Source organism: Campylobacter sp. P0085 (assembly GCF_002139495.1).
GTDB lineage: Bacteria > Campylobacterota > Campylobacteria > Campylobacterales > Campylobacteraceae > Campylobacter > Campylobacter devanensis.
Window position 1 is genome coordinate 115,344 of the sequence record NZ_MJKB01000003.1, and the last position, 57,671, is coordinate 173,014.

At 33.9% G+C, this 57,671-nt stretch carries 60 protein-coding genes, 1 tRNA gene, 1 other RNA gene and 1 pseudogene (2 of these 63 cut by a window edge); 35 read left to right on the forward strand and 28 right to left on the reverse strand.

The window, feature by feature from the left end:
* From CIGNP85_RS04145 to CIGNP85_RS04175, 7 genes are all read left to right on the forward strand, one after another.
* Nucleotides 1–50, forward strand: the 3' end of a protein-coding gene (locus tag CIGNP85_RS04145; RefSeq protein ID WP_086287227.1) for an NFACT RNA binding domain-containing protein. The gene continues 1,261 nt to the left of window position 1, outside the view; only the last 50 of its 1,311 coding nucleotides appear in the window; its start codon lies off the left edge, out of view; the stop codon is at nt 48–50.
* 9 nt (nt 51–59) lie between these two features.
* Nucleotides 60–281 carry a MoaD/ThiS family protein gene (locus tag CIGNP85_RS04150; RefSeq protein ID WP_086253619.1) on the forward strand — a complete coding sequence of 74 codons (222 nt, stop codon included), beginning with the start codon at nt 60–62 and terminating at the stop codon, nt 279–281.
* 1 nt (nt 282) lies between these two features.
* Entirely contained in the window at nt 283–717 is a 435-nt protein-coding gene (locus tag CIGNP85_RS04155; RefSeq protein ID WP_086225198.1) for a molybdopterin synthase catalytic subunit, read from the forward strand.
* Nucleotides 718–741: 24 nt separating this feature from the next.
* A complete protein-coding gene (locus CIGNP85_RS04160; protein WP_236845059.1) occupies nt 742–1,746 on the forward strand; it encodes an AI-2E family transporter in 1,005 nt (334 codons plus the stop codon).
* 276 nt (nt 1,747–2,022) lie between these two features.
* The gene (gene aspA, locus CIGNP85_RS04165) at nt 2,023–3,429 is read left to right on the forward strand and encodes an aspartate ammonia-lyase (RefSeq protein WP_086225959.1); all 1,407 of its coding nucleotides are present in this window, start codon (nt 2,023–2,025) and stop codon (nt 3,427–3,429) included.
* Between the two features lie 64 nt (nt 3,430–3,493).
* On the forward strand, nt 3,494–4,837 hold the full coding sequence (locus CIGNP85_RS04170) for an anaerobic C4-dicarboxylate transporter (protein WP_086225201.1): 1,344 nt from the start codon (nt 3,494–3,496) through the stop codon (nt 4,835–4,837).
* A gap of 126 nt (nt 4,838–4,963) precedes the next feature.
* Nucleotides 4,964–5,329, forward strand: a complete 366-nt coding sequence (locus CIGNP85_RS04175; protein WP_086229661.1) for a hypothetical protein — start codon at nt 4,964–4,966, stop codon at nt 5,327–5,329.
* Nucleotides 5,330–5,354: 25 nt separating this feature from the next.
* On the opposite strand, the gene ung is transcribed toward CIGNP85_RS04175, so the two are convergent.
* The 4 genes from ung to CIGNP85_RS04195 form a co-directional block, all read right to left on the reverse strand.
* A complete protein-coding gene (gene ung / locus CIGNP85_RS04180; RefSeq protein WP_086287113.1) occupies nt 5,355–6,032 on the reverse strand; it encodes a uracil-DNA glycosylase in 678 nt (225 codons plus the stop codon).
* Nucleotides 6,033–6,063: 31 nt separating this feature from the next.
* Nucleotides 6,064–6,417, reverse strand: a complete 354-nt coding sequence (gene rplT, locus CIGNP85_RS04185) for a 50S ribosomal protein L20 (RefSeq protein WP_086225204.1) — start codon at nt 6,415–6,417, stop codon at nt 6,064–6,066.
* Between the two features lie 81 nt (nt 6,418–6,498).
* The gene (rpmI, locus tag CIGNP85_RS04190) at nt 6,499–6,690 is read right to left on the reverse strand and encodes a 50S ribosomal protein L35 (RefSeq protein WP_086225205.1); all 192 of its coding nucleotides are present in this window, start codon (nt 6,688–6,690) and stop codon (nt 6,499–6,501) included.
* 65 nt (nt 6,691–6,755) lie between these two features.
* Nucleotides 6,756–7,721 (reverse strand): putative transporter, encoded by a 966-nt coding sequence (locus CIGNP85_RS04195; protein WP_086235522.1) that lies wholly within the window; start codon nt 7,719–7,721, stop codon nt 6,756–6,758.
* A gap of 135 nt (nt 7,722–7,856) precedes the next feature.
* Here CIGNP85_RS04195 and CIGNP85_RS04200 point away from each other — a divergent pair, with 135 nt between their 5' ends.
* Nucleotides 7,857–9,251 (forward strand): anaerobic C4-dicarboxylate transporter, encoded by a 1,395-nt coding sequence (locus CIGNP85_RS04200; protein WP_086225207.1) that lies wholly within the window; start codon nt 7,857–7,859, stop codon nt 9,249–9,251.
* Nucleotides 9,252–9,267: 16 nt separating this feature from the next.
* On the opposite strand, the gene CIGNP85_RS04205 is transcribed toward CIGNP85_RS04200, so the two are convergent.
* Genes CIGNP85_RS04205 through ribA form a run of 6 tightly spaced genes read right to left on the reverse strand, consistent with a single transcriptional unit; the run spans nt 9,268 to nt 12,324 of the window.
* A complete protein-coding gene (locus tag CIGNP85_RS04205; RefSeq protein WP_086287115.1) occupies nt 9,268–9,864 on the reverse strand; it encodes a hypothetical protein in 597 nt (198 codons plus the stop codon).
* Nucleotides 9,864–10,727: a zinc metalloprotease HtpX gene (htpX, locus tag CIGNP85_RS04210; protein WP_086287117.1), complete on the reverse strand. Its 864-nt coding sequence runs from the start codon at nt 10,725–10,727 to the stop codon at nt 9,864–9,866. Before htpX ends, CIGNP85_RS04205 begins: the two co-directional genes overlap by 1 nt.
* A 1-nt stretch (nt 10,728) precedes the next feature.
* A complete protein-coding gene (locus CIGNP85_RS04215) occupies nt 10,729–11,040 on the reverse strand; it encodes a hypothetical protein (RefSeq protein ID WP_086287119.1) in 312 nt (103 codons plus the stop codon).
* Nucleotides 11,037–11,231: a PP0621 family protein gene (locus tag CIGNP85_RS04220; RefSeq protein ID WP_086238442.1), complete on the reverse strand. Its 195-nt coding sequence runs from the start codon at nt 11,229–11,231 to the stop codon at nt 11,037–11,039. Before CIGNP85_RS04220 ends, CIGNP85_RS04215 begins: the two co-directional genes overlap by 4 nt.
* Nucleotides 11,228–11,767: a 16S rRNA (guanine(527)-N(7))-methyltransferase RsmG gene (rsmG, locus tag CIGNP85_RS04225; protein WP_086287121.1), complete on the reverse strand. Its 540-nt coding sequence runs from the start codon at nt 11,765–11,767 to the stop codon at nt 11,228–11,230. The genes CIGNP85_RS04220 and rsmG overlap by 4 nt, the downstream gene beginning before the upstream one ends.
* Nucleotides 11,764–12,324 carry a GTP cyclohydrolase II gene (gene ribA / locus CIGNP85_RS04230; protein WP_086287123.1) on the reverse strand — a complete coding sequence of 187 codons (561 nt, stop codon included), beginning with the start codon at nt 12,322–12,324 and terminating at the stop codon, nt 11,764–11,766. Before ribA ends, rsmG begins: the two co-directional genes overlap by 4 nt.
* A 116-nt stretch (nt 12,325–12,440) precedes the next feature.
* Here ribA and hemB point away from each other — a divergent pair, with 116 nt between their 5' ends.
* The 7 genes from hemB to CIGNP85_RS04265 are packed head-to-tail and all read left to right on the forward strand — an operon-like array spanning nt 12,441 to nt 18,964.
* Entirely contained in the window at nt 12,441–13,421 is a 981-nt protein-coding gene (gene hemB, locus CIGNP85_RS04235; RefSeq protein ID WP_086252272.1) for a porphobilinogen synthase, read from the forward strand.
* A gap of 2 nt (nt 13,422–13,423) precedes the next feature.
* A complete protein-coding gene (argF, locus tag CIGNP85_RS04240; protein ID WP_086287125.1) occupies nt 13,424–14,353 on the forward strand; it encodes an ornithine carbamoyltransferase in 930 nt (309 codons plus the stop codon).
* Entirely contained in the window at nt 14,346–14,771 is a 426-nt protein-coding gene (locus tag CIGNP85_RS04245; RefSeq protein WP_086225216.1) for a DUF2603 domain-containing protein, read from the forward strand. The genes argF and CIGNP85_RS04245 overlap by 8 nt, the downstream gene beginning before the upstream one ends.
* Nucleotides 14,772–14,773: 2 nt before the next feature.
* A complete protein-coding gene (hemN, locus tag CIGNP85_RS04250) occupies nt 14,774–16,129 on the forward strand; it encodes an oxygen-independent coproporphyrinogen III oxidase (RefSeq protein ID WP_086287127.1) in 1,356 nt (451 codons plus the stop codon).
* A gap of 10 nt (nt 16,130–16,139) precedes the next feature.
* The gene (locus CIGNP85_RS04255; RefSeq protein ID WP_086241598.1) at nt 16,140–16,958 is read left to right on the forward strand and encodes a DUF5718 family protein; all 819 of its coding nucleotides are present in this window, start codon (nt 16,140–16,142) and stop codon (nt 16,956–16,958) included.
* Complete coding sequence (locus CIGNP85_RS04260; protein ID WP_086287129.1) at nt 16,955–17,695, forward strand: pyrroline-5-carboxylate reductase; 741 nt, start codon at nt 16,955–16,957, stop codon at nt 17,693–17,695. Before CIGNP85_RS04255 ends, CIGNP85_RS04260 begins: the two co-directional genes overlap by 4 nt.
* Nucleotides 17,696–18,964, forward strand: coding sequence for a (Fe-S)-binding protein (locus tag CIGNP85_RS04265; protein WP_086287131.1), 1,269 nt, complete (start codon nt 17,696–17,698; stop codon nt 18,962–18,964).
* 116 nt (nt 18,965–19,080) lie between these two features.
* On the opposite strand, the gene CIGNP85_RS04270 is transcribed toward CIGNP85_RS04265, so the two are convergent.
* The 3 genes from CIGNP85_RS04270 to CIGNP85_RS04280 form a co-directional block, all read right to left on the reverse strand.
* Nucleotides 19,081–20,640 carry a class I SAM-dependent methyltransferase gene (locus tag CIGNP85_RS04270; protein WP_086287132.1) on the reverse strand — a complete coding sequence of 520 codons (1,560 nt, stop codon included), beginning with the start codon at nt 20,638–20,640 and terminating at the stop codon, nt 19,081–19,083.
* Entirely contained in the window at nt 20,637–22,703 is a 2,067-nt protein-coding gene (locus tag CIGNP85_RS04275; protein WP_086287134.1) for a motility associated factor glycosyltransferase family protein, read from the reverse strand. The genes CIGNP85_RS04270 and CIGNP85_RS04275 overlap by 4 nt, the downstream gene beginning before the upstream one ends.
* 168 nt (nt 22,704–22,871) lie before the next feature.
* Nucleotides 22,872–22,946, reverse strand: a tRNA-Glu gene (locus CIGNP85_RS04280).
* 110 nt (nt 22,947–23,056) lie between these two features.
* Here CIGNP85_RS04280 and CIGNP85_RS04285 point away from each other — a divergent pair.
* The 3 genes from CIGNP85_RS04285 (at nt 23,057) to CIGNP85_RS04295 (ending at nt 24,910) form a co-directional block, all read left to right on the forward strand.
* On the forward strand, nt 23,057–23,536 hold the full coding sequence (locus CIGNP85_RS04285; protein ID WP_086228597.1) for a hypothetical protein: 480 nt from the start codon (nt 23,057–23,059) through the stop codon (nt 23,534–23,536).
* The gene (nfo, locus tag CIGNP85_RS04290; protein WP_086241592.1) at nt 23,533–24,375 is read left to right on the forward strand and encodes a deoxyribonuclease IV; all 843 of its coding nucleotides are present in this window, start codon (nt 23,533–23,535) and stop codon (nt 24,373–24,375) included. Before CIGNP85_RS04285 ends, nfo begins: the two co-directional genes overlap by 4 nt.
* Before the next feature lie 127 nt (nt 24,376–24,502).
* On the forward strand, nt 24,503–24,910 hold the full coding sequence (locus CIGNP85_RS04295) for a hypothetical protein (RefSeq protein ID WP_086287136.1): 408 nt from the start codon (nt 24,503–24,505) through the stop codon (nt 24,908–24,910).
* A 281-nt stretch (nt 24,911–25,191) separates the two neighbouring features.
* On the opposite strand, the gene purM is transcribed toward CIGNP85_RS04295, so the two are convergent.
* Together purM and CIGNP85_RS04305 are read right to left on the reverse strand one after the other, a co-directional pair.
* A complete protein-coding gene (purM, locus tag CIGNP85_RS04300; RefSeq protein ID WP_086238454.1) occupies nt 25,192–26,175 on the reverse strand; it encodes a phosphoribosylformylglycinamidine cyclo-ligase in 984 nt (327 codons plus the stop codon).
* A gap of 42 nt (nt 26,176–26,217) precedes the next feature.
* Nucleotides 26,218–29,028, reverse strand: coding sequence for an FAD-binding and (Fe-S)-binding domain-containing protein (locus tag CIGNP85_RS04305; RefSeq protein ID WP_086287138.1), 2,811 nt, complete (start codon nt 29,026–29,028; stop codon nt 26,218–26,220).
* 92 nt (nt 29,029–29,120) lie between these two features.
* On the opposite strand from CIGNP85_RS04305, the gene CIGNP85_RS04310 reads away from it, so the two are divergent.
* The 12 genes from CIGNP85_RS04310 (at nt 29,121) to CIGNP85_RS04365 (ending at nt 39,280) form a co-directional block, all read left to right on the forward strand.
* The gene (locus CIGNP85_RS04310; RefSeq protein WP_086287140.1) at nt 29,121–29,483 is read left to right on the forward strand and encodes a RidA family protein; all 363 of its coding nucleotides are present in this window, start codon (nt 29,121–29,123) and stop codon (nt 29,481–29,483) included.
* On the forward strand, nt 29,476–30,090 hold the full coding sequence (gene coaE, locus CIGNP85_RS04315) for a dephospho-CoA kinase (RefSeq protein ID WP_086287141.1): 615 nt from the start codon (nt 29,476–29,478) through the stop codon (nt 30,088–30,090). The genes CIGNP85_RS04310 and coaE overlap by 8 nt, the downstream gene beginning before the upstream one ends.
* 8 nt (nt 30,091–30,098) lie before the next feature.
* Nucleotides 30,099–31,637 carry a glycosyltransferase family 2 protein gene (locus CIGNP85_RS04320; RefSeq protein ID WP_086287143.1) on the forward strand — a complete coding sequence of 513 codons (1,539 nt, stop codon included), beginning with the start codon at nt 30,099–30,101 and terminating at the stop codon, nt 31,635–31,637.
* The gene (locus CIGNP85_RS04325) at nt 31,634–32,698 is read left to right on the forward strand and encodes a glycosyltransferase family 4 protein (RefSeq protein WP_086287230.1); all 1,065 of its coding nucleotides are present in this window, start codon (nt 31,634–31,636) and stop codon (nt 32,696–32,698) included. Before CIGNP85_RS04320 ends, CIGNP85_RS04325 begins: the two co-directional genes overlap by 4 nt.
* 188 nt (nt 32,699–32,886) lie before the next feature.
* A complete protein-coding gene (gene recA, locus CIGNP85_RS04330) occupies nt 32,887–33,921 on the forward strand; it encodes a recombinase RecA (protein WP_086225985.1) in 1,035 nt (344 codons plus the stop codon).
* Nucleotides 33,921–35,171, forward strand: coding sequence for a phosphopyruvate hydratase (gene eno / locus CIGNP85_RS04335; protein WP_086287145.1), 1,251 nt, complete (start codon nt 33,921–33,923; stop codon nt 35,169–35,171). The genes recA and eno overlap by 1 nt, the downstream gene beginning before the upstream one ends.
* Nucleotides 35,168–35,437, forward strand: coding sequence for a hypothetical protein (locus CIGNP85_RS04340; protein WP_086225234.1), 270 nt, complete (start codon nt 35,168–35,170; stop codon nt 35,435–35,437). Before eno ends, CIGNP85_RS04340 begins: the two co-directional genes overlap by 4 nt.
* Nucleotides 35,438–35,444: 7 nt before the next feature.
* On the forward strand, nt 35,445–36,155 hold the full coding sequence (locus CIGNP85_RS04345; protein ID WP_086287147.1) for an AMIN domain-containing protein: 711 nt from the start codon (nt 35,445–35,447) through the stop codon (nt 36,153–36,155).
* A 96-nt stretch (nt 36,156–36,251) separates the two neighbouring features.
* Nucleotides 36,252–36,689 carry a nuclease-related domain-containing protein gene (locus CIGNP85_RS04350; RefSeq protein WP_086287149.1) on the forward strand — a complete coding sequence of 146 codons (438 nt, stop codon included), beginning with the start codon at nt 36,252–36,254 and terminating at the stop codon, nt 36,687–36,689.
* Nucleotides 36,686–37,657, forward strand: coding sequence for a DUF475 domain-containing protein (locus CIGNP85_RS04355; protein ID WP_086287151.1), 972 nt, complete (start codon nt 36,686–36,688; stop codon nt 37,655–37,657). The genes CIGNP85_RS04350 and CIGNP85_RS04355 overlap by 4 nt, the downstream gene beginning before the upstream one ends.
* The gene (locus tag CIGNP85_RS04360; RefSeq protein ID WP_086225238.1) at nt 37,650–38,219 is read left to right on the forward strand and encodes a ribonuclease HII; all 570 of its coding nucleotides are present in this window, start codon (nt 37,650–37,652) and stop codon (nt 38,217–38,219) included. The genes CIGNP85_RS04355 and CIGNP85_RS04360 overlap by 8 nt, the downstream gene beginning before the upstream one ends.
* Nucleotides 38,216–39,280 carry an ATP-binding protein gene (locus tag CIGNP85_RS04365; RefSeq protein ID WP_086228608.1) on the forward strand — a complete coding sequence of 355 codons (1,065 nt, stop codon included), beginning with the start codon at nt 38,216–38,218 and terminating at the stop codon, nt 39,278–39,280. The genes CIGNP85_RS04360 and CIGNP85_RS04365 overlap by 4 nt, the downstream gene beginning before the upstream one ends.
* A 148-nt stretch (nt 39,281–39,428) precedes the next feature.
* Here CIGNP85_RS04365 and CIGNP85_RS04370 read toward each other — a convergent pair whose 3' ends face one another.
* Nucleotides 39,429–39,857: a hypothetical protein gene (locus CIGNP85_RS04370; RefSeq protein WP_086225240.1), complete on the reverse strand. Its 429-nt coding sequence runs from the start codon at nt 39,855–39,857 to the stop codon at nt 39,429–39,431.
* A 46-nt stretch (nt 39,858–39,903) separates the two neighbouring features.
* On the opposite strand from CIGNP85_RS04370, the gene ffs reads away from it, so the two are divergent.
* Nucleotides 39,904–40,001, forward strand: an RNA gene (gene ffs, locus CIGNP85_RS04375) — signal recognition particle sRNA small type.
* A gap of 18 nt (nt 40,002–40,019) precedes the next feature.
* On the opposite strand, the pseudogene CIGNP85_RS04380 reads toward ffs, so the two are convergent.
* The 5 genes and pseudogenes from CIGNP85_RS04380 to dnaA form a co-directional block, all read right to left on the reverse strand.
* A pseudogene (locus CIGNP85_RS04380) lies at nt 40,020–41,219 on the reverse strand (HD domain-containing protein); the annotation flags it as partial.
* Nucleotides 41,219–41,662 carry a preQ(1) synthase gene (gene queF / locus CIGNP85_RS04385; RefSeq protein WP_086225241.1) on the reverse strand — a complete coding sequence of 148 codons (444 nt, stop codon included), beginning with the start codon at nt 41,660–41,662 and terminating at the stop codon, nt 41,219–41,221. The gene queF and the pseudogene CIGNP85_RS04380, both read right to left, overlap by 1 nt.
* Before the next feature lie 8 nt (nt 41,663–41,670).
* Entirely contained in the window at nt 41,671–43,995 is a 2,325-nt protein-coding gene (gene gyrB / locus CIGNP85_RS04390) for a DNA topoisomerase (ATP-hydrolyzing) subunit B (protein WP_086268598.1), read from the reverse strand.
* A gap of 8 nt (nt 43,996–44,003) precedes the next feature.
* Nucleotides 44,004–45,074, reverse strand: a complete 1,071-nt coding sequence (dnaN, locus tag CIGNP85_RS04395) for a DNA polymerase III subunit beta (RefSeq protein ID WP_086287153.1) — start codon at nt 45,072–45,074, stop codon at nt 44,004–44,006.
* A 133-nt stretch (nt 45,075–45,207) separates the two neighbouring features.
* Complete coding sequence (dnaA, locus tag CIGNP85_RS04400) at nt 45,208–46,518, reverse strand: chromosomal replication initiator protein DnaA (RefSeq protein WP_086225244.1); 1,311 nt, start codon at nt 46,516–46,518, stop codon at nt 45,208–45,210.
* A 121-nt stretch (nt 46,519–46,639) separates the two neighbouring features.
* Here dnaA and ruvC point away from each other — a divergent pair, with 121 nt between their 5' ends.
* Complete coding sequence (ruvC, locus tag CIGNP85_RS04405; protein ID WP_086225245.1) at nt 46,640–47,116, forward strand: crossover junction endodeoxyribonuclease RuvC; 477 nt, start codon at nt 46,640–46,642, stop codon at nt 47,114–47,116.
* Here ruvC and CIGNP85_RS04410 read toward each other — a convergent pair.
* The 3 genes from CIGNP85_RS04410 to purB all read right to left on the reverse strand — a co-directional run bounded on the left by CIGNP85_RS04410 (nt 47,113) and on the right by purB (nt 51,574).
* The gene (locus tag CIGNP85_RS04410) at nt 47,113–47,745 is read right to left on the reverse strand and encodes an amino acid permease (protein ID WP_201790148.1); all 633 of its coding nucleotides are present in this window, start codon (nt 47,743–47,745) and stop codon (nt 47,113–47,115) included. The two genes, ruvC and CIGNP85_RS04410, sit on opposite strands and share 4 nt — an antisense overlap.
* A gap of 96 nt (nt 47,746–47,841) precedes the next feature.
* Nucleotides 47,842–50,220 carry a ribonucleoside-diphosphate reductase subunit alpha gene (locus CIGNP85_RS04415; RefSeq protein ID WP_086241625.1) on the reverse strand — a complete coding sequence of 793 codons (2,379 nt, stop codon included), beginning with the start codon at nt 50,218–50,220 and terminating at the stop codon, nt 47,842–47,844.
* A gap of 22 nt (nt 50,221–50,242) precedes the next feature.
* Nucleotides 50,243–51,574 carry an adenylosuccinate lyase gene (gene purB / locus CIGNP85_RS04420; protein ID WP_086287155.1) on the reverse strand — a complete coding sequence of 444 codons (1,332 nt, stop codon included), beginning with the start codon at nt 51,572–51,574 and terminating at the stop codon, nt 50,243–50,245.
* 81 nt (nt 51,575–51,655) lie between these two features.
* Here purB and CIGNP85_RS04425 point away from each other — a divergent pair, with 81 nt between their 5' ends.
* Complete coding sequence (locus tag CIGNP85_RS04425) at nt 51,656–52,633, forward strand: pseudouridine synthase family protein (RefSeq protein ID WP_086241577.1); 978 nt, start codon at nt 51,656–51,658, stop codon at nt 52,631–52,633.
* Here CIGNP85_RS04425 and CIGNP85_RS04430 read toward each other — a convergent pair.
* From CIGNP85_RS04430 to hisF, 4 genes are all read right to left on the reverse strand, one after another.
* The gene (locus CIGNP85_RS04430; RefSeq protein WP_086252288.1) at nt 52,630–52,851 is read right to left on the reverse strand and encodes a hypothetical protein; all 222 of its coding nucleotides are present in this window, start codon (nt 52,849–52,851) and stop codon (nt 52,630–52,632) included. The two genes, CIGNP85_RS04425 and CIGNP85_RS04430, sit on opposite strands and share 4 nt — an antisense overlap.
* Nucleotides 52,852–53,062: 211 nt before the next feature.
* Complete coding sequence (gene rlmN / locus CIGNP85_RS04435; protein WP_086287157.1) at nt 53,063–54,139, reverse strand: 23S rRNA (adenine(2503)-C(2))-methyltransferase RlmN; 1,077 nt, start codon at nt 54,137–54,139, stop codon at nt 53,063–53,065.
* Entirely contained in the window at nt 54,136–54,666 is a 531-nt protein-coding gene (locus tag CIGNP85_RS04440; RefSeq protein ID WP_086238531.1) for a phosphorylase family protein, read from the reverse strand. The genes rlmN and CIGNP85_RS04440 overlap by 4 nt, the downstream gene beginning before the upstream one ends.
* Before the next feature lie 26 nt (nt 54,667–54,692).
* Nucleotides 54,693–55,454: an imidazole glycerol phosphate synthase subunit HisF gene (hisF, locus tag CIGNP85_RS04445; RefSeq protein ID WP_086287159.1), complete on the reverse strand. Its 762-nt coding sequence runs from the start codon at nt 55,452–55,454 to the stop codon at nt 54,693–54,695.
* 63 nt (nt 55,455–55,517) lie between these two features.
* On the opposite strand from hisF, the gene rsmA reads away from it, so the two are divergent.
* Together rsmA and CIGNP85_RS04455 are read left to right on the forward strand one after the other, a co-directional pair.
* Complete coding sequence (gene rsmA / locus CIGNP85_RS04450) at nt 55,518–56,324, forward strand: 16S rRNA (adenine(1518)-N(6)/adenine(1519)-N(6))-dimethyltransferase RsmA (protein ID WP_086233592.1); 807 nt, start codon at nt 55,518–55,520, stop codon at nt 56,322–56,324.
* A protein-coding gene (locus CIGNP85_RS04455; RefSeq protein WP_086287162.1) for a ribonuclease J crosses the window boundary here: on the forward strand, nt 56,293–57,671 show its 5' portion. It continues 589 nt past the right edge of the window; only the first 1,379 of its 1,968 coding nucleotides appear in the window; its start codon is at nt 56,293–56,295; its stop codon lies beyond the right edge, outside the window. Before rsmA ends, CIGNP85_RS04455 begins: the two co-directional genes overlap by 32 nt.

Here is a 57,671-nt window from a genome sequence, read left to right on the forward strand (position 1 = left end):
GTGCCTTTGTAAATTATGTAAATTATAAAACTATAGTTATTAAAATTTAAAGGAAAAATATGATAAAAGTGGAGTTTTTAGGACCAATTGGACTTGATGCAATGGAGCTTGAAGTTGCAAACTTAAAAGAGCTTAAGGAAATTTTAACCCAAAATGAACAAGTATCAAAATGGCTAGAATTATGCGCTGTAGCAATCAATGATGAAATTGCAAGTGATATAAATACTAAGCTAAATGATGGTGATAGAATCTGTATTTTACCACCAGTTTGTGGAGGTTAAGATGGAAATTTATGATGGCAATCTAGACGCAAATGAAATAACTAGCCGATGGTATAGCGATAATAAGCTTAAAAATTATGGAGCTATTATGAGTTTTGTAGGCGTGGTAAGAGATGAGGGCGGTATAAGTGGGCTTAGTTTTGATCTATATGAACCGATTTTAAAAGCGTGGTTTAATAAGTGGCAAGAAAGAGCAAAATCGCAAAATGCTATAATCTTAATGGCACATAGTAGGGGAGATGTAGCAGTGCATGAAAGCAGCTTTATAGCTGGAGTTTGTAGTCCACAAAGAAAAGTAGCACTTAAACTAATAAATGAATTTGTTGAAGATTTTAAGGCAAATGCACCAATTTGGAAGTATGATTTAATTAACAATGAGCGAATTTATGCTCTTAAACGAAGTCAAAAACTTCAAAATGCTGGAATTTTAGCATAAAATCGATATTATTAAGGAATAAATTTGAGATATAATCTAGTAGCAATTGCTAGTTTTGTAATTATTATTGGTGGGCTAAGCCTAGCTAGTTCGATTGTAGTGCCATTTTTACTCGCAGTTTTTATAGCAATTATTGCTTTTCCGGCTCTTGAATTGATGAGTAAAGTGCATATTAATCGCTTTTTTGCATTTATCATTTTAATTGGTATTTGCGGTAGTGGACTTTGGGTTTTAGGTAATGTTATTGCTACGGCTTTGTTAGGTTTTAGTGCTAATTTGCCACTTTATAAAGCTAAAATTGATATATTTATGGATAATCTAGTAATATATTTAAAAACTAACGCAAATATCGATATAAGTAATAATATATTAAGCTTTATAAATATAGACAAGCTCTTAGCAACTACTTCAAATTTATTAGTTCAAACAGGCGGAATAGTTACGCAATCTTTTTTAGTATTTTTGCTTTTAGCATTTATTTTATTTGAAGCGCAGATTTTTAAAGACAAGGTCGAGTACTTTGCCTCCAAAAATCCTATAGCTTTAGATATTGCTAGTACATTTATATCAAATTTAAAACATTACCTAGCTATTAAAACCGTTTCATCAATTGCTACAGGAGTGATTGTGTGGGGATTTTTAATATTTTTTGATGTACCACACGCCTCTCTTTGGGCGATTTTGGCTTGTATTTTAAACTATATTCCCACAATAGGATCTATTATTGCAGCAGTTCCTGCTATTTTAGTTAGTTTAGCTGTGAATGATTTAAGTGCAACCTTGTGGCTTACTTTAATATATTTGGTTGTAAATATCGCTATTGGGAACTTTATCGAGCCTAGATTTCTTGGCAAAGGACTTGGTATTTCTACGCTAGTAGTGATTTTAAGCTTACTATTTTGGGGGTTTGTTTTTGGCATTGGCGGAATGTTTTTAGCTGTACCACTAACAATGAGTATAAAAATTGCTCTAGATGCAAATCCAAATACTAAATTTATCTCAATCTTGCTAAGCAATAAAGTAAAATAAGCTATAAATTTAAACAAGATCTTACTTAACAAGTCCCAAATTCTCATTTTTTGGGACTAAATTTCAATATAAATCAAATTAAAATAAAATTAAACATCAATTATAATATAATATTTTAAAAAAAAATAATACTCTTTTAAAAGCCCAAAAATCCATAATCGTCAAATTTTAATCCCCGTAAATTCGACATTTGGAGGTCTTTTTTGAAATTTTCAAAATATATTAAGTAATAAGGTAATAGAATCTTAATTGAAATATTTATCAAAGGAGATAAAAATGGGAACAAGAAAAGAGCACGATTTTATCGGTGAATTAGAAATTAGCGATGATGTTTATTACGGCGTCCAAACATTTAGAGCCGTTGAAAACTTCAACATATCTCACGACAGATTAAAAAACTTCCCTAGATTTGTGCGTGCTATCACAAGAGTTAAAAAAGCAGCCGCAATGGCAAACCGAGAATTAGGTCTTTTGGATCAAGAAAAAGAAGGTGCTATCATCGCAGCTTGCGACAAAATTCTAGCTGGTGGATACTATGATCAATTTGTAGTAGATATGATCCAAGGTGGTGCTGGTACTTCAACCAACATGAACGCAAACGAAGTTATAGCCAATATCGCTTTAGAGCATTTAGGTCATAAAAAAGGTGAATATCAATTCCTTCATCCAAATGACCATGTAAACTTAAGCCAAAGCACCAATGACGCTTATCCAACAGCACTTCACCTAGCACTTCACGACTATTTGACAGATTTAGCCACAGCTATGGGATACCTTAAAAAAGCTTATGAGAGAAAAGCCGAAGAATTTAAAAATGTATTAAAAATGGGTAGAACTCAACTTCAAGATGCGGTGCCTATGACTTTAGGCCGTGAATTTAAAACATTTGCCGTAATGATAGGCGAAGATATCGAGAGAATTCTAGAAGTTAGAAAACTTGTATTAGAAGTCAATTTAGGTGGTACTGCTATCGGTACAGGTATCAACTCTCACCCAGATTATCCAAAAGTAGTAGAGAAAAAATTAAGAGAAGTTACAGGCCATGAGTATAAAGTAGCTGAAGATTTGATAGAAGCTACACAAGATACAGGCGTATATGTCCAAATTTCTGGTGTTTTAAAAAGGGTAGCTACTAAATTATCAAAAGTTTGTAATGACTTAAGACTTCTAAGCTCAGGTCCAAAATGTGGCTTAAATGAGATAAATTTACCAAAAATGCAACCAGGTAGCTCTATCATGCCAGGCAAGGTAAATCCTGTAATCCCTGAAGTGGTAAATCAAGTTTGCTACTCTGTAATCGGCTCTGATGTTACTGTTACATTCGCTTGCGAAGGTGGTCAATTACAATTAAATGTCTTTGAACCAGTTGTAGCATATAGTCTATTTAACTCAATTATCATGCTTGAAAAAGCTATGAAAACTCTAGCTGACAAATGTATAGATGGAATCACAGCTAATGAAAAAATTTGTAGCGATTTTGTCTATAACTCTATTGGTATTGTTACAGCTTTCAACCCATATATCGGCTACGAAAAATCAGCTAGCATAGCCAAAGAAGCCCTACAAACAGGTAAAAGCGTAGCAGATATCTGCTTAGAGCGTGGCTATCTAACCAAAGAAGAGATTGATAAAATCTTAACACCTGCTAATATGCTTAATCCGCATATGGGTGAAAATAAATAATCTAAATTTCGTGTTAAAATTTGCTAAGAGTTGATCTCTTAGCAAGCCAAATAAAGGAGAATCTATGGATTTTGTATTGATTTTACAAATCATTGTCTTGCTAGGCGCTATCTTTGTGGGTATTCGCCTCGGTGGTATCGGTATCGGTTACGCCGGTGGTATCGGTGTTGTTATTCTAGGTTTATGTCTAGGTATGAAACCAGGAACTATTCCTTGGGATGTTATCTTAATTATTATGTCAGTTATCGCAGCGATTTCAGCTATGCAACTTGCTGGCGGATTAGACTACTTAGTCCAAATAGCTGAGAGAATTTTACGCTCAAATCCTAAATATATCAACTTCCTAGCTCCAACTGTTACATACTTTTTGACAATTTTAGCAGGTACAGGCCATACAGCATTTTCTATGATTCCAGTTATTGTTGAAGTTGCTAAAGAGCAAAATATCAAACCATCAGCTCCACTATCAATTGCAGTTGTATCTAGCCAAATAGCTATCACAGCTAGCCCTGTTAGTGCGGCCGTCGTCTATATGACAGGCGTATTAGAGCCACTTGGTTGGAGCTATCCAACTCTAATTGGATTATGGTTAGTAACTACATTTGCTGGTTGTATGCTTACAGCTTTAATTATTACACTATTTGCTAATCTTGATTTAAGCAAAGATCCAGTATATAAAGAGCGTCTAGCTCAAGGTCTAGTAAAACCATCAACTGGCGTTCAAAATAAAGAGCTTAAACCAGGCGCTAAACTATCTGTTGCTATCTTTTTAATCGGTGTTTTACTAGTTGTTCTATATGCTACTGCTATCTCAAAAGTCGGCGGCAAACCGGTTCTTATAGAAAATGTCGTTGTCCCTAGAGATGCTGCTATTATGAGCTTTATGCTAGGCGTGGCTACATTCATTACAATCTTTTGTAAAATTGAAGTTGGCAAAGTAGCCGATACAAGCGTATTTAAATCAGGTATGGTAGCGTGCGTTTGTGTTCTTGGTGTGGCGTGGCTTGGTAATACATTTGTTGGTGGCTATACAGAAGAGATTAAAACTCTAGCTGGTGATTGGGTTAAGGCTGTTCCATCACTACTTGCTGTTATATTCTTCTTTGCGGCTATGCTTCTATACTCTCAAGCAGCAACCGCTAAGGCGATCACTCCAGTAGTTATAGCAGCCCTTGGTATCAGCGCAGCTAATCCAGGCGATGCATATATGCTAGTTGCGTCTTTTGCTGCTGTTTCGGCTCTATTTGTATTGCCTACATATCCTACACTTCTTGGTGCAGTTCAAATGGACGATACAGGCTCTACAAGACTTGGTAAATATGTGTTTAACCATGCTTTCTTAATCCCTGGCATTTTAGCCATTGCTTTTTCTGTCGCATTTGGCTTTATCGCTTCTGCTATAATCTAACACCTAATCTACTCCAAGCAGCTACTTGGAGTAGATTTTCCTTTAACTATTTTTACTAATTATAAAATAATTCAAATTTTATAACATATTAATCAACAAGAAGCTTCTTTCGAAGTAGATGGATCTTTGGATTGGAAAAACTTATATAGAAAAACTGAGGATCTACTACAAACTTATAAAAATAAGGCAAAATTAATAGTTACATCTGCTTTGCATTGTGCTGCGCCTTGCACTGCGATGGGTATTCCTGTGGTATTAATAGCTAAAAACCAAGAGAATATTAATCGTTTTTCTGCTATTAAAGGCATTATTCCGATTTATACCTATGATGATTTGAAAAATAATCGCATCAATTTCAATCCAAAAAGCTTAAATATTGAAGATTTAAAACAATACATGTTGCAAAATCTTAAGCTAAGCACTCTAAAGGAAATGGGTGAAAATGAACTAATGCAAATTAGACATAATATCCAATACTACAAAGCATATTAATAGCTTTTTAACTAAAGATTTTTATTTAGCTAAGCCAGTCAATTAAGGCTTTGCCATGAGTTAGCAAATACTCATTACACTTGCTAAAATGCCTAGAACCAAAAAATGCTCCCCTTGCTAATGGACTTGGGTGAGCAGCTTGTAAAATTAGATGTGAATTTGGGTCTATCAGTGGCGATAGCGCCTTTGCGTGATTACCCCAAAGCATAAATACGCAGTGGTCAAATTTAGCATTTATAACACGAATAACACCAGCAGTAAAGATTTGCCAGCCAATTTTAGAGTACGAAGCAGGACGATTTTGTTCTACTGTTAGGGCAGTGTTTAAAAGCAAAACACCTTGATTTGCCCAACTAGTTAAATCACTGCTTCTACTAGTAAATATATCGCAATCTAAATCATCAAAAAGCTCTTTAAATATATTTTTCAAACTTGGCGGTGTTTTTATATTATTTGGAGTACTAAAGGCTAATCCCATCGCTTCACCAGCATTATGATATGGATCTTGACCAATAATTATAACCTTTAAATCACTTGGTTTACATAAATTAAATGCATTAAAAATAAGCTCTTTTGGTGGGTAGATTACAGCGGTTTGTGAGTTTAAAAATTTAATTATATTAGCGAAATTTTGGCTATTTAGCTCATCTTTTAAAAGCTCTTGCCACTCTGGATCTAAATATGATATTAAATTTGAATACATAAAAGTAGCCTAGCATAAAGCTAGGCAAATATTATAAAGCTTTTTTAACCTCTGCTACAATGCTAGCAAATGCCGCTGCATCATTCATAGCTAGGTTTGCCAAAACTTTTCTATCTAATTCGATGTTTGCTTTTTTAAGACCATTTATAAATCTTGAGTAGCTAATATCGTTTAATCTACACGCTGCATTAATGCGGATGATCCATAATCTACGGAAATCACGCTTTTTAGCGCGTCTATCACGATACGCATATACTAAACTTCTTTCTAACTGCTCTTTAGCTTTTCTAAAATGTTTATGTCTAGCACTATAAAAACCACGAGCTAGTTTTAGAACTTTTTTGTGTCTGCGGCGTCTTACAACACCAGTTTTAACTCTTGCCATATTTATCCTTTACAAATTGGCGTCCAAATTTGGAACTTGCCCCATAAAAGGGAGGTTAGAATGACTTAAATTGTCAAAAACTCATATACAAAGCATTTTTTTCACAGCTGAGACATTTGTGCTATCTACATATTGAGATTGTCTTAGGTCTCTTTTGCGCTTAGGTGACATTTTGGTTAAGATATGGCTTCTAAATGCGGAGCCTCTTTTTATCTTATTTTTGCCAACTTTAAAGCGTTTAGCTGCACCACGAACAGATTTCATCTTTGGCATACGCTTTTCCTTTACTTTAAGATAAGCTAGGATTATATCAAATTTGAATTTAAAACTATATAAAACTAGCCAAATTTAATATTTTTCTCAAATTCATCAAGCCTTTTATGTATGCTTCTAAGCTCTGTAATCGTCGTCCAATTATCTATAAATACGCTAAAACTACTGCGAACTTGGTCAAATGCGTTGCTAACTTGGATTAAGACTCCAAGCGTTATAACTCCGCTAAATAGCCCATTTCCCATAATTATAAATGGCACAATAACCATAAATTGTGAAAACGAAATAAGCCAAACATTGAAATATCCATAGTGTAAAAATAGCCTATAATAGTTAAATCTAAGCCCAGTAAATAGCCCCAATACACTCTCAAAACTCGCATAATTTACCTTATCATCTTCAGCATAAACTAGCTCTTTTCTAAAAGCCGCTTCACTCTTTTGGATATTGTATTCTAGCTTTGGTAGCTTTATACCTACAAACCAAGATATTATAAGCCCACCTACACTAACAGCTAAGGCTATCCAAACTAATGAGCCGGGAATTTCTTTTAAATATGGCAAATCCACCCCACTGCTAAGTCCCCATAAAACTGGGATAAATGCTATTAATATCATTATAGCTTTTAATATCTGTAAGCCTAAGGTTTCAGTAATCTTAGCAAATCTATAAACATCTTCTTGTATCCTTTGACTAGAGCCTTCTATATCGTGCTTACACGCTCTCCATCTATTTAGATAACCAAAAGTCATAGCCTCTCGCCACCTAAAAACCCAATGGCTAGCAAAAAATGTCGTAATAGTAGCGATAATCACATAAGGCATCGCAATTAATAAAAATCTATAAATTTGCTCCCAAAACTCATCTACACTATGATCTTTGACATTTTGCATAATATCGTAAAAATCTTTATACCAATCATTAATCGCTACATTTAATCTAGTTTGAAAAATCAAAGATACAATAATCACAAAAAGCCCACCATAAGCCCAAAAAGCCCATTTTTTACTCTCAAAAAAGCTTGAAAACATATATTTGCCTTAGATAAAATAGCTCGATTATACAAAATAATTTTTAATTTTAAATTTACGCATAAAATTTAAGTTAGATATAATTTTTTAAAAGATAAAATTGCTCTTAAATTTATTACAAAGAAAGGAGAATAGATGGAGTTTTTAACGCAATTAAGCGATGGCAAACAATTTGCTATTCAGCTTTTGGTTGTTTTGATTTGTCTATTTTATGGTGCTAGAAAGGGCGGTATAGCTCTTGGCTTGCTTGGCGGTGTTGGTATGTTCGTGCTTACATTTGGTTTTGATGTGGCTCCTGGCAAACCGGCTATTGATGTTATTTTTACTATTTTATGCGTGGTTGTAGCTAGTGCGACCTTACTTGCTAGTGGCGGTCTTGATGTAATGCTTCAAATTGCTGAAAGAATCCTAAGGAGAAATCCTAAATTCTTAACAATCCTAGCCCCATTTGTAACTGCGTTTTTGACAATTCTATGTGGGACTGGACATGTGGTTTATACAATGATGCCAATTATCTATGATATCGCTATCAAAAATGGAATTCGCCCAGAGCGACCTATGGCCGCAGCATCAGTTAGTTCGCAAATGGGTATCATCGCAAGTCCTGTGAGCGTGGCGGTGGTATCTTTGACAGCTATGTTATTAGCTCCTGGTGTTAAGCATTTAGAGGGCTTTGATGGATATTTGAATTTGCTTGCGATCACCGTGCCATCAACCTTGATAGGTGTTTTAGCCGTTGGGATTTATAGCTGGTTTAGAGGTAAAGATCTAGATAAAGATGAAGAGTTCCAAACTAAAATTCACAATGACCCTGAATTTAAAAAATATGTCTATGGCGACTCTAAAACACTTTTAGATGTCAAACTCCCTACGATAGAGTGGGTTGCTATGTGGATATTCTTAGGTGCGATCGCTATTGTGGCTATCCTTGGCGCTTTCCCTGAGCTTCGCCCTGCATTTGATAATGGCAAAGGCGTGATGAAGCCGATGAGTATGGTATCTGTAATTCAAATATTTATGCTAATTACTGGCGCAATCCTTATAATAGCAACTAAGGTAAAAGCGGGTGAAATCGCTCAAAACGCAATCTTTAGATCTGGTATGATAGCTATTGTAGCGGTATTTGGTATATCTTGGATGGCTAATACAATGTTTAGCGTTCATACTCCGATGCTTAAAGAATCATTAGGTGGTATAGTTCAGCTATATCCATGGACCTATGCTATTATGCTACTTTTGATATCTAAATTTGTAAATTCACAAGCTGCGGCTTTGGCGGCGTTTGTGCCATTGGCTTTGGGTATCGGGGTTGATCCAGCTATTATCGTGGCGTTTGCTCCGGCTTGTTATGGATATTATATCCTTCCTACATATCCAAGCGACCTTGCTACGATACAATTTGACCGCTCAGGCACAACAAAAATAGGCAAATATGTAATCAACCATAGCTTCATTATTCCAGGCTTGCTTGGGGTATTTGTATCTTGTATATTTGGTTATATCTTTACTACTTTTGCAGGATATCTATAATTCAAATCAGCTAGGATCAACCTAGCTGATCTATGATCTTTATAATATTTTTTACATTCTCTTTAGCGCTTTTATAGCTGATATTTAAAGGTGTTTTTAAATTCGCAATTATAGTATCAGAGTCTGTGTAAATATATAAACTCAAATAACCATTTTGGATAAAATATGAGCTTTTAAATCCTAGCAAATTCTCATTAATCTCTATATTTTTGCTGATTTTACCACTGATTAAAAGACCATAAAATATAATTTCATCGCTATTTTTCACGCAGATATCACGCACATCAAAACCATTTAAGCTAAATAGTCCAAACTCACTAACATCGCCATTAAAATGGTTATTAATACAAGGTAAATTTGGCTGATTTAAGCCTAATTCTTTGATTAGCTCATCTCTTAGTCTCTCTTTTAAACCTAGCTCAAATTCAGCAAAAAATTTAAATTTAAACCAAAAATATATCCAAAGACCGGCTAAAAATCCACCGATTAAAGCCAAAAAAGGATCAAAAAACCAAAGCACCAAAGTAATTGCAAAATCCACAAAAGCCGCTAAAATCAAGATCCAAATAAGCTTATATTTTATAGATTTTCGCTCTTTTTCTAAATTCTCCATCAGCTATTAAAATACCTTTTAGCTGGGTTTTGATAGCTTAACTCTCTTAGTCTCTCCACTCTTTGCTTGGTTGTGGGATGAGTGCGAAAGAGATTAGATATCCCACTTGCGATACCGCCACTAAATGGACTTATAATAAACATATGAGCGGTTTGTTCATTGGCGTTTTTTACTACGCCACGCTGATTGCTACTCTCTAACTTTGATAGAGCGTTTGCTAGGTCATTAGCGTTAGTTATCGAAGCTGAAAATCTATCTGCTTCAAACTCCCTTGAGCGTGAGATGCTCATCTGTATTATGGTAGCAGCTAGTGGCATTATAATAGCTAGAGCAATCATCAAAATGGGGTTTTGGCGATTTTGATTGTTTCCTAGCATAGCACCAAATTGAGCGAAATTCGCCAAAATCGCAATTCCACCTGCAAATACTGCTGCAATAGAACCAGTTAAAATATCATAGTGTCTTACATGGCCTAATTCATGAGCGATAACTGCTGCTATCTCATCATCATTTAGTGTATCGAGCAATCCAGTAGTTAGAGCCACAGCAGCATTGGCTGGATTTCTGCCAGTAGCAAATGCATTAGGGACAGAGTCGCTAATTATATATAGCTTTGGTAGTTCTAATCCAGCTTTAAAACAGAGCTTTTTAGTCATATGATATAATGGATGTGAGCTATTAAGCTCTTGGGCGTTATATCGCTTTAAAATAAGCTTATCACTATAAAAATAGCTGAAAAAATTCATAGCCAGCGCAATACAAAACGCTACTAACATACCACCAACTCCGCCTATCATACCACCGATAAAGACAAAAAGTAACATAAGAGCTACCATAAAAAATACAGTCTTAAAAATCTCCATCTTACCCCCTTATCGCACTTTTATAAATAACTGCGTCAATTCTCTTTTTGGCTGCTTTTTGTAGCTCTTCATCGCTATTTATGATTAAAGCAATTTTGCTATCAAATAGATAATCATCAGCTAATTTTTGTAGTTTTTTAGCTAGTTTTATAGTATCGCATACGATAAATTTAACTCCATTAGCATTAGCAATTAACGCCTCTTTAATATTAGAAACTACAATAAAATTACACTTTGAGTTTAAATTTTTTGGCTCAAATTTAGATAAAAACACTGGCTCATAAGCTATTAAATCACTACCGATTATAATCATTTTAAACACTCCTTACAGATATATTTTCCATCTTTTAATACGCTATCTTTAAGCTCTACAAATGTATCACATTTACTACATTCGACAAAGCTTTCACCACTATCACTAGGCTTTTTACTCCTAAATTTAGGAATTATAAAATAGTAAATTACCCCTATAATCAAAACAAATATTATGATTTTAGCTATCATTTTAACCCCTTTAATACTACATAATTTCGCTCATTTTCTTGATAAATTTTCTTATAACATTTAAGCTCTTCTATCTCAAATTTCGCATTTGAGCCTTTGTATAGTAAAAATGTCGTATTCTCATCATAAAATCCTTGGCAAATTTCGATCAAATCAGCCGTTTTCATCAATGCCCTAGATGTGATTAAATCAGCTTTAATCTTTTTGGAATTTTCTAATTTTTGGCTATGTATAGTGATATTTTGAAGTTTCAAATTCGCACTCGCATAGGATAAAAAGCTTGATTTTTTCGCTATTGGCTCATATAGATGAAACTCACATTCATCTAAAATCATAGCCAAAAATATCGCCGGAAATCCTGCCCCACTGCCTACATCCACACAAACCTTAGGCTTAAAGTCTAGAAATTTAATCGGCTCTATGCTATCAAGGGCTACTGGCTTGATATCTTTATAATTGGTTAGATTATGAATTTTATTGAATTTTTTTAAGACCTCATCAAACTTAGCCACACTCTCCCAAAATTCATCACTCATAGCATATGCCCCATCTGCTCTTTTTTAATATTTAAATAATCTTTATTGTATTTATTTGCCTCTATTTGTATCGGAATTCGGCTTACTATTTGAGCTTTTATACTTGAGAGTTTAAGCGGATTATTGGTTAATAAATTCACACTTTTTATCCCAAAATCATCTAAGATAAAATCAACCATCTCATATGTCCTCTCATCAGCCTTAAATCCTAGCTGATGATTTGCCTCTATAGTATCAAGACCGGTATCTTGTAAGGCGTAGGCATTGACTTTGTTTAATAATCCGATGTTTCTACCTTCTTGACGAAGATATATCACCATTCCACCATTATCTGCGATATATTTCAAAGCCGCTTCTAGCTGCTCGCCACAATCGCATTTTCTACTCCCCAAAGCATCGCCTGTTAGACACTCAGAGTGAATTCTAAGGTTTAATGGATTGCTTAAATTTGAACTAAAAATTACTAAATGCTCTTTATCATTTTCCTTATATGCTTTGATTTTGAAATTTCCAAATTTAGTTGGCAAATTTGCAACTTTAGATATCTCTATATGCACTTTTTTCCTTCTGTTTTTGTTTTATTGTATCATTTGCAATTAAATCTAAACAAAATCAATTATTTTTAATTAACTTAAATTCTGCTATAATCACTAAATTTTCAGGAGAATTAATAATGTTTAAAAGATATAGAAGATTAAGATTGAATGAGCCTTTGCGTGATATGCTAACAGAAAATAGATTATCTATTAGTGATTTTATATATCCGCTTTTTGTAGTTGAGGGCAAGGGAATTAAAAATGAGATAAGCTCGATGCCTGGCGTGTTTCAGATGAGTTTAGATGAGATTTTAAAAGAGTGCGATGAGATCATAAATTTAGGGATAAAATCTATAATTTTATTTGGAATTCCAAATTTAAAAGATAGCATAGGGAGCGATGCTTTGGATGAAAATGGGATAATTGCTAGATCCGTTAGGGCTATTAAAGAGAAATTCAAAGATCTTATAGTTATTACTGATTTATGCTTTTGTGAATACACAGATCACGGACATTGCGGAATTTTGGATCATAAATGCGGCAGCGTGGATAATGACGCTACCCTTGAAATATCGGCCAAACAAGCCCTAATCCACGCCAAAGCTGGCGCTGATATGATAGCACCTAGTGGAATGATGGATGGGATAATTTATACTTTGCGTAAGGCATTGGATGAAAATGGATATATGAATTTACCTATTATGTCCTACTCTACCAAATTCGCTTCAGCATATTATGGGCCATTTCGTGATGTAGCGCAAAGCACTCCAAGCTTTGGCGATAGAAAAAGCTATCAAATGAATCCCGCTAATAGACTTGAAGCGATTAATGAGAGCTTAGAAGATGAGGCTCAAGGCGCTGATATTTTGATGGTTAAACCGGCTTTAGCATATTTAGATATCATAAGAGATATAAAAGAGCGAACGAATTTACCACTTTGTGTATATAATGTGAGTGGAGAATACGCACTTTTAAAAGCTGGCGCTAAGGCAGGTGTCATAGATTATGATCGTGTGATGATGGAGACTATGATAGCATTTAAAAGAGCTGGAGCTAATCTAATCATCAGCTATCACGCCAAAGAAGTTGCTAAGATATTAAATTCAAACAAGGGATAGATATGAGACACTTTTTGACTCTAAATGATATAAGCAAAGATGAGATTTTAGATATCTTAAACATTGCCAAAGATATCAAAAAAGAGGCCTTAAATAAAGAGTATAAACCATATTTAAAAGATCAATTTTTAGCTATGATTTTTGAAAAAAGCTCGACAAGGACTAGAGTGAGCTTCGAAGTTGGGATACAACAACTTGGCGGAAAAGCGCTGTTTTTAAGTAGTCGTGATATACAACTTGGCCGTGGTGAGCCTATCAAAGATACCGCTAGAGTGCTTGGAGGAATGGTGGATATGATTATGGCTAGGGTTTATAAACAAAGCGATTTGGTTGAGCTTGCTAAATTTAGCGGTGTGCCTGTGATAAATGGGCTTAGCGATGATTTTCACCCTGTTCAATTAATGGCTGATTTGCTAACCTTAGATGAGCTTGGCTTAAATATCCAAAATATGAAAGTCGCATATATAGGCGATGGCAATAACATGACAAATTCATGGCTTATGGCTGCTTCTAAGCTTGGTTTTGAGCTTAGAATCGCTACACCAAAAGGCTATGAAATCCCACAATGGGTAAAAAACATAGCCTTAGAAAATGCCAAATCAAGTGGCGCTATAATCCAAATAGGCAATGACCCAAAAGAGGCTATAAGTGGCGTAGATGTCGTTACTACTGATACTTGGGTCTCTATGGGTCAAGAGGATGAAAAAGCGAAAAAAATCGCCGATTTCGCTGGATTTTGCGTAGATAAAAGTATGATGAGCCTAGCCAAAGATGGGGCTGTGTTTTTACACTGCTTGCCTGCTTATAGAGGATATGAAGTCAGTGAAGAAGTATTTGAATCTCACGCTGATGAGATATTTAGAGAAGCTCACAATAGACTTCACGCACAAAAAGGCGTAATGGTCTGGTGTGATAGGATGAGATATGAATAATCATTTAGAAAATATTAGCCAAACTCTAGGCATTAGCAAAAGGCGTCGCACAACCTTTGAGCTAGAAGATATGGATAATAATCAAATGAAGCTTAGCTACAAAGGCAAAGCGAATTTAAATACTCCATGGTTTGGTATGTATGGCGATAAGCCTTGCGCCCTAGTGCCTGCTGAGCTATTTGAAGCGGTGATAAACGCACTAAAAAACGCACAAAAAGAGAATTTCGAGCTAAAGCTAGAAAGATCCATTTTACAAAATTTGCCAATTGATTTTGGCGATGTCTGGACTGTGGCGATAGAAGAGATCAAAAAGGCAAACTACAAAAAAGAGCCAAATTTAGATAGAGTTATAGCTAAAATCAAAAAAGAGCATCCAAATTTATTTTTGGATATGCGCTCGCTTGTTAATAAGGAGTGATTATGGTAGATTTTGAAGCATTTGTGAAGTATTCTAAGCCAGGACCTAGATATACTAGCTATCCTACGGCTTTGGAATTTAGCGATGAGTTTAGCTATGATGAGTATATCAAGAGATTAAAAGAGTGTGATAAGCCACTTTCGCTATACTTTCATCTACCATTTTGTCGCTCGGCGTGCTATTTTTGTGGTTGTAATGTGATATATACTAGCAAAAGCGATAAGATGAGTCGCTACTTGGATTATTTGGAGCGTGAGCTTGAAATTTTAGCTAGTATAGTAGATACCAATAGAGCAGTGATACAGATGCACTTTGGCGGTGGGACGCCTACATTTTATAGTGCTAGTGAGCTTGATAGGATTATAAAAGCTATTAAAAAACATTTTAAAAATTTCACAAATGACGCTGAAATAAGCTGTGAAATAGACCCAAGATTTATCAATGAAGATCAGCTAGAAGTCCTTAGAAAGCATGGGTTTAATAGAGTTAGCTTTGGGGTACAAGATTTTGATGAAAAGGTTCAAAAAGAGATCCATAGAATTCAGCCATTTAGCATAACTCAAAATGCTGTAAATTTGGCTAGAAAATATGGAATGTTAAGTGTCAATACCGATCTTATATATGGTTTGCCTTATCAGAGCTTAGAGAGTTTTAAACGCACTTTAGAGCTAGGAGTTAGTCTAAATCCTGATAGATTTGCTATCTTTAATTACGCTCATGTCCCATGGATCAAAAAAAGTATGAGAAAATTCGACGAAGCCACGCTACCAAGCCCAAAAACTAAGCTTGAAATTTTAAAATACACTATGGAATTTCTCACATCCAATGGATACAAAATGATAGGTATGGATCACTACGCTAAGCCTAGTGATGAGCTATTTGGTGCTTTAAAAAATGGCACACTTCATAGGAATTTTCAAGGATACACTACAAAAGGCGGAGCGCAACTCATTGGTATAGGGCTAACTAGTATCGGCGAGGGCGATGACTATTACGCTCAAAACTACAAAGATATGAGTGGCTATGAAGCTGCTATTGATGCTGGTAAATTGCCAAATTTCAAAGGCATAATGCTAAATGAAGAAGATAAGCTTAGAAAATTTGTAATTATGGAGTTGATGGCGAATTTCGCTCTTGATATTGGGTCTGTGGAGAGTAAATTTAAGATTGATTTCTTTAACCATTTTAAAGATGAATTAGATGAGCTAGGTGAGTTAAAGCAATTTATGAGTATCGATAGCCAAAAAATTGAGATAAACCAAACCGGAATGCTATTAATCCGTAATATCGCTATGTGCTTTGATGAGTATATGGCGAAATTTAAAGGCGTTAATAATAGCTTTTCAAAGACAGTTTAAAGGAGATTTTGTGAGTGAGATTTTAGGATTTGGGATAGCTGGAAATTTCGCCTTACATCTTGAACAAGCTGGCGAGGCTGATGATTTCGCCTTGGTTAAAACCGATGATGAATACGCCCCAAAAGGGATATTTCCATTTTATATCAAAGGTAGCGATAGTTTTTTGGGTAGGAATTGTATAGATAATGGCTATTTATATCTACCTAATGATAAAAATTTAAATATCCAAATGGAGCCTGAGATCGCATTAAGATGTGAATTAAAGTATGAAAATAATAAGGTTAAAAGCATTAAGCCACTTAAATTTGCTGCTTTTAATGACGCTTCAGTTAGAAATGACAAAACCGCTACAAAAATATCACAAAAGAAAAACTTCAGCAACGGCTCAAAAGGAATCGGAAATGAGATTGATATAGACAAATTTAGCCTTGGTGGGATCTGTGATAATTATAGCTTAGTATCATTTTTACAAAGCCAAAATGAGCTAATCAGATATGGCGAATGCGCCAAATTAAGCGGATACTCATATTTTTATGAAAAGTTATTAGAGTGGATCAAAGATAGATTAAACACACAAGAAAATTATGCTGTGTTAGAGAATTTATCAGATATCTTAAAAAATACAAACTACCCAAATGAGATGATAATCACAATCGGCGCTACAAGATATGAAGAAGCGGGCAAAAATAGATATCTAAAACCTGGCGATATCTGCTATGTGGTCGCCTTTGATCATACTAAATTTGATCTATCAAGCATAACAAACGCTATCAAAAATGGCTCTAAATTACCAAGTAGCGTATCTATTTTAAGACAGGAAGTAAGATGAAAATTACTATAATTGGCGCTGGAAATATGGGATTAGCTATGGCTAATGGGCTGAAATTATCTGGTTTTGAAGTGAGCTTTGCGGGGAGATTGAGTGATAGATTAGAGGCTTTAAAAGGTGAATTTGAAGTAGAGATAATAGATAAAAACTACGATATAAGTGATAAAAACATTATACTAGCTATCAAGCCAAACGCCCTTGAGTGGTTTGTAAATCTCGCAAAAGGTAGAGCAAATTTGATAATTAGCGTGCTAGCTCGCACAAGCTTAGAGCAAATTCAAGCTATAAACGCCCTAAATCACGCTATTTGCTTGCCAAATATCGCCGCAAAATACCAAAAAAGCATAAATCCATATATAGCAATTGGTGATACCAATCTAGTAGAAAAGATCCTAAATGGCTTTGGAAAAGCGGTTAAATTTGATTCTAAATCCACTTTTGATGCTGCTAGCATAATCAGCGGATGCGCTCCAGCATATCTAGCATTAGTAGCTGAAGCTATCAATACTGCTGCTGTAAGATCTGGGCTTAAACTAGATGAGGCTCAAGCTATGACAAGTGGGCTATTTGATAGCTTTGCTGGATTGATTAAAGATACTCATCCAGCACTAATAAAAGATAGCATTTGCTCTCCTGCTGGAACGACTATCGAGGGTGTATGCGAGCTAGAAAAAGCCGGTGTTAGAACTGCCTTTATAGAAGCTATTAGAGCAAGTTTGATGAAACAAAGAGGATAAATGAGTAACTATAATTTTAGTGAGATTAGCGATGCGTGTGTGAAGTGTGGAAAATGTAAGCCAAATTGTACAATATACAAAATCAGCCACGATGAGGTCAAGAGCCCAAGGGGATTTTTGGATCTTTTGGGGGCTTATAATAGAGGTGAAATCGAGCTTGATAAGAATTTAAAAGATGTTTTTGAGAGCTGTTTTTTATGTACAAATTGCGTCCAAGACTGCCCGGTATCCTTGCCAACTGATACTATGATAGAAAATGCTAGAGCCGATATAGCGGCTAAATTTGGAATTTCGTGGTATAAAAGGCTATTTTTTTATCTACTTAGAAATAGAAAAATTATGGATATCGCTGCGAAATTTGGATATGTGTTTCAAAGCTGTGGATTTAAGATCAAAGATGGCAATATGAGCCCAAGATTTAGTCTGCCAATGTTAAAAAAAGAGCGTCTTTTACCAGCAGCATCTAAAAAGAGCTTTTTAAACTCTCACACTGAATTTATAGATAATGGCGGAGATAAAACTATCGGGATATTTATCGGCTGTATGGGAAATTATGCTTATACCGCTATTGGCGAGGGGTTACTTAAGATATTAAAAGAACTTAAAATCAACGCTCATTTGATGAAATCTCAAGGCTGTTGCTCGGCTCCAGCGTATTTCACTGGGGATTTTAACACTGTAGATTATCTAGCTAAAAAGAATATTGAGTATTTTGAATCCTTATTAAATAGCGGTAAAATCGAAGCTATTATAATACCAGAAGCGACTTGTTCGGCGATGATAAAGGTAGATTATGAGCACTATTTTCACAATGATTTGCAGTGGAAACAAAGAGCTATAAATATCAGCAAAAAAATATATTTAGCTACTGAATATTTGGCTAAATTTACAAATCTAGCTCAAATTTTAAAAGAGCGAAATAGAGATAAAAAACTATCTAAAATCACATATCATGACCCTTGCCACGCTAGAAAGATGCAAGGAGTTTGGAAAGAGCCAAGAGAGCTTTTAAAACACGCTTATATCTTAAATGATATGAGCGATAATCATAGTTGCTGTGGATTTGGCGGAGTAACAATGCAAAGTGAAAAATACCACCTAAGCCGCCAGGCCGGTCAAAGCAGAGCCGCACAGATAGACGCCATGAATGCCAAATGCGTAGGAAGTGAGTGTAGCGCTTGTAAAATGCAGCTAAACAACGCCCTACATATCTATGGTAGCGATACTAAATGCTCCAATCCAATTGAGCTGATCGCTAATGCTTTATAAATTTACAAATTAAGATTTTATAAATGGCGCTTAAAATCTATTAATGGCACATTTATAGATTAGAGTTTATTTAGGCTAAAATCTTAACAAATTTAGCCTAAATAAATTTAAATAGCCTAATACTCTTCTAACATAAAGCTATTAACCAGCGATAGACGAATGATTTCAACAGCATTTTTGAAATATTCATTTTGTTCTTTTGGAGTTTTAAGTGGAACATTTTGGTCATCTTTTTGAATGGTTGGAATCAGTTTTTCGCTCTCAAATTTAGCTTTTATATGATTTTGAATATCTTTTATACTGTGATTACCATCAAACATTAATGCAAGTTCAAGTGTATGCTTATCAGCATTTAGCCTATCATTTGATGGAGTTGCTACACCAATTGACGAACCTTCATTTTCTAAGAAATATCTTAGATATGGTATATATTCCATTTTTAGTCTAGTCTTACCAGGGATATATAATAGCTTTTGAAGCGGTTTACAAGTAATGGTAATAGCATTGTTTGTAAGCGTTCTAATATCATAGTATCTAAATACTATATCATCTTTTGGATAAACTGCACGAACTTCATCAAAGCTTAAAGTTGATGGAAATGCATCATTTAATGCCTTTGCAAGTGGTTCGATATATGTATCTTTGGCTGAGCTTAGAAGCTGCGGGGTCGGCTTTATTAGCTTAAAGTGTAGATTATGTAAGAATTTAGCCTTATCTTCATCTTTTATAGCTAGCTTGTTTTGATTTTGCGATTTGGTTAAAATAGAGCTTCTAAATCTAATAGAGTATAAAAAATCATAAGCTTGATTAGCTGAGATATAATCATCAAATGATAGCTTAAAATACTCACTTATCGCACCATCAGGCAAAAATGATGGATCGAAATGATATGTGGCATCAGCAACATAGCAAAGCCCATTATCACCAGCATCAGCTACAAAATCTAAAAAATAAAATGGCTGATTACAAATCTCCATATATTCATGTGCCACATAACTTTTTGGGTAGTTTTGAATATGTTTAATATACTCGGAATTTAAATTTTTAATATGTGTAGCACTTGATTCATTTGGGCTATATTTGGCATAAAAAGCCTTTTGAAATTTAATCGCATTTAATCCAGACTCCAAATCAGTGACATTGCCACTACTTTTAACCGCACTAAATCGCATAAAATCACGCAAAGGCTCGACATATTTCCACCCTGGATAGCAGTTATAGCTGATAAATGCCACGCCATTTTGGCTTAATAGCTTTTGACAACTTTGTAAAATCGCACTTCTTACAAAATCAGGCACCCAGCTATAAATACCATGGCAAATAATATAATCAAACTCTATTTTACCACCAAATTCACTTATGAGATTACAAATATCCATCTCAATAAGCTTTATATTTTTACACCCGATTCCCTCGATTGCTCTCTTGCCTATAGCTATCTGCTCACTACTTAAATCAATTCCTATGAAAGTTGAATTTGGATGATTGATAGCTTGGCCTATTATATTGCCACCCATCGCACAACCAATTTCAAGAACCTTGGAATTATGCGGATTAACAGCATCTAGGCCATGAAATTTAGCCACCGCACAAAGATAATCTATACAAGTTTGAGCGTATGAATATGAGTCATATGTATGCTCATCATATGTTGATTTAATATCGTTATTTATCATTGTTCTAACAACTTATGACTATCCATAAATCCACTAGCGGCGTCAGCTAATTTACCCAAAGTCGCATCTATACTACCAGCTAAGCTAAATATCCAATAACTCTGACACGAAACCCACTCAAATAACTTATCATTTTTTTCTTCATCAGTATCGGCTCTACGAGCTGAGATAACGGCAAGCTCAAGCTCTTGGCTATTTAGCATCGCTCCGCAAATACCATAAAATGACGACATAAAGACTTTATCTTTAAAGACATATTCTTTTAGGCTATCAATCTCAAATGAGAGTTTTTGTAGCTTATCATAGTTGATTTTATCTGCTTTATCTTGCTCTTTTAATTTTTTGGATTTTTCAATCTCTTTGGCGATTTTGAGATATAATCGTTCACATTTTTTTTGAACTTTATGACCAGTTTTGAAAATTTTAGTTATATTTTTGATTGCTTTTTTTAGATGCTCTTCTTGCTTTTCTTTGCTAATTGGCAAGATTGGTTTGAAATTTTTCTTTTTACCCTCAGCGATAATCTTATCGGCCATCTCTTTAAATGAAATTTCAGTTGTTCCTTCTATTCTTGCTCCACCTTCGGTGCAGTTATAAAGCTTATAATCTGGATTACTTCTTTGCATCATTGCGATATTATGCTCAAAATATTGTCTAAATAAATTCCATACAAAAGTAGTTTGAATTTCACCTTTACCGCCATATTTGGTTGTCATTATAGGAACTTCTTCTAATGGAATTTCGGTCTCTTTAAATATATGTCCTTTAGAGTGGCTAGTACCATTTTCGCCATAAGCTAAGTCTTGGCCTATTAACATTACATCTTTACAGCCTAAAGCTTGGGCTACATTCCACGCCATATGCGCAGCACTCTGTCCACCGCCGATATAGCCAAATTTAAAATCTCTAAAACTCATCTCATAATTTAGCGGCCTAAAAGCATAACAAACATCTTTATCATGCAAATTTTCTACTGCTTCATGATGAGTAAGAGAAGCCACAACAAATATAATCCCATCATCAAATTTAGTTCTAGCAGGTTTGAAAAAGTCCGGAGTAGGCGGAATTCTCTCTATAGATGTTACATAATCAGGCTTAATCCCATGCTCTTTTAAAATAGGATAACTTGCATCAACAGCTATAACTACTGTGTATGGAGCGAGTTTTTTGAGTATTGGCAACTGCTTGTGAAGCGATGGACCAGTAGATACTATTACGGCTGAGTTAATCTTATTTTTTCTTTTATTTATAATATCTCTTAGAGGAATTGCGCCAAATACATCTGGAAGATGTTGTGTTGTTTGAATCATTCCTAACAAGCAATCCTTAGAGTCATTTCCACGCTCATAAAGCGTCTGGATAATTGCTTTTTGCATAGTTTTATTTAATTCCATAATATTTTCTTGATATTTTTCATTATTATAATAATCATCGATAATATGTAGATTATATAATCTAAAACTATGAAATACATCTGGCATTTTACAAATAATATAAAATTGTAAAAATGTAACCTTATGCGAATCTAAAATAAATAATCTATCAGTAAAAATATCCCTAGAAAAGTCAATCAAGCTAAGCGCAGCATATAAAATCTCAATCTCAGGTTCAAAAACAAATATCTTTTTATGCGTTGGGTTTGCTAAGATTGATTTCAAAAACACCCCATTGCCAATTCCATAGATAAAAAGCGCCCTATGTCTGGCGTACTCTTCTTCGAATTCTATAATCTTTTTCTCAACATCTTTAGCTGGGCTTTCGTATAAATACTCTTTGGTTTCAAGATTTATGATATTTAGATCTAGCGGGTCTTTGCCCATATAAACGCCAAATTTTTTATTCTCCTCTAAACCAAATAGCGTAAGCGAAGTATCGATAGCATAAGGCATCATAGCAGTTATGTTTTTATCAAGTGTAGTTATCTCTTCATCATTTTTAATTTTTTGAGCTATCTTAGAATCAAGCTCTTTAAACTTTCTCTCATCTTCAGTTAGATCTCGCTCATCTTTTTTTGAGATGTCATTTTTTAACTCATTAACATCTTTTTTTTCACCATTTTGCATATGTGTCCTTTTGAATTTAACTTTAATATCGTCATTTTTAGGCTTTATTTTACAAAAATTTCGCTGAATTTAAAGAATAAATAGAAGATAAATTTAAATTTAACAAAAATTACACTTTCGAGAAAATATTATAAAAAAATGATAAAATGTGGGATTTTTAGAATAAAGTGGTGACCCCTACGAGACTCGAACTCGTGTTACCGCCGTGAAAGGGCGATGTCCTAACCGCTAGACGAAGGGGCCACTGCGGTTGTGCGAGTGGAATTATACAAGAGTAATGCTTAAATATCGCTTAAAAATCATAGCGATTTACAAAAAAACTGTATAATTTGTCAAATTTAAAAAGGCATAGTTTGAATATCTATAAATTTTGGTCTAAATTTACTACTTTAACACTATTATCTGCGTTAATTTTTGGCTGTGGCACTGTTCAGCCAAAGCGTTCTAGTGGGGTTTTATTTAGTTTTATTACGCCACAAATTCGCATTAGCGATACAGGGTTTATTCACAGCTATACAAATGGTACACAAGTTCAAATCTACAATAGCGGCACACTAACTCTAAACCTAAAATTAGCTCAAAATATCTGCATAAACTCAGCTTGTATGTCTCGCAAAAGTTTTAACATCAAATATCTAAATTCGCCCCATTATAATGAGATTTTAGATGATATTATAACCCAAAGAGCAATATATGACTCAGCAAATTTGATTCAAACTGATTGTGGATTTACACAAGATTTTAGTAGTTTTAGATATGAGGTTTGCAATAAAACAGCTAAATTTATAGATAGTAAAAATAATATAAAAATTATAATAAGAGAGTTGCAATGAAAAGAATAGGAGCGCATGTAAGTGCAAGTGGTGGAGTAGCAAATGCTCCAAAAAATGCTGCAAATATCGGTGCGGACGCTTTTGCTCTATTTGTTAAAAATCAAAGACAATGGAGCGCTAAACCACTTACTCAAAGTGATATAAGTCAGTTTAAAGCTAATTTAGTCAGTGCAAATATTAAGCCAGCTTGCATACTAGCACATAATAGCTATTTAGTAAATTTAGGCCATCCAGATGAGAGTGCAAGGGCTAAGAGTTTTTACTCATTTTTAGACGAGATAGAGCGTTGCGAAGCTCTTGGGATTGAACTTATTAATTTTCATCCAGGTTCACATTTAAAACAAATAAGCGAAGATGAGTGTCTAGAATTAATTGCTAAAGAGATGAACTCCTTGCTAGAGCGTTCTAGCAATATAAAATTAGTTATTGAGAACACGGCCGGTCAAGGCAGTAATCTAGGCTATAAATTTGAACACCTAGCTGCATTAATTGCTATGAGTAAAGATCCTAGTCGTGTGGGTGTATGCATTGATACATGTCATTTATTTGCTAGCGGATATGATATCAAAGATGAGCAAAGTTATACTAAAACTATGGCTGAATTTGATAAAATAGTAGGATTTAAATACTTAAGCGGAATGCATATCAACGATAGCAAAGGCGCCCTTGGCTCACGCAAAGATCGTCACGATAGCCTTGGAGTTGGACTAATTGGAGAACAAGCATTTAGATGTATTATGAAAGACAATAGAATTGATGAGATTCCATTAATTTTAGAGACTATTGATGAGACTATCTGGGCTGATGAAATTAAAATGCTTAGAGATTTTACAAAATAATTTAGGAGGTTCTAATGAGACTGGGGGTGGGTTCAAGCCCAAAATAAAATACTAAATATTGGCTATTTTGCTGATGGTATTTGGTCGTATAACGCATTTAAAATAATCGCAAACCAAATATGCAAATTTGTTTATATGTGTTAGGCGTGGCTCAGATGATAAAATTTTAGCTAAATTTGCTGCTGATTATAGTATAGAGCTTTTTAGAGATTGCGATATTAATTCGCCTAAATTTTTAGCTATGATTACTAAATTTAATTGCGATATATTTGTTTCAATGTCATTTGATCAAATTTTTAAGCCTCAAATTATAGATCTTGCTCACTTGGTGCGATTGACAAATATTTATCATTGCAAGTTTTTAATAAATGCAAAAAGAAGCGATTTATTAAACCAAACTCAACAACGCAAAATGTGTGTTTGGTATGCTAAAGGAGTATTTAATATGAAATTTCAAATTAACAATGATAAAATGAAAATATTTAGCACAAACCAAAATAATGCAGACGACAAAATAAGAGATAAATATACTTGACCTAAGTTTTATTTTTTGCGTTCTTTAATCATTGTGAATGCAAATTCATTATTTAGATCAAAAATATAATTTTATACAATTTACTTAATATCTTTTACATAATGGTAAAATTCTTTTATCTAGTTCCATTTTATCTAAAGCATTATAAATTTTACTTTTACAATGCTCATCTGTTAAAAACATTTTAAAAAAGACAAAATTTGGAATTTAAAAATGCTTTTTACCAAAAATTGCCTTAATATTAATACTTTGTGATAGCGCATAATAAATAATCACAAAGCCTACAACATCTCTACGCCACTACCTTTGATAATCTGGCCAATTATATACCCATCACTATTAGCTAATACATAATCAACTTTATCATTTGGCACTACTAATACCATTCCTACACCACAATTAAACGTTCTATCCATCTCGCTTTGCTCTACGCTTTTGGCGATTAATTCAAAGATTTTTGGCGTTTTGATAGCACTTCTTTGGATCTTTGCGCCAAGTCCATTTGGCAAGACTCTAGGGAGATTTTCGACTATACCGCCACCAGTTATATGAGCCATTGCGTTTATGCTATCTTTAAGGCGTAAAAACTCATCTACATAAATTCTAGTAGGCTCTAAAAGCGTCTCTAAAAGCGTCTTACCCTCAAATTCACTACCCAAATTTAACTTCTCTTTTTTGATCACCGCCCTTGCTAGTGAAAAGCCATTTGAGTGAAGGCCTGAGCTTGGCAACGCTACTAAGATATCGCCTTCATTTACAAATTTAGTTCTATCGATCTCATCTTCTTCAGCCACACCCACAGCAAATCCCGCTAGATCAAAATCCCCCGAGCTATACATACTTGGCATTTCAGCCGTTTCGCCACCTATTAGAGCGCATTTGGCTATTACACATCCTTTGGCGATACCGCTTACTACTTCTTTGGCCGAGTTTATATCTAATTTACCAGTTGCATAGTAATCCAAAAAAAACATAGGCGTAGCAAAATTACATATTAAATCATTGACGCACATTGCAACTAGATCAATCCCCACACTATCTAATTTACCGCTATCTATTGCTAGGCGAAGTTTTGTTCCTACACCATCGGTTGCAGCTAGAAGAGTTGGTTTATTATATCCGCTAGGAAGCCTAAATGCTCCAGAAAATGATCCTATTCCACCTATTACATTTGGAGTTAGAGTCGATTTAACAAATGGTTTAATCCCCTCAACAAAGCTATTTCCAGCATCTATATCTACGCCTGCGTCTTTATAACTTATCATTTTTCACCTCTTTTAAATTTCGTGATTTTACACTATTTGAACTTATTTTTGGCTAATGCTAACGCTATCTAGCAAATAAGCGATATGCTGCCAGCTAAATCCACTTGCCTCGCTTAGCCCGATTTCACAGGTGCTAGAGTTGCTAAAACCGATATTGACTGCGCTATTTTGGTAAAATCTCTTAAATTTAGTTGTAGCGTGTATGTTTAATTGCGGAGTAAAAAACCCTTTATACCCAGCAAAACCGCAACATGCAGTATCGCTATGGACTATAACTTGCCCTTTAGTGCAAAGCTTAGCTAAACTCATCATAGTATTTTCAAGTCCAAGTTTTTTACTAGCACACATTGTATATAGTCCTATTGCGTCATTTATTGGGACAATAGAAAGTCTTGTAGAGATAAATTTAAGTAAATACTCGCTCAAATCATAAATTTCAAATCTATCTTTAAGTGATTTTATAAGCTCATAAGAGCAAGCGCCGTGATCTATCACCACAGGATATTTACCCTCGTTTGTAGCCTCTCTTAAAATATCTATATTTTTGGCTCTATTTAGCTCTTTTGTATCTGGATAATTGGTAAAAACTTTCCCACAACACATATCACTGATTTGCTGCGGATATATCACATTTATCTTAGCTTTTTTACATAGTGATTCAAATACCTCTTGGATAGGGCGTTTGTCATTTAAATTTTGATTTGGGGCAAAGGCTCTATTTAGACAACTTGAAAAATATACCACACTTTCATCAAAGCCATAATTTTTATCACGCAGTTTATAGCTATTTTTTCTTGGTAGATACTCTTTAAGAACCGGAGTTTTTATAGCTAAATTAGCTTTAAAAGAGAGTTTGCGAATTGAATTTGAGTTTAGTAAATTTGCAGCTGATAGGGCAAATTTGGCTCCATTTAGAGCTAAAGAGAAGTTTGCTTTAGCCAACTCAGCAGTTTTTTTGCTAAAATCACTGGCATTTACTTTGCGTTCGTTTAGGGCTAGGTTTGCTGTATTTAGCCCAACAGGGCATAGCTCTTCGCACATAGAACAGGCAGCACAACTCTCATTTAAGAAGTATTTAGCCCCATCTTTTAGCTCTTTTAATAGCTTTTTACTAGCTTTATCACTTAAAGCTCCTAGTCTTTGCATCTCTCTTTTTAGGGCTATTCTTTGGCGTGGGCTTAGAGTTAGCTTATTAGATGGACAGTTTTTCTCACAAAATCCACACTCCACACAATCATCAAATTCATTTCCTATAATGGCTGATTGCTTGATATTTTTTTTGTATATCTCTTTGTCATCTGTGATGATTACATCTGGATTTATTAGAGTGTGTGGGTCAAAAATCTCTTTGATTTTTCTATTTATGGCATAAGCTTTTGCTCCCCACTCTAGCTCTACAAATGGCGCTACCATCCTACCGGTGCCATGTTCGGCCTTGATACTTCCACCGAAATTTGAAACCATCAAAGACATATCTTCAACCAAATTCGCAAAACTCTCAAATTCGCTATTTTGGTTTAAATCAGGCGTGATTATAAAGTGTAAATTACCCGCTAATGCGTGGCCAAAAATTATAGCGCTATCTTCAAATCCATGCTTTTTAAATAGCTCTTGAAGGCTTTTAATCCCCTCTCCAAGATCTTTTATCTCAAAGCATATATCTTCTGTGATTACGCTACTTCCAGGCCTTTTAGCCGTAGCAGCGATAGGAAATATCCCTTTTCTAATCTTCCACCAATTAGCAAATTCACTCTCATCAAAGCTAAATTTCATCTCTTGACTAGTTGGATAATCTTTGATCGCATCTTTTATCTTTTGAATTTGCTCATTTAATCTATCTTGAGAGTTGTTTTGGCTCTGGATCAAGATACAGACTTCTCCATCTTTAATATCAGGCAAAATCTCGCTCACGCCTTTGAATTTAGAAGCAGCCTTAAGTGAGCCATAATCCATAATCTCCGCACTAGAAATTTCATTTTCAAATTTAGCCAAAATCTCTACAACCTTAGCCGCTTTTAAGATATCATCATAAAACAAAAGCGCACAAGCTTTGAATTTCTCATCATCCACGCACTCTAATTCCACGCTACTTACAAAGCCTAAAGTCCCCTCACTACCGATAAATAGATGAGTAATAATATCAATTGGGTCGCTATAATCTAAAAGGGCATTAATGCTATAGCCAGTTGTATTTTTGATCTTATATTTTCGCCTTATAAGCTCACAAAGCTCAGTATCAGCTAGGATTTGAGAGCGTAAATTTAGAATTTGCTCTATTAAATCTTTATGGCTATTTCTAAAACTAGCCACACTTATGGCATCAGAGCTATCAAGGATAGTTCCATCACCTAAAATTACTCTAATGGATTTTAGCGTGTTATATGAGTTTTGCTTGACCCCACAGCACATTCCGCTTGAGTTGTTATTGACAATTCCGCCAATTTGCGCCGCAGCGATAGTAGCAGGATCGGGGCCGATCTTTTTGCCTAGCGGTTTTAGGGCTTTATTAGCATTTTCGCCGATAACCCCACAACCTAAATTTATAGAGTTAGCATCTCTACTAACCTTCATATGATCCCATCTAAAATCCAAACAAACTAGCACCGTATCGCACGAGCTTTGACCGCTTAGGCTAGTCCCAGCACCCCTAAAACATAGTGGAGTGTTAAATTTGCGAGATAGCTCAAAAGCCTTTATAATCTCTTTTTCGCTTTTTAGCATTAAAACTAGCTTTGGTATATATGAGTAGCAAGAGGCCTCCACACCATAGCAAAATCGGCGTAAATAATCTTTATAAACTCTACCATCAAAGAGCTTAAAAGCGGCCTTATAAAATCCTTCATAATCTTGCATAATAGATCCTTTTGTAGCTAAAATTTGGCTGATTTTAGCAAATTTGAACTTATTTTATGCTAATATAGCCAAACTTCATTTAAGGAAATAAAATGTCAAATTATCCAAAAGCAATTGGCCCATATAGTGCTTATAGAGTGGTAGGAAATTTAGTATATTGTAGCGGTCAAATCCCGCTGGATCCAGATAGTGGCGAGGTAGTAGGAAGCGATATCAAAGCCCAAACAACCCAAGCTTTAAAAAATGTAGGCGGGATCTTAGAAGAGCTAAATTTAAGCTATAAAAATATTGTTAAAACAACTGTATTTTTAACTGATATATCTGAATTTGCTCAAATGAATGAAATTTATGCTGAGTTTTTCAGTGAGCCATATCCAGCTAGAAGTGCTGTAGCAGTAAAAGAATTGCCAAAGGGTGTAAAAGTAGAAGTAGAGGTCATAGCTTCCATTGAGTAAATTTAAAAATGCTATAGTAATTACTGGGGTTATTGGTAGTGGCAAAAGCACAATTGTAAATCTACTTAGAGTTTATGGCTTTAGTGTAATTGATGCTGATGAGATTGCACATGAGCTTTTAGATGAGTGCTGGGAGAGAGTCGCTAATGAATTTGGCAATGAATTTATAAGTGATAAAAAGGTTGATAGAAAGCGCCTTGGTAAGCTAGTTTTTAGCGATGAGAATGCTAAAAAAAGGCTTGAGAATATGCTCCATCCGCTTATTAGAAAACAAATTTTTGATAGTGCTAGCGAACTTGAAGAGAAAGAAAAACCATATTTAGTTGATCTACCTTTATATTTTGAGAGTGCGCCAGCTTATAATGAGTTTGAGAGTGTTTGTGTGGTTTATGCACTTGAGCCAATCTGTTTAGAACGCATAATGCTACGAGATGGGATTAGTTTAAATGAGGCCAAGGCTAGATTAAATTCGCAAATATCAATCGATGAGAAGCTCCGTCTAGCTAATTTCGTAATTGATAATAGTTCAGATATGAAACATCTAAATTTACAAATTGATAAGTTCATATCGGCACTAAAAAGCAGATACAAAACCCTAAATATTTAGAGGAATATATGAAACTTAGTACCAAGATTAGCGTCTGTATACTAGTCAAAAACGCCCAAAATACCATTAAAGAGTGCTTAGAATCCTTAAAAAGCTTTGATGAGATTATCTTGCTTGATAATCAAAGTAGCGATGATACCTTAAAAATCGCTAATGAATTTAAGGCCAAATTTAATAATTTGAAAATTTATTCTAGTGAATTTATCGGTTTTGGGCCGCTTAAAAATTTAGCGATAAATTACGCTAGTAATGATTGGATATTGAGCATTGATAGCGATGAGGTTTTGGAATCTCAAGCTTTTGATGAGGTAGCAAATTTAGATCTAAATCCCCAAAATATCTACGCCCTACCTAGAAAAAATCTCTATAAAGGCGAGTGGATAAAGGCGTGTGGCTGGTATCCAGATTTTGTCCTAAGGCTATTTAATAAAACTCAAACCAAATTTAATTCTAATTTCGTCCATGAGAGCTTGGAAGCTAAAAATTTAAATATAATAAAACTTAAAAATGGATTAAGGCATTACGCTTATGATGATATCAGCACACTTATAGAAAAGATGCAAAAATACTCCACCCTTTATGCGATACAAAATAGAGCCAAAAATAGCACTATCAGCAAAGCCGTGCTACATAGCGTTTGGAAATTCATCCGTGATTACGCCTTTAAAAAGGGATTTTTGTATGGTTATAAGGGCTTTGTGATTAGCCTTTGTAATGCTCTTGGGGCGTTTTTTAAGTATGCCAAACTCTATGAGTTAAATCACCAAATGCCAAGCGTGAGCCTAATCATCACCACTTATAACAATGAAAAATATTTAGAGCAGGTCTTAAAAAGTATTTTAAATTTAGATTATTTGCCTAATGAAGTCTTGGTCGCTGATGATGGAAGTGGCGTAGCTACAAAGAATTTGATTGAGAAATTTAAAGCGATTTTCCCTTGTGAGTTAAAGCATATTTGGCAAGAAGATCAGGGCTTTCGCTTGAGCCAAATTCGCAATAAAGCTATAAATATAGCAACTAGTGAGTATATCATAATCATTGATGGCGATATGGTTTTAGATAGAAATTTTATTTTAGATCATCTTAAATTCGCCAAGCAAAAGCAGTTTTTACAAGGCTCAAGAGTGGTTTTGGATAAGAGTCAAACTGATTTATTGATAAATGGGAGAGGGTATGTGAGCGAGTTTAAAACTCTTAAATCCAAGCAAAATTCCATACTCTCAAAACTTATTTACAAAAGCTCAGCCATTAGGGCAAGTTTCTTTAAAAAGCGAGATTTCATCAAAGGAATTAGAGGTTGTAATATGAGCTTTTATAAAATTGATTGCGATGAGATCGACGGATTTAATGAGAATTTCATTGGCTGGGGTAGGGAGGATTCTGAGTTTGTGGCGAGATTTTTGTTTAGTGGGGGAGAGCTTAGAAGGCTTAAATTTTCAGGGATTGCATATCATCTCTATCACGCTGAAAACAGCAGAAAAATGCTAGAATCAAACCATCAAATTTACCTAAACACCATTAAAGAAAAGAGAGTCAAATGGCGATAAAAGTATTGCTAACAGTAGGCGATATCACTATAAAAGGCGGCGCTGAAAGAGTCGTAACTAATCTAGCAAATGCTTATGCGGCCTCTGGGCTAGATGTGGAGATTTTAAGCTTTTATAAAGGCGGGATAAATGAAGCTTTTGAGCTTGATAGTAGAGTGAAATTAAGCTATTTACACGATAAATCTTTTGATGATAAGCGTAAAAATTTCTTCTATAAAATCTTTTATAAATTTATTGAGAGCTATATCTTAAAGCGTGATTTCAAAGATAAGGATTTTGTGATTTTCAATAACTCACCGCATTTTCCGCTATTTAAAAATAAAAATACAAAATATCTAAAAATCATCCACATAACTTCAAAAGGACGCTACCTGGCTAGATATAACTATTTTGATTCTATAGTACTTATAGCCTCTAAAGAGATTGGCTTTTGGCAAAGCCATCATAAAAATATATTTTTAATCCCAAATTTCATCCCAAATATCCCAAATTCAAACACCAATTACTCTCAAAAAGTCGTGCTCTCAATGGGGCGCATAGAAAAAACCAATCAAAAAGGCTTTTTGCGCTTAATCGATATATGGAAATTAATCCAAGATAGTGGGGAATTTAATGATTGGAAGCTACACATTGTAGGTGATGGCGATCTAAAAGAGCAGATAAAAACTAAGATAGAAAATCTAAATTTATCTAACTCTATAATCTTAAAACCATTTACTAAAGATGTAGAGAGCGAGTATCTAAGCGCTAGTATATATGCTATGGCAAGCCATTTTGAAGGACTCCCTATGGTGCTTATAGAGGCTCAGTCTTATGCCTTGCCAACCATAGCCTTTGATATCGCCACAGGTCCAAGCGATATAATAGAAGATGAGAAAAGCGGATTTTTAATCACTGATAATAATTTAGATGAATATGCCAATAAACTAAAAATATTAATGCAAGATGAGAATCTAAGAGCCAAAATGGGCGAAAAAAGTAAAGAGATAGTCAAAAATAAATTTAGCAAAGAGGTGGTGATGAAGCAGTGGATGGAGCTGTTTAAGGGATTAAAAAAATAACCTAGAGTTAGCAACTCTTCTACTAGTGATATATTATACTAAAAGTTGATTTATAATAATAAAAAACAAACTACACAAAAACTTGAATTTATAAAAATTTAAATCTCAAATTTAGTAAATTTTATTAGCATATTAGCTTTTTTAAGATAAAATATCAGCATTTGCATAACCAAAAAACAAGGAAAATAATGGACGAAAATAAGAAAAAAAGCCTTGATTTAGCCCTTAAACAGATTGATAAAGCCTTTGGTAAAGGTACTGTTCTTAGGCTTGGCGATAAGGAAATTGAGCCAATTGATGCTATTGGAACTGGATCAATCGGACTTGATATTGCACTTGGCATAGGTGGTATTCCTCGTGGTAGAATCATCGAAATTTACGGTCCTGAAAGTAGCGGTAAGACAACTCTGACTCTTCATCTAATTGCTGAATGTCAAAAAAATGGTGGAGTTTGTGCCTTTGTCGATGCAGAACACGCATTAGATGTTAAATATGCTAAAAATCTAGGCATAGATACTGATAATCTTTACATCTCTCAGCCAGATTTTGGTGAACAAGCGCTTGATATTGTTGAGACTCTAGCTAGAAGTGGTGCAGTAGATCTAATCATAGTAGATAGTGTCGCAGCTCTAACACCAAAAAGCGAAATAGAAGGCGATATGGGAGACCAGCATGTAGGACTTCAAGCAAGACTAATGAGTCAAGCCCTAAGAAAACTTACTGGTGTCGTCCATAAAATGGGAACCACAGTTGTCTTTATCAACCAAATTCGTATGAAAATCGGCGCTATGGGATATGGTACTCCAGAGACTACAACAGGTGGCAATGCACTTAAATTCTACGCTTCAGTCCGCTTAGATGTAAGAAAAGTCGCCACATTAAAACAAAGTGAAGAGCCAATTGGAAATAGAGTTAAGGTTAAAGTGGTTAAAAATAAGGTCGCTCCACCATTTAGAGTGACTGAATTTGATATAATGTTTGGCGAAGGAATTAGTAAAGAAGGTGAAATTATAGATTATGGTGTAAAACTTGATATAATCGATAAAAGCGGCGCCTGGTTTAGCTATGAAAGCACAAAACTAGGTCAAGGTAGAGAGAATGCAAAAGCGTTTTTAAAAGAGAATTTAAATATAGCTGATGAGATAACAGCTAAAATCCGTGAAAATATAGGTGATAGCATGATGAGTAGCGGTGATGATGAGAATGAAAGTGAGGAAGAGTAATGCCAGTAATTAAAGATGTAAGAGCAATTGAAGTTTTAGATAGTCGTGGAAATCCAACAATCAAAGCATTTGTAACGCTATGTGATGGTAGTACCGGTTCAGCAATCGTCCCAAGCGGTGCAAGCACAGGTAAAAGAGAGGCTTTAGAACTTAGAGATGGTGGTGATGCATTTGGTGGTAAAGGCGTTTTAAAAGCTATTAAAAATGTAAATTCAATGATAGCTGAAGAGTTATGCGGTAAAGATGCTTTAAATCAAAAAGCAATTGATGATGCGTTAATTGCTCTAGATGGTACTGAAAATTTTAGCAAAATCGGTGCTAACGCAGCTCTTGGTGTATCTATGGCAGTAGCTAGAGCAGCAGCAAATTCACGCAAACTTCCATTATATAGATATCTTGGTGGAGCAAATGCTACTATTTTACCAGTTCCGATGTTTAATATCATAAACGGTGGGGCGCATGCTAATAATAGCGTTGATTTTCAAGAGTTTATGATTATGCCATTTGGTTTTAATAAATTTAGCGATGCGCTTCGTGCTGCAGCTGAAATTTATCAAACACTTAAAAAACTACTAAATGATGCTGGACATAGTACTGCAGTAGGTGATGAGGGTGGATTTGCTCCAAATTTAAAAGATAATGAAGAACCACTTGAACTAATTATGCAAGCTATTATAAAAGCTGGATATAAACCAAACGAGCAGATTAAACTAGCTTTAGATGTTGCTGCTAGCGAACTTTATGATGGTAATGTTTATAAACTTGAAGGTAAAGAATTTACAAGTGAACAAATGGTAGAAAAATACGCCGCATTATGTGAAAAATATCCAATCTTCTCAATCGAAGATGGCCTAAGCGAAGATGACTGGGCTGGCTGGAAAATCCTAACTGATAAACTAGGTAGCAAGGTTCAATTAGTAGGCGATGATCTATTTGTAACAAATGAAAAAATCCTAAAAGAGGGAATTCAAAAAGGTATCGCAAACGCCGTATTAATCAAGCCAAATCAAATAGGCACAGTAAGCCAAACAATGCAAACAGTAAGACTAGCACAAAGAAATGGCTATCGCTGCATTATGAGCCATAGAAGTGGTGAAAGTGAAGATAGTTTTATTGCTGATTTTGCTGTAGCCTTAAATACTGGCGAGATTAAAACTGGCGCAACTAGTAGAAGTGAAAGAAATGCTAAATACAATCGCTTACTAGAAATCGAGTGCGAAACTAGCGAATATCTAGGCGATAAAATTTGAACCCTATCCTAGCTGAGCTAGAGAGTAAAAAATCTAGCTCCATTAGAAAAATTATCGCATATTCACTGCTAATATTTGTTACTATACTATTTGCAGTATATGTAGGAAATGTATTCTTTGGGAGTCGCTCAGCTAGTGTTTTATATGATTTAAAAGAGCAAAAATCTGCCCTAAGTAACGAGGTAAAAAAATACCAAGAGTTAAATTCAGCTCTACAAAAAGAGTATTTCGAGCTAATCGGACTCGATCCAGATAGTTACAAGTGAGTAAAAAATGAAAAAGATTATTTTAATATCAAGCTGCGTTTTAGCACTCGTAGCTAGAGAAAATCCATTTACCCCAGATGATATTAATGTCACTATACTAGATTCAACTAATATTAGTGAAAACCCGCCAAAATTAAATAGAGTTGTAGCTAAATTTCCAAGCGATGCTAGAGAGATTGTCACAGCAACATTTAGTTATAAATCAGTAGATGGTAGCATAAAACAAAAAAGTATTGATATTAATGCTAGTTTTGATTGGCACGATGATATAATTATCTTATCTCAGCCACCAGTAAGTAGCGAGACTACTCCATCTTTAGATGTCTCAGTAACTACCACAAATGAACAGACTAAACAAGCAGTAGCCAAACAAGCTACACCAAAACCACTTAGTGTCCTACCAAAAATAGAACCACCGCTAAAAAGTATAGCATTTATGGATTTTATCAAATTTGATATATTTGCTTCTAAAATTGAAATAATCACAAAAGATCAGATGTTTAGAGACTTTATCATTAATAAACCTGATAAGATAGTTATGGATTTTAAAAGAGGTAGCGAGTTTTCAACTCAAAGTATAAAGGTTCAAAAAGGCCCACTAAAAAAAGCTACAATCGGAGCTCATAAGGATTATTATAGAGTGGTTTTATCCCTAGATGGTAACTATCATTACGCTATCCGACAAAGCGGCAATGGATATACACTAACACTTAGATAATCTAGCCCCTTTGGGGCATTTGAGTATGCGGTAAACTAAATTCAGATCTAATTTGAGATTTAAATTCTTTAATTATAACTTACTCAAAGGAGCGGTATGGGGATTATTAATATAGAAAAATTTCTAGCTAAATATCTAAAAGGCGAAGAGATAGTAATTAAATCTTTAATATCAATCTTACAACATAGCAATGAAAACTACTACCTAATACCAAAAGCTAAATTTCAAAATGCCAATATAATTTACGAAATTGATATTTTACTTATTCACCCAATGCTTGGAATTTATATAATAGAGGTTAAAAACTGGAAATATTTAGACAATATTGATGAGAATAATGCGCCATTTAATCAAGCTAGTAAATACAAAAATATAATCCTTTCTGTGCTTAATGAAAACTTTAATCATACACCAATTAATGTAGAGATGCGTGCGATTTTTTCAAATATCAGCAAAAGTGATGCTAAAGAAAATTTGAAATCTGCAGCTAGTGAGATATTCTTAGCAGTTTCTAGACTATTTTCTAAATCATGAAATACTTCTATTCATCATTTATTTTAACAATCTTAGGTCTAGTAGCAGCATATTTTTTAGATGGATTTACTGCTGTTTATATCTGTATTTTATTAATTATTCTTGAAGTTAGCTTAAGCTTTGATAATGCTGTGGTAAATGCTAGAATTTTACGTCATATGTCTCAAGTATGGCAAAGGCGATTTATCATCTATGGAATTCCTATTGCTGTCTTTGGAATGAGATTTTTATTTCCAATTCTTATTGTATCAATTGCTGCTGATATGGGGATGCTACAGACGCTAAATTTAGCACTAAATAATCCAGATGAGTATCATCACGCTCTACATAGTAATAAAAATCAAATTTATATCTTTGGTGGCGGATTTTTACTAATGGTATTTTTATCATTCTTTTTTGAAGAAAAAGAGACAAAATGGATTAGACTTTTAGAGGATAATCATTTAATTAAAACCCTTTCAAAATCTCAAAATATAACTCTTTTTATTGCTATTTTAGCTGGAATAATCCTAATTATGCTAACCCAAAATTCTACCTATGCCATCGCATATTTTAGTGCTATAGTGCTGCATTTAGGGCTAGGGATGTTTGATGAGATATTTAGTACAAGTGGAATTAAAAGCGGGATAATGGGTTTTTTATATCTTGAAATTTTAGATGCTAGCTTTAGCTTTGATGGGGTTATTGGAGCTTTTGCAATGAGTCAAGATATTTTTATTATTATGATTGGGCTTGGTATTGGAGCTATGTTTGTAAGAAGTCTTACTATCTATATGGTTCGCAAAAAGATACTTGAGAGTTTTATCTATCTTGAACATGGCGCTCACTATGCGATTTTAGCTCTAGCAGTGATAATGTTTATTAAAATTTTTTACGAAGTTAGTGAGATTATAACTGGCACAGCTAGTATGCTATTTATCGCCTTAGCACTTATTCACTCAGTGTTAAAAAGGAGAAATATTGACTAAAATTTGTGGTGTTGATGAAGCTGGTAGAGGCGCTTTAGCTGGTGAGCTAGTTGTATGTGGATGTGCTTTTAATAGCGATTTAAGTAAGTTAAATTTAACCGATTCTAAAAAGCTAACCCCTAAAAAAAGAGAACAAATATATACAAGCTTAATCCAACAATGTGAATTTGTAACCATATATTTTAACAATAAAATTATAGATGAAATCGGGCTTAGCAATTGTCTAAGACGAGCTTTAAGGGTGATTAAATTTCACTTTAGAGAACATCAAATCATCTATGATGGAAACTGTAATTATGGTATTGATGGGATTGAGACAATTATTAAAGCTGATGCTAAAATTCCACAAGTTAGCGCTGCTAGTATAATTGCTAAAGTTAGTAGAGATTTGCAAATGTGCCGTTTTGATAGCTTTTATCCATACTTTGGCTACGCAAAACATAAAGGCTATGGAGTTAAAGCTCATATAGAAGCACTACAAAAATATGGCCCAAATGAATTAACTAGACAAAGTTTTAAACCAAAAGCACTTGAGGCTTCGCTATTTGGGGATGAAATTTGAATATCTTAGAAAATTTATATCAAAACCCGCCAAAATCAAGAGAGTTTTTAGAGCGAAAAATACGCATAGAAGGCTCTAAAATTCTACTAAAAGGAGCCAATGGAAGTGGTAAAAGCTCATTAATTTTAAATCATTTAAGTAAATTTGATAATTTTTTATATATAGACTTAGATGATATAAGAAGTTTTGGTATAGAACTTAATAACTTAAATGAGTTTATCAAGGCCAAAAATATCAAAGCCTTAGCAATTGAGAATCTAAAATCCAAAATAGAACTACCTATTTGTGATAATATTATCATCTCTACTGATCTAAATTCTTTGCATATAGATGGATTAAATCAACTTGAAATACTCGGGCTGGATTATGAAGAGTTTATACTATTTTATCGTAAAAATTATGAAGCTAGAACGCTTTTTAGCCACTTTTTGATTCGTGGGAATTTGGCTTTTAGTCCATTTTTAAGCGAATTTGAAACTACGGCATTTTTGCAAAAGCATATAAAAGCATCAAAAGGAGATCTAAATAGTAAGATATTAGCAAATATCGCAAATTTTATACATCAACCGTTAAATTCATTTAAGATTTACAAAACTCTAAAAACTCATATGAAACTTAGCAAAGACAAACTTTATCAAAATATAACCGATTTAGAAGATCAAAATCTTATAAAAACTATTTCAAATATCAACGATAATATCGCTTTAAAACGGGTATATTTTAGCAATTTTGCTCTAAAATCAGCTCTAAGTCTACACAAAGATCCCAAAGCAACGATAGCAAATATGGTATTTTGCGAACTTTTAAAGCTAAAAAAAGAGATAAAGTATAGCAATCAAATTGATTTTATCATTCCTGATATGAGTTATGGGATTTTGATTTTGCCATTTTTGCCATCTGAACTTGCAATATTAAAAGCTAAAAAACTAAGCAATCACTGTAATGATCTAGGTTTAAAAAAAGTAGATATAATCTCAAATTCACAAAGTCAAATAGCTAAATTTGAAAAAATCACATATAATGTAATGCCATTTTGGCAGTGGGCTGTAGGGCTTAATTAGTTTCACACTTAATGTAATGTTTGGTACTTTAGAAAAAGAAACAATAAAAATCACAGCAGAAAAAACAAAAATAGAAAATAAACTAAAAGATAAAATCAAAAAGAGCCATTTTATTTAGATATATCATTTGCAATATAATATAAACTAATTAACTATGTGAATAAATTTTAACTTCATTTAAAAAAAACTCATAAACTTGTTGTTGAAAATGTGCATCTATCTCATCACTATTAACCATCAAACGACGCAAATGCGCAAAATCAATCTTTTTGACATATCTTTTTATCATTTTTAATTCATAATCTATATCTTTTAGTAATATATCTAAATTCAATTTAGAGCCTTGAGTGGCCTTTTCTACATACTCTTTAACCGTTTGGACTAGGATGTGGATTCGCTTTTTATCATCACCATATATATCTTTTGCTATCTCTTCAACCTCTTGATAATCACTATCTAAAATACTATTTTTAGCAATTAACATAGCGGTAAAAATCTTGGCTCTAAACTCTAGTGATCGATAATGCGGAACAAAAAGCTCACGAAAAATAGATAAAAAATGTAATTTATAACTCATCATAATCCTATTTTAAGTAAAATATAGATATAATTTCATCCGCCTTTCCTTAGACCTGTGCAATGCTTTTAAAAAGCACCGCTTCAGGATGGGAACATAGCAGAGCACTTTTTATAGGTGTGTGCCGCAGTCATCTGGGGAGAGGTTTTCTATATCTAAATCTTTCATAAAATCTCTACAAATTTTATCAAAATCCACCCCTTCAATTTTTGGGCTTTTTTTGAATTTAGCTCTTATATTTTGAAATCCTCTTACTAAATCCTTGCTTTTAACACCATAGCTTATAGAGAGTCCAGCCTCGACAAAAGCAGCTAATCTATCGCAATATTTCAAAGCCTTGCCATCAATGCTGTTATACTCATCATCATTGACATTACTCATACTTCCGTGATATGGTTGTGGAGTTGTGCGACAAATTCTATTTTCAAATTCATCTTTTTTAAAGACCCCATCATCACTTCTAACGCCCAAAATATAGCTAAATTCATCTCTAAAACTTTGTGGGACATATGGAAGAATCTTATCTTCGATTAATCTCATCTCATAATCGCTAATTATCTCATTTAGCCCATCAATACCATATTTAACAGGGCTTATAATATCACGAGTTAGGCTCTCAGGTAGATCATGAAACAAAGCGCAATAAAAGTTATTTTCTAATCTTTTTGAATTTGCTCCAACTTTGATTGAATAAAAATAGCCAAATATCGCTACAACTAACATATGACCTAAAACTGCTGTTTCTGGAATGCGGTTCGTCTGAGCCCAACGCTTTTGAAATCTTAATCTTCCACTTAGATCGACTATGCGAGCTAATTTTTGGTTCATAGCGATCTTTCTAACACCGATTAATTCATAATAATCTTCTAGCTCTTCATCTACTTTTTGCTTTAATTCATCAATATCATTTAAAAATTTACTAGTTTGATATACAATGCTAAATTCCCACTTAGTAGCTATATAACTAGCAGCTTTTAAAATTAATCTCTCTTTTTTGTGGTCTTTATCTTCTAAATAACTCTTAAATCTATCTAAAAATTTACCATTTTCGATATCTTCTATTAATGGTTCTAAATTTGTCAAAACCCAGTTATTTATCTCACTAGCTTTGGTTTTTTGGATATGGTGAAAGACATCTGGGCGAATATCAGTTACCACAACTCTACTTAAAAACTCAAAAACCCCACCTTCTATTATATAACGCATATCTACATCATTTTCAAGCTTTGCGATGAAATATGCTATTATAAATTTATGAGCTTGTTTGTCTAGCTCTGATAGCTCAACCATCTTAGGATAGTCATTCCACCTTGATATATTGGCTGCTTTGAAAATATGTTCAATAAGTTTTGGATTTATCATTAATTAAATTTCCTAGTATTTTCAAATACAATAGAGCTTGTATCGTATTTTTGCTCTTTTATCATATTACTATCAACTTCTATAATCGTATGGACATTGCCCCTTGGATTAAAATCACCAACAACTCTTAGATATTTTGGTTTTAGTTTATTATCTAGAGTATCGTAAATTTCATTTATACTAGATTCATGACTTATATGGCGATTTAAAAAGCTATTTATATATAATTTTAGAGCCTTTAACTCTACTACAAATTTATCAGGAACATAGGTTAGATAAATTGTAGCAAAATCCGGATAGCCACTCCTTGGACAAAAGCAAGCAAACTCTGGTAGAGTGATTTTGATCGCATAATCTTTATTAGCACTATTTGGCCATATCTCAAAATCCTTATCTATATCAAATTCAGCTATTATTTTTTCGCCATATTTTAAATTTTCCATATCTATCCTTAAACATCTAGATGCTTAACATCTTTAGCGTGAGCTTGGATATACTCTCTCCTTGGCTCAACCTCATCACCCATAAATAGCTCAAATATATCACTAGCGCTTTGCATATCTTTGACATCTATCTTTAATAAACGGCGATTTTCTGGATTCATGGTAGTTTCCCATAATTGATCTGGATTCATCTCACCTAGACCTTTATAACGCTGGATATAAGCACCTTTTTTAGCATTTTTTTCTATATTTTCTAATACTTCTAATGGATCGCCATTAAGGTCAATATCACGCTCTCTCATCTTAGAATATATATGGACAGCCTCAATATATAAAGGATTAACAAATAAAGTATCATTGATAATCAACTCTTCAAGGCCATTTGGAGTTTGGACATAAATTCTAATCTCATCTTCATTGACATATGAATTTAAGATATTATAATTTTGAGTTTCAAGCTCTGTTTTTATAATCTCAAATAACTCTTTAAAATCTCTGCTGATGATATCTGGATTTTCTATCATATATCTAATCGCACTTAATAGATTAAAACGCTTTTTAAGCTCATTTAAAACACTTCTATAAGCGCTAATTAACTTTAAATAATCGATCAAATCATTATTGCCAATACCTTCAAAATCTTCATTTTCAATTCCTGTTTCTATTAAGAATTCATTTAGGGCTTTTTCATCTTTTAGATAAATTTCTTTTTTGCCTTTTTTGTATCTATAAAGTGGTGGCTGGGCTAAATAGACATTTCCATTTTCTATAATTGGCGTAAGAAATCTAAAGAAAAATGTAAGAAGTAGAGTCTGGATATGGCTTCCATCGACATCAGCATCTGTCATAATAATGATTTTATGATATCTTAATTTACTAGCATCAAACTCATCCCCAATACCACAACCAAATGCGGTTATCATATTTTTTATCTCTTCAGATTTTAAAATTTTATCAAGTCTGCTCTTTTCTACATTTAAAATTTTACCACGAAGTGGCAAAATAGCTTGAAATACTCTATCTCTACCTTGCTTTGCTGAACCACCAGCAGAATCACCCTCAACAAGATAAATTTCACTCTCGCTTGGGTCTTTGCTTTGGCAATCGGCTAATTTACCAGGCAATGTCCCAACGCTATTTAAATTATCTTTTTTGCGTGTTAAATCTCTAGCTTTTTTGGCTGCTTCTCTACCACGAGCTGCTAAAAGAGCTTTATTCATGATAGCTTTTGCTTCGTTTGGGTTTTCTTCAAAATATTTACAAAGCACTTCAAAAGTTATCTTTTGAACTATTGGTTTGACATAGCTTGAGCCGAGTTTGCCTTTGGTTTGACCCTCAAATTGTGGTTCTGGGACTTTGACACTTACAACAGCTATAAGGCCCTCTCTTATATCATCTCCAGTGATTTTGGTATCTTTTTCACGAGCATTAGCGTTTGCTGTTATATAATTTGTAATAGCTCTAGTAAGCCCTGCTCTAAATCCAGCTTCGTGAGTCCCACCATCAGGGGTTTTGATATTATTTACAAAGCTTAGTAAATTTTCACTATATGTCTCATTATAAAGTAGAGCAAAATCGACTATAACATCTTCTTCGCCACCGCTAAAGCTTACAGCTTTGCTTACTGGGTTGCTTTTATTCATATCAGTTACAAAGCTCTCAAGCCCACCTTCAAAGTGATAACTCTCTTTAAATCCATCTCTTTGGTCTTTGAAATTTATAGTGATTTTAGGATTTAAATAGGCTAACTCTTTAAATCTTTTGGTTAAAATTTCTCTATCAAATTTAGTTATTTCAAAGATAGTATCATCAGGCCAAAACTCTATGCTAGTTCCAGTTTTGTTAGTAGTTTTGATAACTTCTAAATCACTTTGTGGTATGCCTTTGGCAAATTCTTGGCGATGAAGTTTTCCATCTCTTTTTATATTCAAAACCAATTTTTTAGATAATGCATTGACAACAGAAACACCAACCCCATGAAGTCCACCTGATACTTTATATGTATCTTTATCGAATTTACCACCCGCATGAAGCACAGTTAAAACTACAGTCGCAGCTGAAATATTCTCAGTTGGATGGATATCTACTGGAATTCCCCTACCATTATCTGTGATTATAGCTGAGCCTTCATTTGTAAGTTCGATATCGATAGTATCACAATATCCTGCCATTGACTCATCTATGGAGTTATCTACTACTTCATAGATCATATGGTGAAGGCCATTTATGTTTGTATCGCCTATATACATTCCAGGGCGTGTCCTTACAGCTTCAAGACCTTTTAAAACCTTGATACTTCCAGCGGCGTATTTTTTTTGTTCTAAATTTTCCATTTTAATCCTTAAATATTTATAGGCATTATAACTGTTTTTAACTCTTCAGAGCTAAGCACAAATGGAAGTCCTATATCATTATATGATAAGGTAAATTCACTATCTTCAATGCTTGATAAGAAATCAAGAATAAATCTATTTTTCACACCTAATATAATGTTGTCTTCTATATCAAAATTTTGCTCAATTACTGTTTTTGCTTCGCTATTATCGTTATTTATACTCTCAAATGTTATGTTTTCTTTATTTATTGTGATTTTTATAATTTCAGATAGCATTGAGATTGTTTTGATACCTTCTATCATCTTTTCACGATTTAAATTTATATTGATTTTACTCTCTTTTGGGATTACTCTTTCATAGTCTGGATAGCGACCATTTATCAGTTTTGTGAAAAATTCAAAATTTTGACTAATTGCTATAAATATATTTTCATCATAGTAAATTTCTATATTTTCATAGAATATTTTTTGGATTTCTACTATAGCTTTTTTAGGGATTATTATGCTAAATGGTTCGCTCTGTGAGTCTATATCAAGGGTATAAACGCTAAGTCTTTTAGTGTCAGTGCCAACTAAATTTATACTATTATTTTTTATATCGATTAAAGCACCTGTTAATTCTATTTTTGAATTTGTATTTTCTATTGAATTTGTGATTTTTTTAAGGCTTTTGCTTAGGTTAGCTGCGTTTATATTAAATCTTTTTTTATTTTCTATTGTTGGGAAATCTGGGAAATCATCGGCTTTTTGCATAGGTAAGCGATATTTTGAGTTATTTTGTTTTATATATAGGTGGTTTTGGATTGTTTCTAAGATAACTTCACCATCTTTAAGGCTTTTTATGATATCAAGGAGTTTTTTACCATTTGCTGTGGCTATTCCATCTTCAATTATATTTACATTTGAGGCTTTATAACTTAGACCAATTTCATTATCTGTAGCTTTAATTGTTAGAATTGAATCTTTTGCATTTATGAATATGTGAGATGTTATTGAACTAAGATCTTTTTTATCAAGATAAGGGTTTGTATTTATGATAATTGATTCTAAAATATTCTTTTTGATTAAAACTTTCATTTTTTGCCTTTATTTTTTAAATTTATTTTTTCTTTTTAGTTGGTTTGTTGATTTTGTGAATAACTACACAAAACACCGCAAAATCGGGTAAATTTTATTGAAAAACTTTGAAGGGAATTTTCACACATATTCACTATTCCTTTGATAATATTTTATTTTTTAATTCTTCTAATCTAGCTTTAAAATAGCTATCGTTTTCCATTAGATTATTAATTTTTTTAATATTGTGACTAACTGCGCTATGATCTTTTAATCCAAAGTGTGATGCAAGCTGAGGCATAGAGTTTGGAGTGAGAGTTTTGGCTAGATATATACAAATTCTACGAGCTTCTACGATATTTTTAGTACGATTTTTACTTTTTATGTCACTTGGTTTAATATTCATTTCATGTGCTACATCTTTTATTATATTTTCTAGACTTATAGCTTCTTTTTTCTCTTTTATCTGATCTTTTATGACATTTTTGGCAAATTCAAGTGTGATATCTTGACGCATAATATTTGCAAAAGCGTTAATATTTATAATTGCGCTTTCAATTTCTCTAATATTATCACCCATATTTGATGCGATATATTCGATTATATCATCACTTAGTTCTATTTTATCAAATTCACATTTTGTTTTAATAATTCTGATTTTAGTATCAAGTTCAGGCGGCGTAATATCAGCCATTAATCCCCATTCAAATCGACTTTTTAGACGCTCTTCAAAATCTTTTAACATTTTTGGAGGTTTGTCTGAGGTCATTACTATTTGACCTTTTTTAGCGTGAATTTCATTAAAGGTGTGAAAAAATTCTTCTTGTGTTTTTTCTGATTTGTGAAAAAACTGCACATCATCAATCAGTAAAACATCGCAATTACGATATTTTTCTTTAAATTTATTCATAGTTCGGTTTTCTAGATTTCGTATAAAATCACTAGTGAATTGCTCACTTGTAATACAAATAACCGTTTTGCCATGTTCTAAGCACTCATTACCAATTGATTGTAAAAGATGTGTTTTACCAAGACCAGTTGAACCATAGATAAATAGCGGATTATATGCTTTTCCTGGATTGCTTGCAACTTGTTTTGAACTAATAAATGCAAATTGATTAGAATCGCCAACAACGAAGTTATCAAATGTATAGCTAGGATTTAATAGTGAACTTTGACTTCTAATTTCTTTTACATTTACATCTTTTGATTTTATACTTAAATTTGCCTTTTGGGTTGTGATTAAAACCTCAGGCTTTATACCTGTGTGAACTTCGTAGATATTAGCTAGTTTATTAGCATATTTTGTTTGGATAAATTTGGCTATAAGCTCATTAGGAGCGATAAAAATAACTCTTTGAGAATTTGAACCTTTTTCGCTAAATTTAATCCGTGAAATGTAATTATCCATCTCGCTTTTGGAGATCTCTTGACCCAAAATTTCAAGCGCTTTTGTGCCTAGCAATATTTTCCCTTTAAATTTATTAGCTAATATTCTACTAAAAATTTAATTAAAAATGACTTATTATGATATTATTATAAATTAAATTCACTAAAGATGTGAATAATGTGAATAACTTAAAAGGATATATGTGAAAATCTTAGGAATAGACCCTGGTACTCGCAATTGCGGCTATGCGATAATTCAGAAATTTGGCAATAGAAAATCACTGGTTGAGGCTGGACTTATTAAAATAAAACAAGACGATTTACAATTTCAAATTACTCAGCTTTGTGAAGGTTTAGATCTAATATTTAAAGCACATAAAATTGATGCAGTAGCAATCGAAGATATATTTTTTGCTTATAATCCAAAAACAGTTTTAAAGCTTGCACAATTTCGTGGAGCTTTAATGCTTAAAATTTTGCAAATTCATGGTGAATTTAGTGAATATACTCCGCTTCAAATCAAAAAAGCTGTAACAGGCAAAGGAAAAGCGACAAAAGAACAGGTTTCATTTATGGTAAAAAAGATGCTAGGAATAACTAAAGAGATAAAGCCACTTGATATTACAGACGCAATAGCAATAGCTTTAACTCATAGTTTTAATATAAAATCTTAGTAATTATAGCGTTTTATATCGGCTTGAAGTGGATCAATAGCTTTACTTTTAGTTATAAGTTTATGCCCAGCCCAAATAAGCAAAAATAGCCACAATCCAATATAGCTAGTAAGAAGTGTGACAAAATCTCTACCTTGTATTAAGGCTTCATAATTTTGCCCAATTATTACAATTATACACATTATAAGTGCTAAAATTGGTTCAAGTTTGAGCAAATTTGGATCTGTAAAAGGTAAAAGCGTACTAATGATAAAAATAACAAATATATAAAATAGCAAAATTCTCCAAAATATTGCATTTATAGCTTTTGGAATACTTCTGTTTGGATCTTTAGCCTCTCCAGCAGCAACTGTAACAGCCCAGTTAAACCAGTAATTCCATCTAATAGCAAATTCAAAAGATGAACTAATAAATCTACTTCCATACTCATGAAAACTTCCAGCTACAGGCATATATGTAGCTAATTCTCCTAGACTTTGCATTAATAAATAGACCATAAAGCCTATTAACGCATAAGCTAAAAGTGCTCCACCAGGTTCAGCTGTAGCAATAGTATTGCCACTAGCAACAAAAAGTCCTGTTCCAATAGCACCGCCAATTGCAATCATATTTAAATAGCGTGAGTGCATTGCTCGTTTTAATGTATTTTGATTTGATAAGATAATTCTTATTAAATAGAATTAAAAAGATTCATAGCTAGAATAGATCTTAGCTATGAATTAAATTTATTGACAACCCTCGCACTCTATGCTACGATCAACTGGTTTATTATCCAAGTGGCTTGAGTCTGGGCTTTCGCTTCTTAGATAGTATGTGGATTTCACGCCTAAGTTCCAAGCAAGCATATATATATCGCTAAGATATTTTCCACTAGCTTTATCTAAACTCATAAATATATTTAGACTTTGACCTTGATCTATCCATTTTTGGCGGATTGCTCCTGCTTTGATAAGGACTCTTTGGTCTAGCTCATAAGCTGGAGTGTAGTATTGCCAAGTTTCAGGGCTCAAATTTGGGACTACGCAAGGGGTCATACCGCTTAGATTTTGCTCAAACCATTTTCGTTTATATACTGGCTCGATTGTTTGAGTTGTCCCTACTAATATGCTTATACTAGAAGTTGGTGCTATGGCCATTAAATAGCCATTTCTTATACCATCTTTTTTGACTTTTTCTCTTAATTTAGCCCAATCACAACTACCTTCATCAAATAGACTTCCACCACGATTGACAAGGGCTTTGGCGTTTGGATTTGCTAGGTCTATTGGGAAGATTCCCTTACTCCAGTTTGAGCCAGGAAAATCTGGATAAACGCCCTTTTCTACGGCTAAATTTGATGAAGCGTAAATGGCATTGTAGCTGATATTTTCCATTATTTCATCTATTTTTTCAAGGTGTTCGTAACCACCCCATTTTATCTGCTTTGTAGCTAGCATTTCAGCCTCTCCCATAACGCCTAAGCCTATTGAGCGACTAGCTAAATTTGTGTGTTTAACCTTAGCATGTGGGTAGAAATTTAGATCTATAACATTATCTAGCATTCTAATGGCTATTGGTGTAACTCTTGCTATATCTTCAGGGGTATTAATTTTGCTTAAATTTATACTTGCTAAGTTACAAACGGCGGTTTTGCCCTCTTTTAAGCCTTTTTCTACTATAAATATATCTTTGTTGTTTAATCTATCTAAAGCGGTAATTTTTTTAGCCTTTTTAGTGTATCCGCCATCAACTGTTACTTCTAGATTTTCATCAAATAGATCATAGCTACCATCTGTGTAGATTACCTTAGTTTGATAGTAATTTGGCTCAGTATTTTGGAAGATTTCAGTGCATAAGTTTGAGCTTCTAATTATGCCTTTGTGTGAATTTGGATTTAGCTTATTTGCGCTATCTTTAAAGCATAAAAACGGCATACCACTTTCAAAATAGCTTGTAAGAATTTTCTTCCATAACTCTTTGGCTTGGATTACGCTTTTAGCGATATTAGGGTTAGTTTCATACTCTATATATTTTTTATTAAATTCATCTCCATATAGATCACAAAGATCAGGCGTATCAGCTGGATCAAATAGCGTCCATCTCTCATTATTCTCCACTCTTTTCATAAAAAGATCATTTATCCATAAAGCCGGAAATAATTCATGAGCTCTGCGACGCTCTTCGCCAGAGTTTTTACGAAGATCCAAAAAGTCGCTTACATCCATATGCCAAGGCTCGATATAAACTGCTATTGCACCCTTTCTAGTCCCTAGCTGATCGACTGCAACTGCGATATCATTTGTAACTTTTAAAAATGGTATTATCCCGCCAGCTGCGTTTTTATGCCCATCAATGCTACCGCCCATAGCACGCACTTTACACCAATCCCAGCCGATACCACCACCAAATTTAGAGAGCAAAGCCATCTCTTTATAGCTATCAAAAATTCCTTCGATATTATCAGGAGTACTCCCAACATAGCAGCTTGATAGTTGGTGCCTTGTGGTTCTAGCATTGCTTAAGGTTGGGGTTGCTAGCATTACTTCAAATTTGCTTATGATATCGTAAAATTTTTTCGCCCAACCTTGAGAATCTAGCTCATTTTGAGCCAAAAACATAGCGATCGCCATAAACATCTGTTGTGGTAGCTCTATAGGTTTGCCATTTTTGTCTTTTATAAGATATCTATCATATAGAGTTTTAATCCCAAGATATGTAAATTGCATATCTCGCTCTGGTTTTATATAGTTGTTTAGATCATCAAGATCATATTTTTCTTTTAAACCAAGCAAGATTCTGCCCTCTTTTTCGCCTTTGATTAGATAATCTTCAAGGCTATTATATCCGCTAAATCCAGTTGCTTTGTGATACAAATCATACAAAAATAGCCTAGCTGCGACAAAGGTCCAATTAGGGCGATCAATATCTATCTTATCAACTGCGGTTTTGATGAGAGTTTGTTGGATCTCTTCAGTTGTGATATTATCACGAAATTGAATTTTTGCATCAACTTCAAGCTCGCTTAAGCTGACATTATCTAGTCCGGCTACGGCTTCGCTTGTGTATTTTTTGATTTTAGATATATCTAGCTCTTCAGTTCTGCCATTTCTTTTTATAACTTTCATATTATTTTTTTGTGCCTTTATATTAAATTTCAAATACTCTTTTAAATATTCTATCTACATTTTTTGTATAGTAAGTGTAGTCAAAACACTCTTTTATCGCATTTTCATTGAGCTTTTGTCTAAGTTCATTATCATTTAGTAAATTTTGTAAAAATAGACTCTCGCCATTTTCATTAAGAGCTTTTTTGCCCTCTTGTAGGTCAGCCCAAACTTTCATAGCATTTCTTTGGACGATTTTGTATGCGTCTTCTCTACTTACACCTTGTTTTGGTAGCTCTAAAAGGACTCTTTGAGAAAAGACTAATCCACCGGTTAAATTTAAATTTTTCATCATATTTTCTGGATATACGACTAAATTTGCTAGTAGGCCATTTAATCTATTTAGCATAAAATCACTCGTGATAAAGGCATCAGGCAAGATAAATCTCTCTACACTTGAGTGGCTGATATCTCTTTCATGCCAAAGGGCGACATTTTCCATAGCTGGGATAGCGTAGCTACGAATCATTCTACAAAGACCGGTTACATTTTCGCTTAAAACTGGATTTCTCTTGTGTGGCATAGCGCTTGAGCCTTTTTGCCCTGGGCTAAAATACTCCTCAGCTTCATAAACTTCCGTCCTTTGATAGTGTCTTATGGCTACTGCTATCTTCTCACAACTACTAGCTAGTATGGCTAGAGCCGATATTACTTGAGCGTAGCGATCTCTTTGGATTACTTGATTACTTGCTGGGGCTGGATTTAGGCCTAAGTTTTGGCATACTAGCTCTTCTAATTCAAGTGGAGAGTGAGCGAAATTACCCATCGCACCGCTTATCATACCAGTGCTAATAACGCTTTTAGCGTGGTTTAATAGCTCATAGGCTCTTTTGATCTCATCATGCCAAATAGCAAGAACTAAACCAAATGTTATAGGCTCTCCGTGAATTCCGTGGCTTCTGCCGACCATTAGAGTGTTTTTATGCTCGTAAGCTCTTTTTTTGATAGTGTCCATTAAAATTTTAACATCATCTAAGATTAACTCCATACTATCTTTTATCTGCAAAGCCACAGCTGTATCGATACAATCACTACTTGTCATACCAAAATGGACAAATCTACTCTCTTCGCCTAAGCTCTCGCTAACACTTGTTAAAAATGCTATAACATCATGTTTTGTAGTTTTTTCTATTTCATCTATGCGAGCAATATCAAATTTAGCATTTTCGCAGATTTTTTGACAATCACTATCTGGAATAAATCCTAGCTTATTCCACGCTTTGACTGCTGCTATTTCAACCTTTAGCCATGCATCATATTTAGCTTGCATACTCCACTTATCACTCATAACTTTTCTAGCGTATCTCTCTACCATTTCAGAACCTTTTTTGCTGATTTTTTATATAATAGTTAGTCTAATATTATATAAAAAATGTTCTAAAAATTAGGTTAATAAATGGCATATGTTAAGATGAAAATTGGTGAATTTATCGGGCAAAAAACTTATCAAATTTTGTTATCACGTGGCTATACAATGAGCCAAGCTCAAAAGCTTTGTGATAAGGGTAGATTAATTGATAAAAATGGTGTGACATTAGATAAAAATAGTACTGTAAATGGTGAATTATTTTTTATAGATTATGAGTGCAAGCCAGTTGGATTAGAGCCAATTTTTGAATCTGATGAATTTGGAGTTTTTGATAAACCAAGTGGAGTTTTGACCCATCCAAATGGTAGGAATTGTAACTATAGCCTATGTGATGAGATTTGGAGCCTATGGGGAAAAAATGCATCTGTAGCACATAGATTAGATAAAGAGACAAGTGGAGTTATTGTAGTTGGCAAAAGTATAGAAACTACTAAAAAACTTAAGGCGATGTTTGAGAGTAGATGTATTTTTAAAAGCTATTTAGCATTGGTGAGTGGTAAAGTTCAGGAGAGTAAATTTAAGAGATTCATAGCAGCAAATTATATGGATTTTGTAGATAAATTTAGTTTTATTAACGATGAGAATTGGCTTGTGATAGATAGAGCGATGGATATTACAAGAGATTATGATGATATTAAAATTCGAATGCAAATTTGTGATAATGGCAAGCGTGCTATAACACTATTTAGGCCGATTGAATTTGACGAGAAAATAAATGCAACTTTAGTTGAATGTATTCCATTAACTGGACGCCAGCATCAGCTTAGGCTTCACTTGTTTTATGTGAAACATAAAATTTTAGGTGATCCAATTTATGGGCTTGAACGACGTGATATAGAGAGAATTTTAGATGGCAAAATGAGCAAAAACGAGCGTACCCAAAAGAGTGGAGCTAATAGACTTATGCTTCACTCAAATCGGCTCAAATTTAACTATAATGGAACTGAATTTGATATCAGTTCCAAGATGAAATTTGGATTAAGTCCATTTGCGCAAATGGATTAAAAACCTGGGTCAAATGGCAAATTTTGTCTATAGAAATCATCAGTACCTAGACTTCTCATTTGAGCATCTCTTTTGCGATTTCTATTTTCTCTTTCTAGTTCATCAACTCTATCAGATAATCCTTGGTATTCATAACTAGATGAACCATAGGATAAATCATATGCATTAGCAAAGATAGCACTTGCAACTAGGGCGATGAATAGGATAAATTTTTTCATAATTACTCCTTTTTTTGGTCTAAAAAGAGTATTCTACCCCCCCCCTAACTTAAAATATGATTAAAATTACTATAAAAAATAGTTAAATTTTTAAAGATGAGTTAGGGATAGATCAATTAGTATTAAAATTTATTTATCAGATTTTATCACATATATCATTCCGATTAAGCTAATAGCAACGACAATGACAATAAAAACAAGTTGAATTATATCAAGCAATGGCACTATTTTCCCCTTTACTTCGCTCTTTCAATTGACCGCATGCAGCACTTATATCAAGCCCCTTGCTTTGACGAATTGTGCATGTAACGCCACGAGATTGAAGGTAATCTCTGAATTTTTCTACATTTTCTTGCGATGGTCTTTGATATGGGCTACCTTCATGTGGATTGAAAAGGATTAAATTCACCTTTGCTTTAATCCCGTGAAGTAGCTTTACAAGGGCTTTTGCGTCGCTAAGGTTGTCATTTATCTTATCCATTATTAGGTATTCGAACATAACTCTTTTTCTCATATCTATAGGGAATTGACGCACAGCATCCATCACACTAGCGATATTATAAGCCTTATTTACTGGCATCAATTTCTCTCTTAATTCATCTGTAACAGCGTGTAAAGATATAGCCAAAAGCACGCCCAAATCCATTTCGCCAAGCTTTTTAATCTGTGTAGCTAACCCACTTGTGCTAATAGTTTGGCGTCTTGCTCCTATAGCTAGACCATCATTATCTTTTAAAATATTTATAGTTTTTGATACATTATTTAGATTATCAAGAGGCTCTCCCATACCCATATATACGATATTTACTCTTCTTTCATATGGTATTTTATTTTCTCTTTTTATCCATAGAATTTGTCCTACGATCTCACCAGCGCTTAGATTACGGATGAATCCACCTTTAGCCGTTAGACAAAAGCTACATCCCATCTTACAACCCACTTGAGAGCTGACACAGATAGTGTATCTAGCGTGTTTTTCTACTTTGCCATTTTGATCCAAAATTTCATCTTTCATAGGCAAAAGAACGCTTTCAATTGTTTTGCCATCTTTAAGTTTAAAAAGATATTTTATACTTCCATCGCTACTAATCTCATTTTTGATCATCTCTAGTGGTTCGATATAAAATTCATTTTTTAATCTTTCTCTAATATCTTTTGGTAGATTGCTCATCTCATCAAATGATCTTGCATTTTTTTTATATATCCACTCGTAAATTTGCTTTGTTCTAAATTTTGGCTGGATAAATTCAGACAGCTCCGCCTGAGTATAATCAAGCAAATTTTTCATATAATTCCTTTTGATTTTAGATATTTTGTAATTATTTCTTTGGCTTGTGGATAATTTTTAATAAAATCATCATGTGCATTTTCATTGCAGTAGTTTGTGGAGCATAGAATGCATTCAAAATCTATTTTGAATAAATTTGCTACACATCGTATACTGTAAGCTTCCATATTTTCAGCTGTGAAACCTAAATTTTTAAATTTTTTTGAAATTTCAGCTGAATTTGTAATGAAGTTTGATGAATTTATTAAAATTGTTTTTTGTGAAACATTAGGCAAATTTATCTTGATAGGAGTGTAGCTAAGCCCTATAATTCCACTAATTTCATAGTTAAATGCTAAAGAACTTTGGTAAATTTTAAGCAAATTTTCATTGCCATAAATTCCGCAACTTCCAATAAATATAATCTTTTTTGGTAGTTGTTTTAAATTAAGTAAAATTTTAGTTAAATTTATTACTGGTTCAACCATTCCAATTCCAATTGCTGTAGCAAATTGAAAACTCTCTATTTCTCCGGCACAAACTATCAAAGTATTGCTATTAAGCTTATTTTGACTCAAATTCTAACCCCAATTCCATTATCTTTTAAAAATTCTTTTAATTTCATAATTTCAATCTCTTTATAATGAAATATGCTAGCTGCAAGCGCTGCATCAGCTCCATTTTGAAAAGCTTGCAAGATGTGCTGCATTGTGCCTGCTCCTCCACTAGCAATGACTGGAATTTGGATTGAGTTTGATATGGCCGATGTTATATTTAAGTCATATCCAGCCTTGGTTCCATCGCTATCCATAGAGGTTAAAAGTATCTCTCCGGCACCTAAATCATAGACTCTTTTAGCCCATTGTATCGCATCTAGTCCGGTATCTTTTCGTCCTCCATGAACAAATACATTATAACTACCATTGCTATTTTTTTTGACATCTATAGCAACTACAATGCATTGAGAACCAAATTTATTAGCAGCTTCATAAATTAAATTTGGATTATCAACAGCTGATGAATTTAGGCTGACCTTATCACAGCCAACATTTAATAGCCTTGATATATCATCTATTTTACGAATTCCACCACCTACAGTAAGAGGGATAAATAGTTGTTTTGCGACCTCTTTTACTACATGTACTATGGTATCTCTTCCATCGCTACTAGCCGTAATGTCTAAAAAACACAGTTCATCAGCACCTTCATCATTATATCTTTTGGCTACTTCGATTGGGTCACCAGCATCTTTTAACCCTACAAAATTAACACCTTTGACAACTCTTCCATTATTTACATCTAAGCAAGGTATGATTCTTTTAGCGAAATTTTCCATTTTTAAAACTTTTTATTTTTATTTTACTATAAATTCAGTCAAATTTAGCTAAAATAGCTACCTATGATACGTGCAAAAAAGAAATTTGGTCAGAATTTTTTAACCGATGAGAGCATAAAGCGTCAAATCATCCAAGCGATTCCCAATGATTTAGAAAGGATCGTAGAGATTGGGCCTGGCTTAGGTGATTTAACACAAAAGCTTGTACAACTGAGTGGAAAAATCGAGTGTTTTGAGATAGACAGCGAGCTTTATGAGATTTTGCTAGATAAATTTGCTAGTGAGATCTTGGAGCAAAAACTAAAAATAACTAACGCCGACGCTCTTGAATCCTGGGATGAGATAGCAAGACAGGACTATTTTTTAGTAGCGAATTTGCCATACTATGTAGCGACAAATATGATATTAAAAGCACTTAGCGATAGCAGATGCAAGGGGCTTGTTGTTATGATTCAAAAAGAGGTAGCCTTGAAATTTAGCGCACAACCAGGTGATAGCGAGTTTAGTGCTTTGGCTATTTTAGCTGGAGTTAGGGGTGATGTAGAGTTGCTCTTTGATGTGCCTGCAACTGCGTTTAATCCAGAGCCAAAGGTTGTCTCAGCGGTGATTAGAATTATTAAAGATAGAAATTTAGTAGATGATTTTGAGCTTGGTGAATTTGAGCGGTTTTTAAGGTCTGCGTTTGTTGCTCCACGTAAAACTTTACTTAAAAATTTAGCTTGTTTTTGCTCAAAGTCTATTGTAGAGAGCTTTTTGGCTAAACATAATTTACCGCTTACTACTCGTCCTCATGAGCTTTGTGTCGCCTTATATTTAAAACTATTTAAAGAGGCTAAAAATGAACGAAGAGAATGCACAAACTCTAGGTGAAAAACCTAGCAAAAAAAGAAGATATCGCAATCATAAAGATAATCTAAAAAAAGAGGCGAAACACGCAGCTAAGGATCAAAATTCGCAAATTGATGAAACTACCAAAACTGATGAGTCAAAAGAGCAAACCAAAAAAGCTAAAAAGCGTCGCAAAAATAGCAATCCAACAGTAAAAATCAGTGGCAACGAAGAGTGGCAAAAAGATATGAAAGCCGCCATAGAAGCAAATAAGGCTAGTCATGAGTTGCGTCTTGAACCACTCAAATACCTAAATTCAACCGAACACAAAATCACTATAACTCCGCTTGGTGGTCTTGGCGAGATCGGTGGAAATATGACTATTTTCGAGACAAACAACGATGCTATTATCATTGATATCGGTATGAGTTTTCCTACTGAGAGTATGCATGGTGTGGATATTTTGGTGCCAGATTTTGACTATGTCAGAAAGATCAAAAACAAAATCAGAGGCATTATCATTACTCACGCACACGAAGATCATATCGGTGCGGTGCCATATTTTTTCAAAGAATTTCAATTCCCAATTTATGCCACACCACTTCCACTGGGGATGATAAGCAATAAATTTGAAGAGCATGGACTAAAGTCTTATAGAAGTTATTTTCGCCCGATTGAAAAGCGTAAGGTCTATGAGCTTGGGGAATTTGAATTTGAGCTTATACATATCACTCACTCTATAATCGACGCAAGTGCACTAGCTATCACTACAAAGGCTGGAACTATAATCCACACAGGCGATTTCAAGATCGATCACACCCCAATCGATGGCTATCCAACGGATTTAAATCGCTTAGCATATTATGGTGAAAGGGGCGTTTTATGCTTATTAAGTGACTCTACAAACAGCTACAAAGATGGAATTACAAAGAGTGAAAGTAGCGTTGGAAAGACCTTTGATTCTATATTTGCTACCGCTAAGGGCAGGGTGATAATGAGTACATTTAGCTCAAATATCCATAGAGTTTATCAAGCTATCGAGCGTGGTATAAAATATGGCCGAAAAGTCTGCGTGATAGGCAGAAGTATGGAGAGAAATCTATGGACGGCTATCGAGCTTGGATATGTGAATTTAGATCGCAAGATTTTTATCGATGCAAATGAAGTTATCAAATATCCAGATAATGAGGTTTTAATAGTCACAACAGGCAGTCAAGGCGAGACAATGAGCGCTCTATATAGGATGGCGACTGATGAGCATAAATATATCAAAATCAAGCCAAGTGATCAAGTAATCATCAGTTCCAAAGCAATTCCTGGCAATGAGACTAGCGTATCAACGATTTTGAATTTCTTATTAAAAAGTGGAGCAAGTGTAGCTCATCAAGA

What these genes read in the sequence shown, in the direction of transcription:
- CIGNP85_RS04150 (WP_086253619.1), top strand. Translation starts at nt 60, where the DNA reads ATGATAAAAGTGGAGTTTTTAGGACCAATTGGACTTGATGCAATGGAG.
- CIGNP85_RS04155 (WP_086225198.1), top strand. Translation starts at nt 283, where the DNA reads ATGGAAATTTATGATGGCAATCTAGACGCAAATGAAATAACTAGCCGA.
- aspA (WP_086225959.1), top strand. Translation starts at nt 2,023, where the DNA reads ATGGGAACAAGAAAAGAGCACGATTTTATCGGTGAATTAGAAATTAGC.
- CIGNP85_RS04170 (WP_086225201.1), top strand. Translation starts at nt 3,494, where the DNA reads ATGGATTTTGTATTGATTTTACAAATCATTGTCTTGCTAGGCGCTATC.
- ung (WP_086287113.1), bottom strand. Translation starts at nt 6,032, where the DNA reads ATGTATTCAAATTTAATATCATATTTAGATCCAGAGTGGCAAGAGCTT.
- rplT (WP_086225204.1), bottom strand. Translation starts at nt 6,417, where the DNA reads ATGGCAAGAGTTAAAACTGGTGTTGTAAGACGCCGCAGACACAAAAAA.
- rpmI (WP_086225205.1), bottom strand. Translation starts at nt 6,690, where the DNA reads ATGCCAAAGATGAAATCTGTTCGTGGTGCAGCTAAACGCTTTAAAGTT.
- CIGNP85_RS04195 (WP_086235522.1), bottom strand. Translation starts at nt 7,721, where the DNA reads ATGTTTTCAAGCTTTTTTGAGAGTAAAAAATGGGCTTTTTGGGCTTAT.
- CIGNP85_RS04200 (WP_086225207.1), top strand. Translation starts at nt 7,857, where the DNA reads ATGGAGTTTTTAACGCAATTAAGCGATGGCAAACAATTTGCTATTCAG.
- CIGNP85_RS04205 (WP_086287115.1), bottom strand. Translation starts at nt 9,864, where the DNA reads ATGGAGAATTTAGAAAAAGAGCGAAAATCTATAAAATATAAGCTTATT.
- htpX (WP_086287117.1), bottom strand. Translation starts at nt 10,727, where the DNA reads ATGGAGATTTTTAAGACTGTATTTTTTATGGTAGCTCTTATGTTACTT.
- CIGNP85_RS04215 (WP_086287119.1), bottom strand. Translation starts at nt 11,040, where the DNA reads ATGATTATAATCGGTAGTGATTTAATAGCTTATGAGCCAGTGTTTTTA.
- CIGNP85_RS04220 (WP_086238442.1), bottom strand. Translation starts at nt 11,231, where the DNA reads ATGATAGCTAAAATCATAATATTTGTTTTGATTATAGGGGTAATTTAC.
- rsmG (WP_086287121.1), bottom strand. Translation starts at nt 11,767, where the DNA reads ATGAGTGATGAATTTTGGGAGAGTGTGGCTAAGTTTGATGAGGTCTTA.
- hemB (WP_086252272.1), top strand. Translation starts at nt 12,441, where the DNA reads ATGTTTAAAAGATATAGAAGATTAAGATTGAATGAGCCTTTGCGTGAT.
- argF (WP_086287125.1), top strand. Translation starts at nt 13,424, where the DNA reads ATGAGACACTTTTTGACTCTAAATGATATAAGCAAAGATGAGATTTTA.
- CIGNP85_RS04245 (WP_086225216.1), top strand. Translation starts at nt 14,346, where the DNA reads ATGAATAATCATTTAGAAAATATTAGCCAAACTCTAGGCATTAGCAAA.
- hemN (WP_086287127.1), top strand. Translation starts at nt 14,774, where the DNA reads ATGGTAGATTTTGAAGCATTTGTGAAGTATTCTAAGCCAGGACCTAGA.
- CIGNP85_RS04260 (WP_086287129.1), top strand. Translation starts at nt 16,955, where the DNA reads ATGAAAATTACTATAATTGGCGCTGGAAATATGGGATTAGCTATGGCT.
- CIGNP85_RS04265 (WP_086287131.1), top strand. Translation starts at nt 17,696, where the DNA reads ATGAGTAACTATAATTTTAGTGAGATTAGCGATGCGTGTGTGAAGTGT.
- CIGNP85_RS04270 (WP_086287132.1), bottom strand. Translation starts at nt 20,640, where the DNA reads ATGATAAATAACGATATTAAATCAACATATGATGAGCATACATATGAC.
- CIGNP85_RS04275 (WP_086287134.1), bottom strand. Translation starts at nt 22,703, where the DNA reads ATGCAAAATGGTGAAAAAAAAGATGTTAATGAGTTAAAAAATGACATC.
- nfo (WP_086241592.1), top strand. Translation starts at nt 23,533, where the DNA reads ATGAAAAGAATAGGAGCGCATGTAAGTGCAAGTGGTGGAGTAGCAAAT.
- purM (WP_086238454.1), bottom strand. Translation starts at nt 26,175, where the DNA reads ATGATAAGTTATAAAGACGCAGGCGTAGATATAGATGCTGGAAATAGC.
- CIGNP85_RS04305 (WP_086287138.1), bottom strand. Translation starts at nt 29,028, where the DNA reads ATGCAAGATTATGAAGGATTTTATAAGGCCGCTTTTAAGCTCTTTGAT.
- CIGNP85_RS04310 (WP_086287140.1), top strand. Translation starts at nt 29,121, where the DNA reads ATGTCAAATTATCCAAAAGCAATTGGCCCATATAGTGCTTATAGAGTG.
- CIGNP85_RS04320 (WP_086287143.1), top strand. Translation starts at nt 30,099, where the DNA reads ATGAAACTTAGTACCAAGATTAGCGTCTGTATACTAGTCAAAAACGCC.
- recA (WP_086225985.1), top strand. Translation starts at nt 32,887, where the DNA reads ATGGACGAAAATAAGAAAAAAAGCCTTGATTTAGCCCTTAAACAGATT.
- eno (WP_086287145.1), top strand. Translation starts at nt 33,921, where the DNA reads ATGCCAGTAATTAAAGATGTAAGAGCAATTGAAGTTTTAGATAGTCGT.
- CIGNP85_RS04345 (WP_086287147.1), top strand. Translation starts at nt 35,445, where the DNA reads ATGAAAAAGATTATTTTAATATCAAGCTGCGTTTTAGCACTCGTAGCT.
- CIGNP85_RS04350 (WP_086287149.1), top strand. Translation starts at nt 36,252, where the DNA reads ATGGGGATTATTAATATAGAAAAATTTCTAGCTAAATATCTAAAAGGC.
- CIGNP85_RS04355 (WP_086287151.1), top strand. Translation starts at nt 36,686, where the DNA reads ATGAAATACTTCTATTCATCATTTATTTTAACAATCTTAGGTCTAGTA.
- CIGNP85_RS04370 (WP_086225240.1), bottom strand. Translation starts at nt 39,857, where the DNA reads ATGAGTTATAAATTACATTTTTTATCTATTTTTCGTGAGCTTTTTGTT.
- queF (WP_086225241.1), bottom strand. Translation starts at nt 41,662, where the DNA reads ATGGAAAATTTAAAATATGGCGAAAAAATAATAGCTGAATTTGATATA.
- gyrB (WP_086268598.1), bottom strand. Translation starts at nt 43,995, where the DNA reads ATGGAAAATTTAGAACAAAAAAAATACGCCGCTGGAAGTATCAAGGTT.
- dnaN (WP_086287153.1), bottom strand. Translation starts at nt 45,074, where the DNA reads ATGAAAGTTTTAATCAAAAAGAATATTTTAGAATCAATTATCATAAAT.
- CIGNP85_RS04410 (WP_201790148.1), bottom strand. Translation starts at nt 47,745, where the DNA reads ATGCACTCACGCTATTTAAATATGATTGCAATTGGCGGTGCTATTGGA.
- CIGNP85_RS04415 (WP_086241625.1), bottom strand. Translation starts at nt 50,220, where the DNA reads ATGAAAGTTATAAAAAGAAATGGCAGAACTGAAGAGCTAGATATATCT.
- purB (WP_086287155.1), bottom strand. Translation starts at nt 51,574, where the DNA reads ATGGTAGAGAGATACGCTAGAAAAGTTATGAGTGATAAGTGGAGTATG.
- CIGNP85_RS04425 (WP_086241577.1), top strand. Translation starts at nt 51,656, where the DNA reads ATGGCATATGTTAAGATGAAAATTGGTGAATTTATCGGGCAAAAAACT.
- CIGNP85_RS04430 (WP_086252288.1), bottom strand. Translation starts at nt 52,851, where the DNA reads ATGAAAAAATTTATCCTATTCATCGCCCTAGTTGCAAGTGCTATCTTT.
- rlmN (WP_086287157.1), bottom strand. Translation starts at nt 54,139, where the DNA reads ATGAAAAATTTGCTTGATTATACTCAGGCGGAGCTGTCTGAATTTATC.
- hisF (WP_086287159.1), bottom strand. Translation starts at nt 55,454, where the DNA reads ATGGAAAATTTCGCTAAAAGAATCATACCTTGCTTAGATGTAAATAAT.
- rsmA (WP_086233592.1), top strand. Translation starts at nt 55,518, where the DNA reads ATGATACGTGCAAAAAAGAAATTTGGTCAGAATTTTTTAACCGATGAG.